Annotated in this window: 61 protein-coding genes, 1 tRNA gene, 1 pseudogene and 1 riboswitch (1 of these 64 running past the window's edge); of the genes and pseudogenes, 13 read left to right on the plus strand and 50 right to left on the minus strand. The window is 34.6% G+C overall.

Features of this window, described 5'->3' with window-relative positions:
• Positions 1 to 134: 134 nt before the first annotated feature.
• Positions 135 to 575 (minus strand): GNAT family N-acetyltransferase, encoded by a 441-nt coding sequence (locus DWY01_RS04295; protein WP_199519869.1) that lies wholly within the window; start codon positions 573 to 575, stop codon positions 135 to 137.
• A gap of 27 nt (positions 576 to 602) precedes the next feature.
• Entirely contained in the window at positions 603 to 1,028 is a 426-nt protein-coding gene (locus DWY01_RS04300) for an N-acetyltransferase (protein ID WP_117993615.1), read from the minus strand.
• Positions 1,029 to 1,342: 314 nt separating this feature from the next.
• Between DWY01_RS04300 and DWY01_RS04305 the strand changes: the two are divergent.
• Positions 1,343 to 1,568, plus strand: a pseudogene (locus DWY01_RS04305) (toxin-antitoxin system protein).
• Between the two features lie 159 nt (positions 1,569 to 1,727).
• Here DWY01_RS04305 and DWY01_RS04310 read toward each other — a convergent pair.
• The 5 genes from DWY01_RS04310 to DWY01_RS04330 form a co-directional block, all read right to left on the minus strand.
• On the minus strand, positions 1,728 to 4,157 hold the full coding sequence (locus DWY01_RS04310) for an ABC transporter permease (protein ID WP_117993619.1): 2,430 nt from the start codon (positions 4,155 to 4,157) through the stop codon (positions 1,728 to 1,730).
• The gene (locus DWY01_RS04315; RefSeq protein ID WP_117993622.1) at positions 4,154 to 4,828 is read right to left on the minus strand and encodes an ABC transporter ATP-binding protein; all 675 of its coding nucleotides are present in this window, start codon (positions 4,826 to 4,828) and stop codon (positions 4,154 to 4,156) included. Before DWY01_RS04315 ends, DWY01_RS04310 begins: the two co-directional genes overlap by 4 nt.
• A gap of 177 nt (positions 4,829 to 5,005) precedes the next feature.
• Positions 5,006 to 6,271: a sensor histidine kinase KdpD gene (locus DWY01_RS04320; protein ID WP_117993626.1), complete on the minus strand. Its 1,266-nt coding sequence runs from the start codon at positions 6,269 to 6,271 to the stop codon at positions 5,006 to 5,008.
• The gene (locus DWY01_RS04325) at positions 6,247 to 6,936 is read right to left on the minus strand and encodes a response regulator transcription factor (RefSeq protein WP_117993629.1); all 690 of its coding nucleotides are present in this window, start codon (positions 6,934 to 6,936) and stop codon (positions 6,247 to 6,249) included. Before DWY01_RS04325 ends, DWY01_RS04320 begins: the two co-directional genes overlap by 25 nt.
• An 85-nt stretch (positions 6,937 to 7,021) precedes the next feature.
• The gene (locus tag DWY01_RS04330) at positions 7,022 to 7,606 is read right to left on the minus strand and encodes a GNAT family N-acetyltransferase (RefSeq protein ID WP_199519870.1); all 585 of its coding nucleotides are present in this window, start codon (positions 7,604 to 7,606) and stop codon (positions 7,022 to 7,024) included.
• Positions 7,607 to 7,752: 146 nt separating this feature from the next.
• Between DWY01_RS04330 and deoC the strand changes: the two genes are divergently transcribed.
• Genes deoC through DWY01_RS04350 form a run of 4 tightly spaced genes read left to right on the plus strand, consistent with a single transcriptional unit; the run spans position 7,753 to position 10,660 of the window.
• Positions 7,753 to 8,427, plus strand: a complete 675-nt coding sequence (gene deoC, locus DWY01_RS04335) for a deoxyribose-phosphate aldolase (RefSeq protein ID WP_117993632.1) — start codon at positions 7,753 to 7,755, stop codon at positions 8,425 to 8,427.
• Between the two features lies 1 nt (position 8,428).
• Positions 8,429 to 9,346 (plus strand): type I phosphomannose isomerase catalytic subunit, encoded by a 918-nt coding sequence (locus tag DWY01_RS04340; protein WP_117993636.1) that lies wholly within the window; start codon positions 8,429 to 8,431, stop codon positions 9,344 to 9,346.
• A gap of 2 nt (positions 9,347 to 9,348) precedes the next feature.
• Positions 9,349 to 10,221: a sugar nucleotide-binding protein gene (locus DWY01_RS04345; protein ID WP_117993639.1), complete on the plus strand. Its 873-nt coding sequence runs from the start codon at positions 9,349 to 9,351 to the stop codon at positions 10,219 to 10,221.
• 22 nt (positions 10,222 to 10,243) lie between these two features.
• On the plus strand, positions 10,244 to 10,660 hold the full coding sequence (locus DWY01_RS04350; protein WP_199519871.1) for a C-GCAxxG-C-C family (seleno)protein: 417 nt from the start codon (positions 10,244 to 10,246) through the stop codon (positions 10,658 to 10,660).
• Positions 10,661 to 10,676: 16 nt separating this feature from the next.
• Here the strand turns inward: DWY01_RS04350 and hflX are convergent, their stop codons facing one another.
• Complete coding sequence (hflX, locus tag DWY01_RS04355; protein ID WP_117993647.1) at positions 10,677 to 11,903, minus strand: GTPase HflX; 1,227 nt, start codon at positions 11,901 to 11,903, stop codon at positions 10,677 to 10,679.
• A gap of 56 nt (positions 11,904 to 11,959) precedes the next feature.
• Here hflX and DWY01_RS04360 point away from each other — a divergent pair, with 56 nt between their 5' ends.
• Both DWY01_RS04360 and DWY01_RS04365 read left to right on the plus strand, forming a co-directional pair.
• Positions 11,960 to 12,835, plus strand: a complete 876-nt coding sequence (locus DWY01_RS04360; protein ID WP_117993650.1) for a beta-1,6-N-acetylglucosaminyltransferase — start codon at positions 11,960 to 11,962, stop codon at positions 12,833 to 12,835.
• On the plus strand, positions 12,823 to 13,314 hold the full coding sequence (locus tag DWY01_RS04365) for a metallophosphoesterase (RefSeq protein WP_117993654.1): 492 nt from the start codon (positions 12,823 to 12,825) through the stop codon (positions 13,312 to 13,314). Before DWY01_RS04360 ends, DWY01_RS04365 begins: the two co-directional genes overlap by 13 nt.
• A gap of 33 nt (positions 13,315 to 13,347) precedes the next feature.
• Here DWY01_RS04365 and galE read toward each other — a convergent pair whose 3' ends face one another.
• From galE to DWY01_RS04405, 8 genes are all read right to left on the minus strand, one after another.
• Complete coding sequence (galE, locus tag DWY01_RS04370) at positions 13,348 to 14,349, minus strand: UDP-glucose 4-epimerase GalE (protein ID WP_117993658.1); 1,002 nt, start codon at positions 14,347 to 14,349, stop codon at positions 13,348 to 13,350.
• On the minus strand, positions 14,349 to 15,629 hold the full coding sequence (locus tag DWY01_RS04375; RefSeq protein WP_117993663.1) for a galactokinase family protein: 1,281 nt from the start codon (positions 15,627 to 15,629) through the stop codon (positions 14,349 to 14,351). The genes galE and DWY01_RS04375 overlap by 1 nt, the downstream gene beginning before the upstream one ends.
• Positions 15,626 to 16,639, minus strand: a complete 1,014-nt coding sequence (locus DWY01_RS04380) for an aldose epimerase family protein (RefSeq protein ID WP_117993666.1) — start codon at positions 16,637 to 16,639, stop codon at positions 15,626 to 15,628. Before DWY01_RS04380 ends, DWY01_RS04375 begins: the two co-directional genes overlap by 4 nt.
• The gene (locus tag DWY01_RS04385) at positions 16,633 to 18,096 is read right to left on the minus strand and encodes a UDP-glucose--hexose-1-phosphate uridylyltransferase (protein ID WP_199519872.1); all 1,464 of its coding nucleotides are present in this window, start codon (positions 18,094 to 18,096) and stop codon (positions 16,633 to 16,635) included. The genes DWY01_RS04380 and DWY01_RS04385 overlap by 7 nt, the downstream gene beginning before the upstream one ends.
• Positions 18,097 to 18,414: 318 nt before the next feature.
• Positions 18,415 to 19,071 (minus strand): HAD family phosphatase, encoded by a 657-nt coding sequence (locus tag DWY01_RS04390; RefSeq protein WP_117993672.1) that lies wholly within the window; start codon positions 19,069 to 19,071, stop codon positions 18,415 to 18,417.
• A gap of 2 nt (positions 19,072 to 19,073) precedes the next feature.
• Positions 19,074 to 20,474 (minus strand): 6-phospho-beta-galactosidase, encoded by a 1,401-nt coding sequence (gene lacG, locus DWY01_RS04395; RefSeq protein ID WP_117993676.1) that lies wholly within the window; start codon positions 20,472 to 20,474, stop codon positions 19,074 to 19,076.
• A gap of 4 nt (positions 20,475 to 20,478) precedes the next feature.
• The gene (locus tag DWY01_RS04400) at positions 20,479 to 22,143 is read right to left on the minus strand and encodes a PTS transporter subunit EIIC (protein WP_117993681.1); all 1,665 of its coding nucleotides are present in this window, start codon (positions 22,141 to 22,143) and stop codon (positions 20,479 to 20,481) included.
• Complete coding sequence (locus DWY01_RS04405) at positions 22,143 to 22,463, minus strand: PTS lactose/cellobiose transporter subunit IIA (RefSeq protein ID WP_117993685.1); 321 nt, start codon at positions 22,461 to 22,463, stop codon at positions 22,143 to 22,145. Before DWY01_RS04405 ends, DWY01_RS04400 begins: the two co-directional genes overlap by 1 nt.
• Before the next feature lie 227 nt (positions 22,464 to 22,690).
• Here DWY01_RS04405 and DWY01_RS04410 point away from each other — a divergent pair, with 227 nt between their 5' ends.
• Positions 22,691 to 23,446 carry a DeoR/GlpR family DNA-binding transcription regulator gene (locus tag DWY01_RS04410; RefSeq protein ID WP_117993689.1) on the plus strand — a complete coding sequence of 252 codons (756 nt, stop codon included), beginning with the start codon at positions 22,691 to 22,693 and terminating at the stop codon, positions 23,444 to 23,446.
• A 24-nt stretch (positions 23,447 to 23,470) separates the two neighbouring features.
• Here DWY01_RS04410 and DWY01_RS04415 read toward each other — a convergent pair whose 3' ends face one another.
• Genes DWY01_RS04415 through DWY01_RS04440 form a run of 6 tightly spaced genes read right to left on the minus strand, consistent with a single transcriptional unit; the run spans position 23,471 to position 28,931 of the window.
• The gene (locus DWY01_RS04415; protein ID WP_117993694.1) at positions 23,471 to 24,811 is read right to left on the minus strand and encodes a DUF2812 domain-containing protein; all 1,341 of its coding nucleotides are present in this window, start codon (positions 24,809 to 24,811) and stop codon (positions 23,471 to 23,473) included.
• Positions 24,812 to 24,838: 27 nt separating this feature from the next.
• Entirely contained in the window at positions 24,839 to 26,071 is a 1,233-nt protein-coding gene (locus DWY01_RS04420) for an aminopeptidase (RefSeq protein ID WP_199519873.1), read from the minus strand.
• Positions 26,072 to 26,128: 57 nt separating this feature from the next.
• Complete coding sequence (locus DWY01_RS04425; RefSeq protein WP_117571189.1) at positions 26,129 to 26,323, minus strand: FeoB-associated Cys-rich membrane protein; 195 nt, start codon at positions 26,321 to 26,323, stop codon at positions 26,129 to 26,131.
• Positions 26,324 to 26,341: 18 nt separating this feature from the next.
• Complete coding sequence (gene feoB / locus DWY01_RS04430; RefSeq protein WP_117993698.1) at positions 26,342 to 28,468, minus strand: ferrous iron transport protein B; 2,127 nt, start codon at positions 28,466 to 28,468, stop codon at positions 26,342 to 26,344.
• Between the two features lie 22 nt (positions 28,469 to 28,490).
• The gene (locus DWY01_RS04435; RefSeq protein WP_371412814.1) at positions 28,491 to 28,712 is read right to left on the minus strand and encodes a ferrous iron transport protein A; all 222 of its coding nucleotides are present in this window, start codon (positions 28,710 to 28,712) and stop codon (positions 28,491 to 28,493) included.
• A 9-nt stretch (positions 28,713 to 28,721) separates the two neighbouring features.
• On the minus strand, positions 28,722 to 28,931 hold the full coding sequence (locus DWY01_RS04440; protein ID WP_117993705.1) for a FeoA family protein: 210 nt from the start codon (positions 28,929 to 28,931) through the stop codon (positions 28,722 to 28,724).
• A 143-nt stretch (positions 28,932 to 29,074) separates the two neighbouring features.
• On the opposite strand from DWY01_RS04440, the gene DWY01_RS04445 reads away from it, so the two are divergent.
• Positions 29,075 to 29,434: a heavy-metal-associated domain-containing protein gene (locus DWY01_RS04445; RefSeq protein ID WP_117993709.1), complete on the plus strand. Its 360-nt coding sequence runs from the start codon at positions 29,075 to 29,077 to the stop codon at positions 29,432 to 29,434.
• 15 nt (positions 29,435 to 29,449) lie between these two features.
• Here the strand turns inward: DWY01_RS04445 and DWY01_RS04450 are convergent, their stop codons facing one another.
• The 19 genes from DWY01_RS04450 to rapZ all read right to left on the minus strand — a co-directional run bounded on the left by DWY01_RS04450 (position 29,450) and on the right by rapZ (position 44,714).
• The gene (locus tag DWY01_RS04450) at positions 29,450 to 29,962 is read right to left on the minus strand and encodes a hypothetical protein (RefSeq protein WP_117993713.1); all 513 of its coding nucleotides are present in this window, start codon (positions 29,960 to 29,962) and stop codon (positions 29,450 to 29,452) included.
• A gap of 58 nt (positions 29,963 to 30,020) precedes the next feature.
• Positions 30,021 to 32,123: a heavy metal translocating P-type ATPase gene (locus tag DWY01_RS04455; RefSeq protein ID WP_117993720.1), complete on the minus strand. Its 2,103-nt coding sequence runs from the start codon at positions 32,121 to 32,123 to the stop codon at positions 30,021 to 30,023.
• Positions 32,124 to 32,129: 6 nt separating this feature from the next.
• A complete protein-coding gene (locus tag DWY01_RS04460) occupies positions 32,130 to 32,354 on the minus strand; it encodes a hypothetical protein (RefSeq protein ID WP_040466441.1) in 225 nt (74 codons plus the stop codon).
• Positions 32,355 to 32,679: 325 nt separating this feature from the next.
• Positions 32,680 to 33,039, minus strand: a complete 360-nt coding sequence (rplT, locus tag DWY01_RS04465; protein ID WP_003865814.1) for a 50S ribosomal protein L20 — start codon at positions 33,037 to 33,039, stop codon at positions 32,680 to 32,682.
• 18 nt (positions 33,040 to 33,057) lie between these two features.
• Positions 33,058 to 33,252 carry a 50S ribosomal protein L35 gene (gene rpmI, locus DWY01_RS04470; RefSeq protein ID WP_003865815.1) on the minus strand — a complete coding sequence of 65 codons (195 nt, stop codon included), beginning with the start codon at positions 33,250 to 33,252 and terminating at the stop codon, positions 33,058 to 33,060.
• A gap of 13 nt (positions 33,253 to 33,265) precedes the next feature.
• The gene (gene infC, locus DWY01_RS04475) at positions 33,266 to 33,817 is read right to left on the minus strand and encodes a translation initiation factor IF-3 (protein ID WP_117993723.1); all 552 of its coding nucleotides are present in this window, start codon (positions 33,815 to 33,817) and stop codon (positions 33,266 to 33,268) included.
• Between the two features lie 225 nt (positions 33,818 to 34,042).
• Positions 34,043 to 34,118: transfer RNA gene (locus DWY01_RS04480), tRNA-Lys, on the minus strand.
• 86 nt (positions 34,119 to 34,204) lie between these two features.
• Positions 34,205 to 36,067 (minus strand): ABC-F family ATP-binding cassette domain-containing protein, encoded by a 1,863-nt coding sequence (locus tag DWY01_RS04485; protein ID WP_117993727.1) that lies wholly within the window; start codon positions 36,065 to 36,067, stop codon positions 34,205 to 34,207.
• A gap of 13 nt (positions 36,068 to 36,080) precedes the next feature.
• On the minus strand, positions 36,081 to 37,367 hold the full coding sequence (locus tag DWY01_RS04490) for a hypothetical protein (RefSeq protein WP_117993732.1): 1,287 nt from the start codon (positions 37,365 to 37,367) through the stop codon (positions 36,081 to 36,083).
• Positions 37,368 to 37,425: 58 nt separating this feature from the next.
• Entirely contained in the window at positions 37,426 to 38,781 is a 1,356-nt protein-coding gene (gene asnS, locus DWY01_RS04495) for an asparagine--tRNA ligase (RefSeq protein WP_117993736.1), read from the minus strand.
• A gap of 239 nt (positions 38,782 to 39,020) precedes the next feature.
• Positions 39,021 to 39,656, minus strand: coding sequence for a redox-sensing transcriptional repressor Rex (locus DWY01_RS04500; protein WP_117993741.1), 636 nt, complete (start codon positions 39,654 to 39,656; stop codon positions 39,021 to 39,023).
• 88 nt (positions 39,657 to 39,744) lie between these two features.
• Positions 39,745 to 40,356 carry a hypothetical protein gene (locus DWY01_RS04505; RefSeq protein WP_117993745.1) on the minus strand — a complete coding sequence of 204 codons (612 nt, stop codon included), beginning with the start codon at positions 40,354 to 40,356 and terminating at the stop codon, positions 39,745 to 39,747.
• The gene (locus DWY01_RS04510; protein WP_199519874.1) at positions 40,349 to 40,597 is read right to left on the minus strand and encodes a TIGR03905 family TSCPD domain-containing protein; all 249 of its coding nucleotides are present in this window, start codon (positions 40,595 to 40,597) and stop codon (positions 40,349 to 40,351) included. The genes DWY01_RS04505 and DWY01_RS04510 overlap by 8 nt, the downstream gene beginning before the upstream one ends.
• Complete coding sequence (locus DWY01_RS04515) at positions 40,584 to 41,093, minus strand: Gx transporter family protein (RefSeq protein WP_117993753.1); 510 nt, start codon at positions 41,091 to 41,093, stop codon at positions 40,584 to 40,586. Before DWY01_RS04515 ends, DWY01_RS04510 begins: the two co-directional genes overlap by 14 nt.
• On the minus strand, positions 41,090 to 41,446 hold the full coding sequence (locus tag DWY01_RS04520) for a NusG domain II-containing protein (RefSeq protein WP_117993757.1): 357 nt from the start codon (positions 41,444 to 41,446) through the stop codon (positions 41,090 to 41,092). The genes DWY01_RS04515 and DWY01_RS04520 overlap by 4 nt, the downstream gene beginning before the upstream one ends.
• Positions 41,446 to 41,967 (minus strand): hypothetical protein, encoded by a 522-nt coding sequence (locus DWY01_RS04525; RefSeq protein WP_117993762.1) that lies wholly within the window; start codon positions 41,965 to 41,967, stop codon positions 41,446 to 41,448. The genes DWY01_RS04520 and DWY01_RS04525 overlap by 1 nt, the downstream gene beginning before the upstream one ends.
• Complete coding sequence (whiA, locus tag DWY01_RS04530; RefSeq protein WP_117993765.1) at positions 41,960 to 42,907, minus strand: DNA-binding protein WhiA; 948 nt, start codon at positions 42,905 to 42,907, stop codon at positions 41,960 to 41,962. The genes DWY01_RS04525 and whiA overlap by 8 nt, the downstream gene beginning before the upstream one ends.
• A 2-nt stretch (positions 42,908 to 42,909) precedes the next feature.
• Entirely contained in the window at positions 42,910 to 43,857 is a 948-nt protein-coding gene (gene yvcK / locus DWY01_RS04535) for a gluconeogenesis factor YvcK family protein (protein WP_117993770.1), read from the minus strand.
• Positions 43,854 to 44,714 carry an RNase adapter RapZ gene (gene rapZ / locus DWY01_RS04540; RefSeq protein WP_217292714.1) on the minus strand — a complete coding sequence of 287 codons (861 nt, stop codon included), beginning with the start codon at positions 44,712 to 44,714 and terminating at the stop codon, positions 43,854 to 43,856. Before rapZ ends, yvcK begins: the two co-directional genes overlap by 4 nt.
• A gap of 89 nt (positions 44,715 to 44,803) precedes the next feature.
• On the opposite strand from rapZ, the gene DWY01_RS04545 reads away from it, so the two are divergent.
• The 3 genes from DWY01_RS04545 to DWY01_RS04555 are packed head-to-tail and all read left to right on the plus strand — an operon-like array spanning position 44,804 to position 47,413.
• Positions 44,804 to 45,325: an HAD domain-containing protein gene (locus DWY01_RS04545; protein ID WP_117993779.1), complete on the plus strand. Its 522-nt coding sequence runs from the start codon at positions 44,804 to 44,806 to the stop codon at positions 45,323 to 45,325.
• The gene (locus DWY01_RS04550) at positions 45,322 to 45,717 is read left to right on the plus strand and encodes a VanZ family protein (protein WP_217292716.1); all 396 of its coding nucleotides are present in this window, start codon (positions 45,322 to 45,324) and stop codon (positions 45,715 to 45,717) included. Before DWY01_RS04545 ends, DWY01_RS04550 begins: the two co-directional genes overlap by 4 nt.
• Before the next feature lie 52 nt (positions 45,718 to 45,769).
• Positions 45,770 to 47,413 carry a putative glycoside hydrolase gene (locus DWY01_RS04555; RefSeq protein WP_158553652.1) on the plus strand — a complete coding sequence of 548 codons (1,644 nt, stop codon included), beginning with the start codon at positions 45,770 to 45,772 and terminating at the stop codon, positions 47,411 to 47,413.
• A gap of 8 nt (positions 47,414 to 47,421) precedes the next feature.
• Here DWY01_RS04555 and DWY01_RS04560 read toward each other — a convergent pair whose 3' ends face one another.
• Positions 47,422 to 47,790 carry a thioesterase family protein gene (locus DWY01_RS04560; protein WP_117993785.1) on the minus strand — a complete coding sequence of 123 codons (369 nt, stop codon included), beginning with the start codon at positions 47,788 to 47,790 and terminating at the stop codon, positions 47,422 to 47,424.
• A 135-nt stretch (positions 47,791 to 47,925) separates the two neighbouring features.
• Between DWY01_RS04560 and DWY01_RS04565 the strand changes: the two genes are divergently transcribed.
• On the plus strand, positions 47,926 to 48,936 hold the full coding sequence (locus tag DWY01_RS04565) for a hypothetical protein (protein ID WP_117993788.1): 1,011 nt from the start codon (positions 47,926 to 47,928) through the stop codon (positions 48,934 to 48,936).
• Here the strand turns inward: DWY01_RS04565 and DWY01_RS04570 are convergent.
• From DWY01_RS04570 to pepF, 8 genes are all read right to left on the minus strand, one after another.
• The gene (locus tag DWY01_RS04570) at positions 48,933 to 50,327 is read right to left on the minus strand and encodes a cell wall metabolism sensor histidine kinase WalK (protein WP_117993792.1); all 1,395 of its coding nucleotides are present in this window, start codon (positions 50,325 to 50,327) and stop codon (positions 48,933 to 48,935) included. The two genes, DWY01_RS04565 and DWY01_RS04570, sit on opposite strands and share 4 nt — an antisense overlap.
• Positions 50,320 to 51,006, minus strand: a complete 687-nt coding sequence (locus DWY01_RS04575; protein ID WP_117993796.1) for a response regulator transcription factor — start codon at positions 51,004 to 51,006, stop codon at positions 50,320 to 50,322. Before DWY01_RS04575 ends, DWY01_RS04570 begins: the two co-directional genes overlap by 8 nt.
• An 85-nt stretch (positions 51,007 to 51,091) precedes the next feature.
• A complete protein-coding gene (gene gpmI, locus DWY01_RS04580) occupies positions 51,092 to 52,630 on the minus strand; it encodes a 2,3-bisphosphoglycerate-independent phosphoglycerate mutase (RefSeq protein WP_117993800.1) in 1,539 nt (512 codons plus the stop codon).
• Positions 52,631 to 52,734: 104 nt separating this feature from the next.
• The gene (locus DWY01_RS04585; RefSeq protein ID WP_117993804.1) at positions 52,735 to 53,472 is read right to left on the minus strand and encodes an amino acid ABC transporter ATP-binding protein; all 738 of its coding nucleotides are present in this window, start codon (positions 53,470 to 53,472) and stop codon (positions 52,735 to 52,737) included.
• An 11-nt stretch (positions 53,473 to 53,483) separates the two neighbouring features.
• Positions 53,484 to 54,206, minus strand: coding sequence for an amino acid ABC transporter permease (locus DWY01_RS04590; protein ID WP_117993808.1), 723 nt, complete (start codon positions 54,204 to 54,206; stop codon positions 53,484 to 53,486).
• Between the two features lie 2 nt (positions 54,207 to 54,208).
• On the minus strand, positions 54,209 to 55,039 hold the full coding sequence (locus DWY01_RS04595) for a transporter substrate-binding domain-containing protein (RefSeq protein WP_117993813.1): 831 nt from the start codon (positions 55,037 to 55,039) through the stop codon (positions 54,209 to 54,211).
• Positions 55,040 to 55,121: 82 nt separating this feature from the next.
• Positions 55,122 to 55,288: riboswitch (Lysine riboswitch) on the minus strand.
• Between the two features lie 282 nt (positions 55,289 to 55,570).
• The gene (locus tag DWY01_RS04600) at positions 55,571 to 57,265 is read right to left on the minus strand and encodes an ABC transporter substrate-binding protein (RefSeq protein WP_117993818.1); all 1,695 of its coding nucleotides are present in this window, start codon (positions 57,263 to 57,265) and stop codon (positions 55,571 to 55,573) included.
• A 77-nt stretch (positions 57,266 to 57,342) separates the two neighbouring features.
• Positions 57,343 to 57,671: the 3' portion of an oligoendopeptidase F gene (pepF, locus tag DWY01_RS04605; protein WP_117993822.1), read on the minus strand. Its footprint extends 1,450 nt past the window's final position; only the last 329 of its 1,779 coding nucleotides appear in the window; its start codon lies off the right edge, out of view — the gene reads right to left on this strand; its stop codon occupies positions 57,343 to 57,345.

A 57,671-nucleotide genomic window follows, 5' to 3' on the forward strand; every position in this document is an offset into this window, starting at 1 on the left:
ACTTTAGTGCTTCTTATTTTGTTTGTTGCATACCAAATAAGTAGGTATATCATGTTTAAGAAAATACAAATCATAGTATTCTTTGTCATGTTTGTTCCTCCACAAATTCTGATTTATCTATTGCATTACGTTGATTACTTTACAGTGAAAGGTGTCCATTCAATGTGGTTATATTCCATCACATCATTTGCTTTTTTCATTCCTAATTTTTCGTAAAATGCAATGGCATTTTCATTCGCAACTAAATATACCGCAATATCATTTTTACCACCTGCTAAAGAATGTGCTGTTTTTATCAGTTCCGTACCAATTCCTTGATGTAAATAGTCTCTGTCCACACCTAAATCGGTTATATAAAGCCAATAGGCATAGTCGGTCAATCCAAATAAGACGCCGACAATTCGATTATCCTTGTTTCTTGCAACAAGACTGATTGATATATGATCAACCAGCTTTGCTATTCTTTCTTCGAATCGTTCCTTCGGATACTGTGATCCTAGATCCGTACGCTTTAAAAATTCAATATATTCAATTTTAGAAATTCTCTCCTCTTTAATCTGAATATTTTTGCACATAAGAATTTTCTCCATAAATCCCCAATTCTATTTCTGTTGCCATTCCATTACATATTCTTTTTCTTTAGTAGATTCATCAAAACCACTACACTGAATCACAAATCCTTCTCTTTGATAAAAGGCTGTTGCCCGTAGATTCTTTTGATATACATTCAAAAATAATTTGCTTCGTTTATTTTTTGCATAATTCAGAAGAGCTTTTCCTATACCATGCGATTGCATTTCATTAGAAACAAAAATACCCTCAATATATTCATCATTTAGACCTATAAATCCCTGTATTTCTTGATTATCCTCATAGACATAAACAGTTGCCTGCAGCAGCAATTCTTTCACGAATTCAAAATTATTTTGCCAATATTGTTTAGAGATAAAATAATGTGCTGTCACGTTTGTATTCAACCATATGTCTGCAACTTTATCTATATCTGCTTTTTGTAACTCTCTAATCATTAAAGTGGTTCTCCTCCAAATTACGATTGAGATTTCACCTGTTTTAAGAGATTTAATAACTGTTATATTTTGTTATTAAATTCTTTGCAAACCCTTGAAAACACTGGATTTGTTGCAGGTGAGCTTTCCCTTATTTTTTCCCTTGCATTATATCGTCCCATCAGTGTTTATGAACTCTGATAAGGGCAAATATAAGAGCAAAAAAATTATATAAAACAGTATAACATAAAATAAAAGTGACATGGTGGACTGATTGAAATGCTTCTTAATTTTTGCTACTAATGATTGATTAAATGATAAGGAGATGGGATACGATGAGAACAATATTTGCAGAATACAATCCACAACGAAACAGCATTGACATTTATACAAATGTTGGCTATAGATTGCTGGGAAGCCGAAAAGGATTTAAAAACCACACCCGGATCAAACTGTGCATTGACTTCACTTGCAGTCGATGAAGCACTTGAATATGCGAGATTATATCTTGAGGGCAATTTACAGATGTGGGTAGATGCAGAAGATTCATTAGAGTTATAAAATACAAGCAGCCTGTATGCTTCATTACACACAGGCTGCTTAATCAAATTTATTATAATTGATGAAAAATCGGTTGCATTTTGTCAAAAGTACAAAACTTTTTGAAGCCAAGTGCTTTTAATTCCTGTTATGATACTAAGGATATCCCAGCAATACTTGCTATCCCTGATACCTTATTCTTTCTACCAGCGTTTCCTTTTTCAGATTACTGCTTAAAACACAGGACAGCACAATTTGTAGAATACCAACCAGAAGAATCATAACAAGAATCGGGATAAGAGGAACGTGATAAACGTTCATTCCAAAAATCCCATTATGCTTTGCATAGGAAAACAGTGCATAGCCAAGGGGCAGACTGGCAGCAAGTGCGACGCAGATGGTGCCAACCGTAAAAATCAAGCCCTGTATTTGTAAGCACAGATTCAACTGCTTATTGGTCATGCCTACCGCTTGCAGCACGCCGTATTCCTGCTTCTTCGTGGTGATATTGATGATCATGGTGTTTGCCAGATTCATAAACCCAATGAGACCGACAATTGCCATGAACAGATAGCAGCCAAGCTTCATCATACGGCTTGCGTATTCTGCAGATTGTAACTGTGCATGATAGGTATCCATTTTTATATGCGAAGTATTCGAAATCAAAGTATTCAAACTCTGTTCCACAGATGCCACATCTTTTTTATCACAGTCCACCCACAGATAGCCATAGGCTGTTCCTCTCGGATTCATGGAACGGTATACACCTTCCGGAATGACAAGATAAGTGTCCGCACTTACAAAAGATCCTGCAATCTTTCCCTGATAGGTATAGGTTTCACTTCCATTCTTAAAGTCAAATACAATGGATTCACCCGGAGCATATCCATCTTGTTCCATCCACGCCGACCAGCCAAAGAAAATATCACCATTCTTTACCGCCTGATCATAGTCCATAGAACCAATATCCCCATCTTGGCGCATAAAATCAAAATCCTTTTTACTCACAACAGCAGCCGGAAATCTTGTTCCGTTCAGATTTACAGAGACAATCTCTCTCGTCATGACATCTGTCACTCCCGGAATGCTTTTGATTTCTTCAATCAGCGAATCATTCAATGGATTATCCGTCAGAATCGTATCCAGATTATTCTCCGGATAGGCTTCATCATAATTCTGGGAATAATCCAGCTGCAACTCAAATTGTCCATGGTTGATTGCAATCCGCGCCTCGTGCTCCGTGTCAATATTCCCAACATAATTAGAGATAATTACAAACAATACACAGGAAAGCTCCATGGTAAGAATCGTAGCAATGGTTCTTTTCGGATTGCCTGTCACATTTGCCATTGCCATGGAGAAAACGGTGACATCTTTTCTGCCTTTTCGTCTGCCCTGTTTTTGCGTTTTGGAGCCGTCAAGATACCGTGTCGCTTCGATGGGTGAAATCCGGGAAACAATTTTCATGGGTTTGCGCAGAGCCAAAACGACCGTAAGAAATGATACAAAAATGCAGATGAGCATAATTGTCAGTGAAAACAGAGGCACCTGATGGTTCTTGATTCCGGACGATACCAGATTTCCCTGCTCCACCAGCCAGTTGAAGCTGACTTTTGCAATCAGGAAACCAAACAGCAGCCCCAGCGGTATCGAAGGAACCGCCAGAAGAATGCCCTCACGAAAGATCAACTGCTTCATCTGCTTTCTGGTTGCACCCAGTGCCTTGATTTTTCCGTACTCCTGAACCTTCTGGGCGATCCCGACCTGGAAGATATTATAAATGACCACAACGGAAAACAGCACGATTCCGAGGATCAGGGTTCCACAAACCATAATCATTTCATAGCTCGGCTGCAATACCCACTGCAGGTAGAGGTCATTGATGATCACGTTTTTCTGGTCAATGCCGCAGGAATCCGCGATTTCTTTTATAACAGGCGCAACATTATTCATAGATACATTTGCAGAATCGCCCAAGGTAAAATAGATATTATATTGCCTGTCACCCTCCGCAACACGCTCATTATAAAAATCCTGCGAACCGAATACAACATAGGAAGCCTCGATGGTATACTCATCCCGATCATATAGGATTCCGCTGACAACAAATTCTTCCGGCTTATATTCTGACTGCATCCCTGCGCGGTAATCCAGTGTAACCGTATCTCCAATCTTTACATCACCATACCCCATTGCACGAAAAAATGCTCTTCCTGCAGCAATTTCCTGCATTTTTTCCGGATACTTTCCTTCCTTCAACTCATATTCTTTATTATAAGGAAGCATTTTTCTTGCAGTCTTATCCATGCAGACAAACCCGCCATTTTCATTTCCTTTCAGGATGCCCTCCGTACACATGATGCCGATATCAGATATCTCAGCTCTGCGTTCCACTTCTTTTAATTGCGTACCATCTGCGGCGATAAACAGGCCGTAGTTGCTTCCGTATGAGCTTGCAGCCTGACTTTTCTGTAAATGAATTACCCCATTTCCCACAGTACTGATGATAACAAGCAGCATCGTGGTCAGACAAATTGCCACCATGATCAGTATACTTCTTGTCCTGTTCCTTTTGTCATTGCTATATGCAATCCTGCTTATTGTCTTCATCTGAAATCCACCACCTGTCCGTCCTCAATCACCAGAATACGGTCAGCGACCTGTGCAATTTCGTCATCATGGGTAATCATTACAATTGTCTGTCCATATTTTTTTGCTGTCATCTTAAGCAGAGCGATTACCTCATCACTGGTCTTAGAATCAAGATTGCCTGTCGGCTCATCTGCAAATATAATTTCCGGACGATTCACCAGTGCTCTTGCAATTGCTACTCTCTGCTGCTGTCCTCCGGATAACTGATTTGGCAGATTATAAATCCGGTTTTCAATCCCCAGAGTTGCAATAATATCATTTACATACGCTTCATCCACTTTTCTTCCATCCAGCCCCAATGGCAGCACAATATTTTCCCAGACATTAACAGATGAAACCAGATTAAATGCCTGAAAAACAAATCCGATTTTTCTTCTGCGGAAAACAGCAAGGGCATCTTCCTTCATCCTGTATAAATTTTTCCCTGCTAAAGTAACACTGCCTTTTGTCGGGGTGTCTAGTCCTCCAAGCATATGAAGTAATGTACTTTTACCGGAACCTGACTTTCCAACAATTGCGACAAATTCTCCCTGCTCAATCTGAATGTCCACCTGATTGACCGCTTTGACCTGATTCTCACCTGCTCCATAAAACTTACAAAGCTGCTTGGTTTCTAATATCACACCCATGTGTTACCTCCTTTTCAATTCTGTAAAGCGTACCTTTTCAGCACGCTTTCTTTGCCTGTTTATATATTTGGTCATTTTTCAACCTACATCCAAATTGTATCAGGACAATCTTTCATTTCACTTTCAAAAAACGAGCAGAAGTCTTACAGAATTGTAAGATTTCTGCTCACTTAAAATTTAACCAACATATGGCAATTGAATCACAAACGTGCTTCCTTTTTTCTTTTTGCCGGAGGTTACCATGATCGTACCTGCGTGCTTTTCGATAATTTCTCTCGATAGAAAAAGTCCGATTCCTGTACCACTCTTTTCCATGACCTCGCTAGAACTTCCTCTGTAAAATCGTTGAAAAATTTTGTGATACTCATTCTTCGGAATCCCAATTCCCTGATCCTCAATTTCCATTCTCGCAAGATCGTTTCTTTTTTGTAACCGGATAAATATTTTTGAACCACACGGACTGTACTTGATTGCATTATCCAAAACGTTGATCACAGCTTCACCAAGCCACCTTTTATCCTGCATAATCGTGCATGTTTCCAGCTCTTTTTCATAGTCAAAAACGAATTCAATTTCTTTCTCATCCGCTTTAGGATAAGCGCGGTTCACAGCAGATATGACAGTATCCATAAGCGGAAGTTTTTTCTTATTAATCTGAATCAGTCCAGTTTCCATCTTGGATATTTCAAGAAGCGACTGCAATAATGTCTCCAGTCCATCCAGAGCACTCCGACAACGGATACGAAACTCCTCCTGTTCTGTGGCACTTAAGTCATTCTGCATCAGCACACTAAAACATGTATCCAAAGCTGCAACCGGTGTCTTTAACTGGTGAGAAATATCAGAAACCATTTCTTTCGTGTTCTCCTTTTCTGCCCTTGCTTCTTCCTTTATCAACTGAATATGATGTCCGATTGCTTCAAGCTGGTCATTCAATTTTTCCAGTTCTGCATAATTTTCCGTTTTCAGTAAATCATCAAATTTATTTTCACGGAATCTGATCAGAATTTCTTCCAACTGGTCTAAAATTTTCTGATGATACGCATCTTCTTTTTTCTTCCAATAACGTAAAAAAGTCAAAAGAAGCACGCATATCACAGTGCTTACAGCACCGGTCACCATAACCTGATGCCGGAATTGCGAATAAAATGCACTCCCTTTATTCCCCCAGTATCCATATTGCTCCAATAATCGCCTTCCCTGTTCGTTAGTTTCAATATCCTTATCCTTAAGCAATTTAGAAACAGCATCCAGCCCGGAAAATTCTTCCTTTGCAGCAATCTCTGTCATAAGATTCATTTTATATTTATAATCTTCATAAAACACATACGTGGTAAAGCAATTTAATATTGCAAACACTAATATGACCGGCAATACCAAAGACAAGGCTGATGTGAGTTTCCTGTGATATCTCTTTGTCACTGCCTTACCTCCTGATTCCATATATACCCAAGACCTCTGATATTCTTTATATAGACCGGTGCAGCCGGATTATCTTCGATTTTCTCACGGAGTCTTCTGATATTGACAGCGATTGTATTTTCATCCACAAAATCCCCTTCCAGATCAAACACATTTTCCAATATTTGTGTTTTTGAAAGAATCTGTTTCGGATTCTGAAGAAAAAAAGTCAGCATTTTCAACTCCGTTTTTGTCAGACTGATTTCACGACTCTTTATCAGGACTTTCATTTCTCCTGCGATAAATACGATATCTCCCGAAATCATCTTTCCGACTTCCGTTTTCTCCTGTCTGCGGCGGAAATATGCTTCTATTTTCAAAAGAAGTACCGAAAGACTAAACGGCTTTGTAATATAATCATCTGCCCCTGCTTCATATCCCATGACCTGATCCATCTCCTGATCTAGTGCTGTAAGACACATAATGTATGTATTATAATTGCATCTCATCCACCTTACAAATTCTAGTCCATTTCCATCCGGAAGATTCACATCACAAATGGTAACATCCACATTATTATCACTTGCAATTCTTTTCGCTTTTTTCACTGATTCTGCTGAAAAAACCTCATATCCGGATTTTTTCAGTGAAAATGTAATTCCGCGATTTAAATTTTCATCATCTTCAACCACGAGTATACCTAGCATAGCATATGCACCTCTCTTTATTAACTATATATATCAGTTGGGAGATGAACTTCCATATTTTATCCCTCAACTTCCGATTTATCAATTAAGCCTTACAACGCAGGATCTCCGTGACATTTTGCCACGCATTCTTACTCTTTTGTTCTGTACAACCCTTATAAGCACCTAAATATGGAGTAAATCCAAGTCTTGAATATAATTTTATCGCACCATAGCTTTGGGATTGTGTTGCCAAATATAGTGGATACTTACCTGGAATCTTGTCATACATCATACAAAGTTTTGTCAACATAGCCTGCGCAATCTTTTTATGTTGAGCCGATAAACCAACAGCTACATAATGCACGCGAAGTCTACTTTCTTCAAAGTCATTGCCATACCAAAGTCCAGCACTACCCACTAATTCATCCTTTTCATTTGCGACAAATAAAAAATATTTAGAAAAGAAATCCCTATCTCTAGTAAGCATACTATCCCATTTCTTTCTTGCCTCATCTAAATTTTCAAATAAACAAACCTCCGTCTGTAGCTTACACCAAGCTTCTTTTAAAGATTCATCAAATTCAACATAATGAAATTCCGAATTTAATTCTATTTCTTTACGAATGGTCTTTCTAGCCATTACCATCAATACTTTTTCATAAGGAATACTTGTATCTAATACTGTCATTTCATTCTCCATTTCTTTTAAAGATAGTATATCATAATCTTCACATTTCAAATGATATAACAATTTCTTTTTAAATGTTATAACATTTGCTTGACTTCTCTTTTTTTTCGTTCTAGAATGAAACCGTAAAGGAGAGGTAGATTATTATGAACAAAACACAACTCGCAAATTATTTTGACCACACATTCTTAAAACCATATGCCACTGAAGCAGATCTTACTAAATTATGTAATGAAGCCAAAGAAATCGGTGCCGCTATGGTTGCGATTAATACAACTTGGACTAAATTCTGTAAAGAACAATTAAAAGGAACAAACGTACATGTAGGAGCTGCCATTAGCTTTCCTTTAGGACAAGCTGGTCTAGCATCTAAAATTGCCGAAACAAAAATTGCGATTGAAGATGGTGCTGATGAAATCGATTATGTCATTGATATTGGACAAGCTAAAATGCACAACTGGGACTATATTAAAGAAGAAATGGAAAGCATTGTTTCGATTTGTAGAGAACACAATGTCATTTCAAAAGTTATCTTCGAAAATTGCTACTTAGAAAAAGACGAAATCAAACAAGTCGCTTTGATTGCCAAAGAAGTAAAACCAGACTTCATTAAAACAAGCACAGGCTTTGGAACTGGTGGAGCCACTTTAGAAGATGTTAAATTAATGGTTGAAACTGTCGAAGGACAAGTGAAAGTCAAAGCTGCCGGTGGTATTCGTGATTGGGCTACTTGTAAAGCCATGATTGATGCTGGTGCACAAAGAATTGGAACAAGCTCATCACTAAAAATCTTAGAAGAATTTGAAGCTGAGGAAAAATAACATGAAACCTTTTCTATTAGAACCTATTCATGATTACACAATTTGGGGAACCAATCATATCTCTAAAGCCAGAGGCATCGATGAAGACTATGGGACTTGGTGGGAAGTCAGTGCCCACCCCTATTGCTCAAACAAAATTGTTGGGACTGATAAAACATTAATGGAAATGATTCAAGAAAATCCGGATGAAGTATTAGGTAAAGGCTATACACTTCATGAAACATTGCGCCTTGCTTATCTAGATACAAAGGATGCTTTAAGCATTCAAGTTCATCCCGAAGATGACTATGCCCTAGAACATTCAAACGATTATGGAAAATATGAAAGCTGGTATATTCTAGATGCCAAACCAGGCGCTACTCTAGTTGCCGGAACAATAATCAATGATGCAGGTGAAATCAAAAATGCTTTAATGAACAATGATGTTGAAAAATATTTAAACAAAGTAAAAGTTCATAAAGGAGACTACATCATCATTCCTAGTGGAATGCTTCATGCCTTAGGAAAAGACATCTTAGCTTTAGAAGTAGGTACAAACTCGAACACAACCTATCGTTTCTTTGACTACAACCGTAAAGGAAAAGATGGAAAAACACGTCCATTACATGTCAAAGAATCTTTTGATGTCACAAACTTCAATTTAAAACCTATCTTTGTTCCACAAAAACATGAAACACACCGAATTGGAGATTGTCCTAACTTTACCGTAGATGAAGTTTATGCTGATTCTGATATAGATCTAACTTGTGATGAACATTACATGATTCTATCCAATATTGATTCAGATTGTACAATCGTATGGAACAGTGAAGAAATTGTATTACCACAATATGACAGTCTATTTGTACCATTCGCATCTAAGAAAATCACAATCAAACAAGGAGCACACCTATTAGTGTCAAATCCTAGAAAGGACTAATTATGAAAACGATTTTAGTTACCGGAGCTAACGGCTATATTGCTAGCTTAGTAAGAGCTCATCAAAAAGATAACTTCAACTGGATCTGCATGACAAGAAAGGATGCAGACCTTACAAATCCTGAAGACGTCAAAAGATTTGTAGCTTCTCAAGATTTTGACATTTGTTTTCACACAGCTGCCAATGCGACTACTGCATTTTGTAATGAACATCCTGATTTAGTTCATAAAATCAATGTAGAAAGTACACAAGCTATCATTGATTGTTGTAAAGAAAAAGGTGCCAAATTGATTTTCTGTTCAACCGAACAAGCCTTCAATGGAAAAGAAAATTGTGGTCCTTTTAAAGAAGACGAACCATTAAGTGCTGTGACTGTATATGGACAAAATAAAATCGAATGTGAAGAGTTGATTCAAAAACAATTGGATGATGCGATCATCTTACGCTTTACATGGATGATGGGACTAAGCTATCCAGGCATCAAGGCAAGTCCAAGTATCATTAAAAATGTTATGAATGCGCTAATCAGCCATACTCCAACATTATTTACCGTAAATGAAAAACGCGGCATGACATATGCCAAGCATTTAGCAGCACAATTTGATAAAATCACAGAACTTGAACCAGGCATTTATCATGTGGCATCAAAGAACACTATGACCACATATGAATCTGCAAAATATGTAGCTAAAGCTTTAGGCGCAAGTGATGAACTCATTGAAGAAATCATTTTACCAAACAACGAACGATACCAAGATCGATTCAGAGATTATCGTTTAGATAGTGAAAAACTAGAAAGTCTTGGAATTCATTTTGCGACATTTGAAGAAGATGTAAATGAAATTCTAATGGATTTTGGATGGAAGAAAAGTTAAAATAGCTTGTAGGAGGCTATTTATGACTATACTTGAGGAAAACGTTAAAAAATATTACCAAAGCGGATATAACTGTTCAGAAACACTACTTCATGCCTGCAATGAAACATATCATTTAGATATTTCAGAGGAAGACATGAAAATGATGGCTGGATTTGGTGGCGGCATGTTTATTGGAAGTACATGTGGTGCATTAGTCGGATCGATTGCGGCCCTATCAAAAATGGTATGCAAAACAAAAGCACATGAAATGTTACCTGAATTAAGACCTTTAATTCAAAAACATACACGTAACTTTAAAGAACTATTAGGCAGTTTAGATTGTGCTCACATCAAACCTGTACATCATAGTACGGATCCAAACATCAAATGTATGAACACTTGTTTATTAGCGGCAAAAGCACTAGAAAAAACAATTGAGGAAGAACACCTATTATAGGATTCTTCCTCTTTTCTTATATTCGTAATAACCTGTCTACTCGATGAATCAAATCTTGTTGAATACTAAAATCAACCTCAATCCCATCCTCTTTATATTCCTGCTTATGCACCTTACCATTGGTATGAATATAATCAAGTACACTTACCTTTTCATAAGGAATCACAACATGTAAAGTTTCCATATGAAATAATTCCTTTTCAATTTCTTGCTTTAAAAACTCAATACTCGACTTTTCCTTGGCACAAATATAAATACGATTCTCTACACGTTTTGGATATTCAATATTTGTCTGATCACACTTGTTGTAAACATAAAGATATGGAACTTTCTCACAACCAATTTCCTTTAATGTTTCTTCACAAACCTGAAGTTTGCTATCCTTATGTTCATTTGAAATATCCACTACTTTTAAGATCAAATCTGAAACCACAGCTTCCTCAAGTGTGGAATGAAAGGCCTGCACCAAACTGTGTGGTAAATCACTAATAAATCCAACTGTATCACTTAAAGTAAATACATTATGGTTTTCTGTTTCAATTTGACGTGTTGAAGTTGTCAAAGTCGCAAATAACATATCCTTTTCAAATACCGACTTATCTTCATTCACAAACCCATTCATAATACTAGATTTACCTGCATTGGTATAACCCGTTAGTGCTACACTTTTGACCATGCCTTTTTTACGCTGATTACGCTGTACACTTCTTTGCGTATGAATCCTATCCAATTCTTTTTCGACAAAATGAATCTTACCCTCAATTCTTCGTGCATCCAGTTCAATCTTCTTTTCTCCTGTTCCTTTGTTTCTAGAACCACCACGCTGTCTATCCATATGTTTATAGCTTCCTTGAAGTCTAGGCAACAAATATTTAAGTCTTGCACACTCAACTTGAAGCATACTCTCCTTTGTCTTTGCACGAGACGCAAAGATTTCTAGTATCAAAGCACTCTTATCCATGACTTCACAATCAAAAAAGTCAGATAGATTTCTTTGTACCGAAGGTGAAATAGCTTCTAATACAAGAACCATACTACATTTCTGGTCTTCTAGAATGCGTTTAACCTCTTCAATCTTACCAGGATTCATATAATACTTTTTATGAGGATGCTCCAGATTCTGTGAAACACTCATACAAATGTCAATATCACACGCTAGAGCTAATTCTTTCATTTCCTCCATTCTCTCTTCAAAGGAATGGCTTGTGTATGTTTGTACACCAATCAATATTGCTTTTTCCATAAATGTATTTTATCATACGATGCTAAAATGTTATAATAATTCCTGAGGTGAATTCCATGAAAATAGCTTATTTAATGCACTATATGAAAAAAAATTTTGAAGAAATAACAGAAAATCTAGACATATTAATTAATCAAGGTGATGATGTTTATATTATGGTCAACGATGATGATCTACGTGATGATTTGATTCTATCCTATTGTGATACGCCAAACCTTCATGTTGCTCATCACCAACAAACAGCACTTCCAGCCGATATGTCACTACCTAGAGGCTTTATTGTATTGATGAAAGATGCTTTGGAATATGAAAAAGAAGATGGATCTTTTACTTATGATCGATTCATCACAATGACAGATGGTATGATCCCTACAAAATCAAAAGCACAACTTGTAGAATATCTAGAAGAACATGAAGATAAAGATATCTATTATGAAGTGGATAATTCAGATGAGAATGAAGAAGTAAAGAAAAGATTTGAAAACTATGCCTTCTTTACTAACTCTTATGATTTCCAAAAATCAAAAACCATTCGTGCCATGAATAAAATGACATCCAGTCTTGTTCATTCCTTTAAAAAGCGTGAAATTGAAGACACAATCTATATCAGCTATCCTTGGTTTGTATTAACACATGAAAGCGCACAAGCTTTGGCAGATAATCTAGCCTATTGTTCAAATACATTTAAAATGTGTCTATATCCAGAAGAAATGGCCATTGCGACAATGTTACACAAATTTTCAGATGTAGATCATCACAATGAAAACATTTGGACCGTAGGAAAAGATGGAGAATACAAACTTCAAAAGCCAATGGAAAATGTAGAATTAGACGCAATCAAAAAGTCTACTTATTTTGCAGCTCTAGCTCATAGTGATGATAATCTTCAAGTTTATGAAGACTATTTTGATGCCTACACATGCGAATCGTAATTGTTTCAGATAATCATGGAAATCCAGATATCCTAAAAATTCTTTACCACATCTATTCTTCACTCTATAAAGACAATGTAAAATTTATACATTTGGGTGATTCTCAAGCTACAAACATTAATGATTTAAATAACTTCATATGTGTTAAAGGAAATAATGATACATTAGATTTACCTAAATCTCAAAGAATAACTGTTTTAGACAAACGCATCCATTTCTCACATGGAGATGAAGGTTTGGATGAAATAAAAAACGATATCGATCAACATCATCCCGATATCTATCTTTATGGACATACGCATTTAGTCAAAGAACAAATCTACAACAATTGTCTGATTCTAAATCCAGGCTCCATTACACTTCCTAGAGACGATTGGCATGGATCTTATATCATTCTAACAATCGATAAGAAAGTTACATATAAAGTGGTTCGAATCAATGTAGAAACTTTCTTAAACCAATATCAATGTTTCATTTAATAAGGCAGCCAATTAATCGGCTGCCTGTTTCTTTTATTTAATAAATTGTTTTGCGAAATTCCATGTATCTCTACACATATCATCCAAGTTCTTTTCTGCTACCCAGCCAAGTTCAACTTTTGCACGAGTAGGATCTGCATAACAAGTCGCAATATCTCCTGCACGTCTAGGTTTGATCACATAAGGAATCTTAATACCATTCACTCTTTCAAAGGCATGTACAATATCTAATACACTATAACCTTTTCCTGTTCCCAAGTTACAAATATGAACACCTGGCGTATTGTACTTTTCAATCGCAAGTACATGACCCTTAGCTAAATCAACGACATGAATGTAGTCACGAACACCTGTTCCATCCGGCGTATCATAATCATCTCCAAATACACCAAGTTCAGGAAGTTCACCTGTTGCCACCTTCATAATATATGGCAGCAAGTTATTTGGGATTCCCTTTGGATTTTCACCAATCAATCCCGATTCATGAGCTCCAATTGGATTAAAATAACGAAGTAGAGTTACACTCATTTCTGGATTGGCGAACTGTACATCCGTTAAAATTCTTTCCATCATAGCCTTCGTTGAACCATATGGATTGGTTGTTTCACCTAGCTTGCAGTCTTCTGTTAAAGGAACCACTTCTGGATCTCCATAAACAGTAGCACTTGAGCTAAATACAATACTTGGTACATGATATTTTTTCATCATTTTGGCAACCACTAAAGTTGTCATCAAGTTATTTGTATAATACTCAATTGGCTTTTGAACACTTTCACCAACCGCTTTAAAAGCAGCACAATGAATAACCGCATCCAATTTATTTTCTGCAAATACAGACTCTGTCTTTTCTTCATCTAACACATTAAATTCATAAAACTTAACATGCTTTTCTGTAATCTTATAGATTGAATCCAATACATCTGGTTTTGAATTGGAGAAATCATCAATCACAACAACGTTATGACCATTTTCTAACAATTCAACACAAATATGACTACCAATATATCCGGTTCCACCTGTTACTAAAATATTCATTAGTCAATAACCTTGCAGCCACCTAATTTTCTGACTTTTAAGATGTGGCAGCTTCCCTTTCCGAATACTTTTTCAATTTCTTCTTTATATGTTTCTACATAGCTATTTTCAACAAAAGCCTGAATCGTTCCGGCAAAACCTCCACCATGAACACGACATACACCATGATCTTTTAAAATCATTTCAGACATAGCTAAACCTAAAGATACAGCCTGGTTTTTATAGTCAAAGTCTGCATATACGTTTTGAAGGAACTTGTAGCTTGAATTCCCTGATTCTTGAATCAATGTTTTGAATCCTTCAAAATCATCATTGTTCAATCTTTCTACGATTGTATTAACACGTCTATTTTCATTGAAGAAATGGATAGCTCTTAAGATTGCACGATCATTATTTAGAGCAGTTCTTAAGTTTGCGATATTTGCATAGAACTCATTTTCATCCACTTCACGAAGAACTTCCTTACCAAAATAGTGAGCTACCTCTTTCATTTCTTGTGGTACTGCACCATAGGCATCTGTTAAATCGGCATGGCTTCCCTTTGTATCTACGATACATAAACTGTGATCATATTTTGAGAAATCAACATTTACACTATTTACGATTGGATTTGAAGTATCTTTAAAATCAATTGAAATCAATCCACCTACAGCACAAGCACATTGGTCCATCAATCCACATGGTTTTCCAAAATATACATTTTCTGCAAATTGACCCACTTTAGCAATTGTAACCATATCAATTTTCATATCATTATATAATCCGTCAATAATCGTTCCGATAATGGATTCGAATGCTGCAGAACTTGATAGTCCAGCCCCCATTAATACATCACTTGTGATGAAAGCTTTGAATCCACCTACGTTATAGCCTAATTCTTTTAATTTATAGACAACACCACGAATCAAGGCTTCACTGGTTCCTAGTTCATTTTCTTTTTTGTCTAAATCATTTAAATCAATTGGCTGAATATCAAAGTCATCAGAAATAACTTTGATTACGTTATCCTGTTTAGATACGATTCCAATCGCATCTAAGTTGATAGATCCTGCAAGTACACAACCATGTTGGTGGTCTGTATGATTTCCTGAGATTTCACTTCTTCCAGCAGCACTATAAATACTAACTTCATCTTCTCCAAATAATGCTTGGTATTTATCTAATGCAGCTGCATAGCGTTGTTTTTGGTATTCCAATAAACTTGGATCTGCATATAGATCTTCAATTAATGCATCATATTTTCCTGATACTACTTGTTCTTTAATTTCTGTTGTTTTCATTTTCTTACCTCGAATGTATATGTTGTTTCTTCTTCAAATACTTGTCCTGCTTTTAATAAAACGCTTGGATTCTTTTCTTTATGAATCGAATCGGCAATATAGCTTGTTTCAATACACAATCCATCTTGTGGATGCATAATCTTACCATATTTATCTGTCTGTCCATCTAAGTAGTTGGCACTATAGATTTGTGCCGTTGGATATGTAGTCGATACTTTTAATTCGATGCCACTTAATGGGCTGTATAAACATACTTGATTTTCTTTTGTATCAAATACATATGGATGATCATAACCTCTTGCGATGATTAATTGTTCATCCTCTAAATGAATAAAATCTCCAATTCTTTTTTCTGTATTAAAATCAAATGCAGTCTCTTTAACATCTCTTAATTCACCTGTATATAATCCATCTGGATCCACGCAACCAAATTTAGATGCTGAAATTCGTAATGTATGATCATCAATATTCGATGCATGTCCATTTAAATTGAAATAGCCATGATTTGTGATATTGATTAAAGTATCCTTGTCACTAACACCACTATATTGAATATGTAAACTTGATTCATCTAGCCAATAGATCGCATAGAAATCTAATGTTCCAGGATAGCCTTCTTCTCCATCTTTTGATACATAATGGAATTTAATGCCATCTTCAATTAAAGAGTAATCAAATACCTTATAAGAGAATCCCTCAATGCCTCCATGTAATGAGTTTGGCCCATTATTGATGGGTACATGATATTCTGTATCGTTAATTGTGAATGTACCTTTTTCAATACGATTACATACTCGTCCTACTAATGCGTTTAAATAGGTTCCGTCTCGCTTTTGATAGTCACTTACATTTTCAAATCCTAAGATACAATCACAGTCTTGATCATTCTTATCTTTCGTTACAATCTTTAAAAGAGTACATCCAAAGTTTGTAACTTCTACAGTTAAATGTGAATTTGAAATCGATAATACATCAATTCCATTCTCTAATCTTTCTTTTACCTCTACCATAATGTCTTTACAAATCGGCTAAAGCCGTCCATCCCTTCATCATCCATTTTATATACACCGGCATTCTCTAATACAGATACGAATTTCTTTGTGACTTCCATCTCCATGAATGTATCCACATTTGTATAAGAGCATGTCTTCAAGTATTCATACCAGTCTTTATGTTTTTCTAATTCTGGATAAGAATCAAATTCTGCTTTTCCAGATAAACATAATTTAATTTGTTCTAACTCCGTTTTTAATCGTGCTGGCAAAATAGCCAATCCCATAACTTCAATCAAACCAATATTTTCTTTTTTGATATGGTGATGTTCTGAGTGAGGATGGAAGATTCCTAATGGATATTCTTCTGTCGTACGATTGTTACGAAGTACTACATCCATCTGATATTTGCCATCTTTCTTTCTAACGATTGGAGTCACTGTATTATGACGAACGCCAGATTCATTGGCGATGATATCTAAGCTTTCATCACTATATGTACACCATGTTTCAAAGATTTTAGTTGCTAGATCCAATACGTTTTCTTTTGATTCAGATGTTAATCGAAGTGTTGATAGTGGCCAGTAAAGCATATCTACTTGTACATCCTTATATGTATAGCTCTTAACAACCTTTGCGTCTTCCATTGGAAAATGATGTCTTCCACCTTGATAGTGATCATGACTCAAAATAGATCCACCAACGATAGGAAGATCTGCATTACTTCCAATCATATAGTGTGGGAATTTATCAATAAATGCGAATAAATGCTCAAATGTAGAACGATCCATCTTCATTGGTGTATGTTCACTATTAAATACGATACAGTGTTCATTGTAGTACACATATGGTGAATATTGTAAATTGTATGTATGTCCATTTAGATCTAGTGGTATAATACGATGCGTCTGTCTAGCTGGATGATTTAAATTACCCGCAAAGCCAACATTTTCCTTACATAATAAACATGATGGATAACTCGTACTTACAGCATTTTTTGCCTTTGCGATTTCCTTAGGATCCTTTTCAGGTTTTGATAAGTTGATCGTAATTTGAATATCTCCATATTTACAGAAATGTGTAAAACTGATATTCTTGTCAATTCTTGATTTACGAATATAATTTGAATCAATACTCAACTTATAGAAGTAATCTGTTGCATCTTTAGGATTCAAAGAATATAGACTCTTAAAAGTATTCACAACTTCGCTTGGTCTAGGCATTATACAATTCATAATGCGAGTATCTAGTAAATCTTTTTCAGTTACAGTATCCTGAATCATACCTTTTTCAACTGCATAATCTAACATAAAATCTAGAATCTCATAGATAGAACAGTCTTCTACTTGTTCTCTTTTAAATTCATGGATGTCAAATAGATCAATCAATAAATTTGCAGAATAATCATAATCGTAATCTTCAATCATTCCATTTTCTAGAGCATACTCTAATAACTGGTTAATTTTTGTATTCATTTCTTCTCCTTCCATACAAACAAAATCAATCATTTTTATAATAGACAAATCTCTTTCCCTGCTACACATCAACAAAAATAATGATCAATTATTCATTTATTTATATACGGCTCATCATCAATATTATGCAGATGTGGTTATAAATTTAAGATTTTTCCATTCGATTTTAGTGTAAGCGTTTTCTTTATCTGTGTCAACATATTCAAACAACAATTTAAGCACAGATGTTGGATTTAGGTTTCAAATAATAATTATTTGTTTGTTTTTGTTTATTTGATGTTTTATTTAAGCAAAAAGCCATTCTGGTATGAATGGCTCTTATTTAAAATTCTCAAAAGAATCAATCACTTGTACAACTCCAGGAAGCTTTTTGTATTCTTCTTTTTTATTGGCAGAATCCACAACTACAATATTATGACATCCTGCTTTATAAGCATTTGAAATTCCACTAACACTATCTTCGATAATCAAACAATCTTGAATCTCCACTCCAATATTATTAGCAGCCTTTTTAAACATTGCGATTTTGTTTTCATACGTTCCATCATCATAGACTATCATAGATGGCTCAATCCATTTGTCTAGATGAAACGATTCAACAAAGAAATCAATATTAGGCTTGATAGATGCGGATGCGATTGTGAATGGAATATTTGATTCCTTTAAATAATCAAAATATGTTTCAGCTCCATTTACTAAATGAAATGTTGCCTGATCCTCTTTACAAAATTGGCGATAATATTCTTCTTTTAACTCTGAATATTTTTCCATTTCAGATAAATCACACTTTCCACCAAACATATATTCAACAACCTTATTATTAGGCACACCATTGATATGTTCGTGAAGTTCTTCTTCATCAATTCCATGATGACGAATATCTTGTGATATTTTTGACCATGCCAAAATATGTTTTGGATTGTCGAAAAATAATGTTCCATTAAAATCAAATATTACACCTTTGTATCTTTTCATTGCTAAACCTCTTTAGTTTCAGAAACACGCTTGTACCAGTATGCACTTGCCTTCGGATATCTCTTCTGCGTTTCATAATCTACATAGAACAAACCATAACGCTTGTTATAACCATTTGTCCATGAGAACATATCCATTAAAGACCAGACAAAATATCCTTTTACATTTACCCCAGCTTCAATCGCTTTTAATGTGAATTCTAAATGTCTTCTAATAAAGTCAATACGTGGTTCATCATCAATGATTCCATCTTCAAAATCATCTTTATATCCCATACCATTTTCTGTGATATAGATTGCTTTATAGTTTGGATATTGTTGGCGAATACGCACCAACATATCAAACATACTTTCTGGATGAATTAACCAATCCCAGTCCGTACGAGGAATACCTTCCTTTTCCATTCTTCGTCCTACATTTTTTAAACAGAATCTAGAAGTTCCTTTCTCCCCTGTACCATTATGATGAATATCATTTTCTCCTTCATAATGTTGAATAAAACGAGATTGATAATAATTCATACCCATATAGTCATTTAATAATGCAGCTTGTTTCAACACATCAAAATCTTCATCTAATAACTCTAACGTACCATGATTGATGCTGACTAAACGATTGACTACTTCCATTGTTTCTGTTGAATAATAGCCTTTAAATGTTGCATCTAATAAGAATTGATTTTGAAGTACATCTTCATTTTTTGCGGCCTGGATATCATTCAAATTGTTTTCATCAAATGGATATTTATATTCTAAAGACTGTACAACACCAATCTTTCCATTATATCCAGCCTTTTTGTATTCCAACACAGCCAAGGCATGTGCCACCATCATATTGTGCATGATTTGGAAAGCTTTCGTCATATTATACTTTTCCCCATTTGGGAAAGTTCCCTCAATATATGTGTTTGTGGCAACAGCCCAGATTTCATTGAATGTAAACCAATACGTTACTTCGTCTTTATATTCTTCAAAACAATATTTTGAAAATTCTACAAACGCATGGATCGTATCTCGATTTAAGAAATCACCTTTTTGGTAAAGTGTATCTGGTGTATCAAAATGATGCAACGTCACAAATGGCTCTACATGATTTTTATGGCATTCTTGAAATACTCTATGATAGAAATCAACCCCTTCCTGGTTGATTCTTCCAGTTCCTTCCGGAAATATTCTAGCCCATGAAATAGAGATACGAATTCCATTGATGCCAAACATGTTACATAGTTTTAAATCTTGCCCATATTGATGATAGAAATCACTGGCTGGACCCGCTTTAAAACGTCCTTGTTTAGCAAGAAAATCATCCCAAGATACTTTTCCTTTACCATATTCGAGTGTGCTACCTTCGCATTGATATGCGGCAGTAGCACCTCCGAAAATAAAATCATCCGAAAATTTCATACGTTTATCCTTCCTTTACTTGTTCACAAATAAATTCAACGGCACCCTTTGGATCACGAGTTAATTTAATATATTGTGCACCCTTTGTTGCGACAACTTTAGTGCCATATTTAGAAGCATCTTGTTGTACTTCTTCTAAATGCGATTGTACTTGTGGTGATAATACAACAATGTCGTAATCTTTCAAGATATCATAATGTGAACCATATGCACTTGCGGTTGCATCAATTGGTAAGTTTTCAATTTCTGCCCCTTCTTTAACGGCATTGGCAAACATGGCTGATGTTCCAGCACCTACACATAATACTAATACATTAATATTTTTATTTAAACTTAAAGGTTGAACTTCTTTTTCTTCTTCTTTTTCAACTTGTTCTTCTAAAGCATCTAATGCTTCTTTTTCTTTTTCTTCTTCTAACAAAGTTGCATCATACGCCTTAATAAATGGTAAGTAAACAATTCCATCTACAACAATTAATACAACAGCTAATACAACAGCTAATAAACTAATTCCCGTACCTAAGATCAAACCGATTGGTGCTGGTGTTGCCCATGGCAATACGTAGATAAATGAATTCATTTTTAATACATCCACAAAGAATTTAAATAATGAGACGTTGATCATTGGTGTAATCAAGAATGGAATGAAGAAATATGGGTTCAATACAATTGGTGTTGCGAACAACAATGGTTCATTTACCGCAAAACATACAGGAACAAATGTTGTTTTTCCAACCGCTTTTAATTGTTTTGACTTCGCAAATAACATAAATAAGAATGGTACAACAAGTGTAGCTCCAGTTCCTCCCATTGTTCCTACGAAGTTTCCAAGTCCTACAGTTAATACGTTAGATGCTTGTTCACCAGCTTTAAAAAGTGCTAAGTTTGCATCTACATTAGCATAAATAATAGCAGCAATGGCTGGTTCTACAATACTTGGTCCATGTACACCTACAAACCAGAACAATGCCATAGCACCCCAAATAATACAGATTCCTAAATATCCATCGGCAGCTGTAAATAATGGTTGAAGTAATGTGATAATAGCTTCAGCAAAAGTATAATTAAATGCAGTTCTACATGCCACATCAATCAATACACATACTAAAACTGAGAATGAGAATGGGAATACATCTCTAAACATTTGAGAAATTGTTCCCGGAACTTCTTTTGGCATGTGAATTGTTACATCTTTAATAACACAGAATTTATACATATTGACTGTAATGAATGCTGAAACAAATGAAGCTAATAATCCTTTTGTTCCTAGATATGTAGTTGAAATACCACCATCCACATTTGAAACAGCTAACAACATGAATCCAACAATACTTGCCAACATAACACTTGTTGTATTGATAACTTTGTTTTTAGGCATTCTACGATTCATACTTTCAGCTAAACAACGAGCTGTAGTAGCCGCAACCAACAAACCAACAACACCCATTGAATAGTTGTATACTTTCCATAACCAGTCAGATACTGTAGCTGGTAATACAATTCCAAAAATTTCTGGAATCGATGCAGCTAGAATAAATACACTTGAAAATAGGATAGCTGGCATTGCAGTTAAGAAACCATCACGAACAGCTCCTAAATAAATATTTTGTGCAATCTTATCAAAGAAAGGTTTTCCTTTTTCAATTTGCTTAATAATTCCGTCTAACATTATTTATTTCCTCTTTCTTGATATAAATGAATGAAATCATCAACAATATCACGCAATAAAATAGTTGTCATCAAATGATCTTGCCCATGAATGAAAATGAATCCCATTTCCATGTCTTCTCCTCTAGCTTCTTGTTGTAAGATCTTAGTTTGAGACTGGTGTGCCAAATTAATATTTTCATCAGCTTCTTTTAGTTTTTCTTCAACATGTTCAAAATTACCCGCACGCATTTCTTTCAACAATGATAGCAATGTACTTCTTGCATCTCCTGAATATGCAACTATTTCAAATCCAACCATACTTAACTCATCTTTAGTCATTTTCTTTTCTCCTTTTACGATGTGGCCTTATCGTTTACACCATCAGTGTAAGCGTTTTCTAATCAATTATCAACACATTCAAACACTTTTTAGCACTTTTTCAAACATTATTTAACATTTATGCGAATTTTAAGTAATTATAACACATAACTTGTTTGTTTTTGTTTGTTTTATGTTGACTTAATATATTTGAAATGCTATTGTCTAACATAGAAGAAGGTATCAATATGTTAAAAAAAGAACGTTTAGTAAAAATTGCGCATAAAGTAAATCAAAATGGAATTATTACAATCCAAGAAATCATGGATGAATTAGGCGTTTCGGATATGACCGCAAGAAGAGATTTGGATGAACTAGAAAAATCCGGTAAATTATTGAGAGTGCATGGCGGTGCACAAAGCCTTTCTTTTTCTATGGACCATGAATTAAGTCACATTGAAAAATCATCAGTTCAAATTGAAGAAAAGAAAAGGATTGCTCATAAAGCCGCCACTCTCATTTCAGAGGGAGAAACCATTTTCTTAGGTCCTGGTACAACCATTCAATTCCTTGCCGAACAATTAAGTGGAAGAAACATACGTATTATCACAAATAGCTTAGCTGTATTTAATATTCTAGTGAACCATTCCCCTACCGAAGTGATTCTTACAGGTGGGGATTATCGTGATAATACAAATACATTTGTAGGTCCAATCACAAATTTAGTTCTTGGCAAACTAAAATATAACAAAGCATTCATTAGCTGTAACGGAATCTACAACTCATCCATCACAACCTATTCATTAGAGGAAGGAGAATCTCAACAGATCGCATTGGATAATTCTAAAAATAAATATCTATTGGCTGATAATAAAAAATTCAACCGTGCTGATTTCTATATCTATTATGATCTATTTAATTTTGATACATTGATTACAGATGAATCAATTGATGAAGAAGTTCTAGCACACTACAAACAATACGTACAAATTATGACAGTTTAAAAGGAGGCAAAATTTGCCTCCTTTTTACTCTTCATCCTCATCTTCTTCGTTATCTACACGTCTAAACAAACGCTTTTTCTCTTTACCAGTGTGTTGTTCTAACGTATTCCAATCTGTATCCAACTCTTCTTCACTTTCAGATGTATCGTACACATCTTTTCTCGCCTCATTGATACGACTTTCTCTTAATCTTAATTTTGATTTTAATTCCCTAGCTCTTTTCTTTGATTTTCTAAGCATTCTTCCATACGTACAGAATACAATAAATGAAATCAAGAATAGCCCAGCACACAATGCGATACCTGCTAAATAGCCTTGGAAATAAACCTGTAAAAGTCCTGTAACAACGCAGCATGCCATACAGATAAATACTAAGAACATAGTTGAACGGCATGAGCTAGAATATTTTCTAAAGAAACGATATTTTTCGGAATCATTATCAATTTCTTTACGATACTCTCCATCTTCTTCTTCATTTCTAAATGTAAACCATCCGGCATCACTTTTCTTTTTACCATCCGATTTAGAAACAAGTTTCCAACCATCTGCTTCCCAATCACGCCATTGATCTGCATCGGGTTCATTCACATAATAATTCATTGAATAATAATATGTTTTAGGTGTACCTTTTCTAAAGAAATATTTTTTTCCTTCCTGACGAACAAAATGATATCCTTCTTTTGATTTTTCTTGAAGATATGCTTCAATCTTTGGATATTCCGCATATAAGAAGCTCTTTCTTTCTTCATATAAATCTTCATCATCAAGATCTTCTCCATCACCTTCATCATCAAGATTTTCTTCATCAGCTTCAAGCTCGATTGGATAATCATCCTCTTCTTCTTTAACAGGCTGATTATTAAATTCCTTTAATTCATGTTCAATGGATTCCGTTGTAAAATCTTCATCTACATCTATTTTATCAACAACAATCTTTTTAGGTTCAACAGCTGGCTTTAAATCTGCTTCTTCCGGCTCAGCCACATCCTCTACAACAGGTTGCGCAATTACTGTTTTAGGCTCTATCACCTCTTCAACAACAGGCTGTGAGTCTACCTTTTTAGGTTCTACAACATGTTTCTCGATAGGTGCTTCTACCTCTTCAATTGGTGTTACAGGTGTAATATCCACAGATTCAGCAACCTCGTCATCAAAAATGTTTTGATTAATTTTTACATGAGTACGAGCGCTTCTTTTACCAAAAATCGTTTTCTTTTGAGGCTCCTCATCAATATGGAAAACATTTTCCGCATGAAAGTCACGAAGCTCAGGTTCATGTATATTTAAAGATTTAATTCGATCCGTTCTTTTTAATTGCCTTAATTCTTCTAAAGCACTGGGATTCTTTTCATTTTCAATTGCCATAAATATCCCTCCAACTTCAATATTGTACTAATTTAATGAATATTCGTCAAATTCACTAGTATATTTGCCATCTTTAAAAACAAAGATTTTTTCACCATTTTTTAATGTGGCTTCAATCGATAAATCACTCGTTCCAACCATAAAATCTACATGTGTAAATGACTGATTCATTCCATGATCTAATAGCTCTTCCTCACTCATTTTTAATCCACCCTCAATACATTCATTATAGCTTGCACCCAAGGCAAAGTGACAAGAAGCATTTTCATCAATCAATGTTTCATAGAACAATGTATTCAATGCACTAATAGGTGATCCATAAGGAACCAACGCAATTTCACCTAAGTATTTAGCCCCTTCATCTGTGTCTAAAATACTTGTCAAAACCTCTTTTCCTTCCTTTGCATCATAATCTACAACTTGACCATCTTTAAATTCAAGCCAAAAATCCTTTACAATTGCTCCGTTGTATGCCAAAGGTAAGGCACTATACAATTTCCCATTTACTCCTGTCTTTTTAGGTGCTGAGAAAATCTCTTCTGTAGGAATATTAGGGAAATAATATAAACCATTTTCTAAAAATGAACCACCTCCCGCAAATACATAGCCTTCTGGTAATTCAACTACTAAATCCGTTCCTAAAGCATTTTTATAATGTACACTCTCAATATCCAATTGATTTAAAATATTTACACGTTTTTCAAAAGAAGCACGATGCTCATTCCAGTTTTCAATTGCATCCTTTTCATTTACACGACTAATTTTCAATACAGCATCCCATAAATCTGATACTGGATCTTTTGAATCTGGATATACTTTTTGTGCCCAGGCCAATGTTGGAACACTTGCCACACACCAAGAAGATTGTAAATAATCCAATTTATCACGATATGGCTGCGTCATACCTCTCAATGCCTTTGAATAATTTGATAATGATTTAGGGTCCACACCCTTCATAGCATCTGGATCTTCTCCAACTAAACTTAAATAACAAGCGCCTTTCAAGGCAGTTTCATTAAAGAACTGTGCTTCATAGTCATAAGGCATACGATTCCCCGTTTGATAGCGTAAACGATTGATTGCATCATCACTATAACGTACAACAACGTCTTTTGCCCCAACTTCAAAGCATGCCTTCGCTACAAGACGAACAAACTCATTCATTTCTACACTTGCACGAATCACAACAATTTGATCCTTTTGAACATTCAATCCTGAACGAACAATTAAGTCCGCATATTTTTCTTTTAAATTCATCATTCATTTCCTCGATTCTTGCACCTATTATACCAAAAGAAAGAGCACCTTTCGATGCTCTTATTTACTAAATTGTTCTTTTTTTATTTGATCAAAAAACGCTTTGGGATTTTCACACATCGAATGACTGCCACAATGTCCACAACTGCCACCACAACTTGATTTTCCACTCTTTTTATCTTTATAAATGCTTCGACAAGCTAAACCTGCACAGGCACACACTACTAATAAAACTAGAAACGTTGATAGATTCATGAAATCCCTCCTTTATGTTTATTTTACCGCAAATTCAACTTCTGCAGTATCACTTTCTTTTGATGGACGAACCAATAGATAAATCAATCCAATCAATAAGATAAATCCTACAATTGTTCCAAAACCAAATGAACCTCCATTAATTAAGCTTCCTAATTGGTAAACAATCAATGAACATACATAAGCAAATCCACATTGATATCCAATTGCGATCCAGAACCATTTTGTATTATTCATTTCACGCTTGATAGCTCCCATTGCCGCAAAACATGGAGCACACAATAAGTTAAATACCATAAATGAATATGCAGCTAATGGTGTAAAGCTTGCAGATAATTGACCCCAGAATTCATTACCCTCTTCAGCAACTTCGGCAAAACCATACAATTGGCCAAATGTTGCGACAACGTTTTCTTTGGCAATCAATCCTGTTACACTAGCAACAGCCGCTTTCCAATCACCCCATCCAAGTGGCGAGAAAATCCATGCGAATGTTTGTCCAATTGAAGATAGAATTGAATGATCAATATCATCAACCATGCCAAATCCACCTTTTTCCCATCCAAATCCTTGTAAGAACCACAATACGATAGTTGAAAGTAAGATGATTGTTCCAGCTTTCTTAATAAAACTTGAACCACGTTCCCACATACTTCTCAATACGTTAACTGCACGAGGCATATGGTATGCTGGCATTTCCATGACAAATGGCGCAGGGTCTCCGGCAAATAATTTTGTCTTCTTTAACATAATACCCGAAACAATAACAGCTGCCATACCTACAAAGTAAGCACTTGGAGCTACCCAGCTAGCACCATGGAAAATAGCACCAGCAATTAAACCAATGATTGGCATCTTAGCACCACAAGGAATGAATGTTGTTGTCATGATAGTCATCTTACGATCACGATCACTTTCAATTGTACGACTTGCCATAACAGCAGGCACGCCACATCCAGTACCAATCAACATTGGAATAAATGATTTTCCAGATAAACCAAACTTACGGAAAATACGGTCCATAATAAAGGCAACACGTGCCATATATCCACAATCTTCTAAAATTGCTAAGAAGAAGAATAATACTAACATCTGTGGTACAAAGCCAATAACAGCTCCTACACCACCAATAATACCATCAACAATCAATCCATGTAACCAATCTGCACATTGAATTGAAGTTAAGAAACTATCCACTGCAGGTGGAATGATTTCACCAAACAATACATCGTTTGTCCAATCTGTTACGAATGTTCCTACTGTCGTTACTGAAATATAATATACAAACCACATAACTACCGCAAAGATTGGAAGTGCCAAAACACGATTTGTGACAATACGGTCAATTTTATCTGAAGTCGTTAACACTTCTTTTGATCCCTTTTTGTAACAATCCTTGATTACACTTGTAATATATGTATAACGTGCATCTGTAATAATTGATTCACTATCATCATCCATTGACTTTTCAACAGCTTCAATAACATTTGCGTCTGCCTTTGTTTGAATAGCTGCTTCGATTTTGTCATCTCTTTCAAACAATTTAACAGCATAGAAGAAACGACGACTTGCTTCAATACTTGCTGGCAAGCTTGTTTCAATTGTATTTAACGCATTCAACACTTTACCTACATAAATATTTTTAGGTTTACATTGCGTATTTGCTGCCTTTTTTACTGCAACCATCAACTCTTTGATTCCCGTATTTTTCAATGCTGAAATCGGCAATACAGGACATCCTAATTCTTCAGATAACTTTTTATAGTCAATTGTATCTTTTCTTTTTTCGATGACATCCAACATATTGATTGCGACAACCGTTGGTATACCAAGCTCTAAAATTTGTGTTGTTAAGAATAGGTTTCTCTCTAAGTTTGAACCATCAATGATGTTCAAAACAACATCCACATTTCCATTCAACAAAAATTCACGAGATACGACTTCTTCCAAAGTGTATGGTGATAATGAATAAATTCCTGGTAAATCCGTAATTTTAATATCTTTATCTTCCTTATACTTTCCTTCTTTTTTTTCAACAGTTACCCCAGGCCAGTTACCTACATATTGTGTAGCTCCTGTTAAGCCATTAAACAATGTGGTTTTACCACAGTTAGGGTTACCTGCTAACGCTACTTGAATCGACATAATTCCCTCCTATTTTTTTACTTTACTCTACTTCAACCATTTCTGCGTCTGCTTTACGAATAGACAATTGATATCCACGAACCGTTAATTCAATAGGATCTCCTAATGGCGCTACCTTTTGAATTGTAACACTTACACCTTTAGTAATTCCCATATCCATAATTCTTCGTTTTGTTGCTCCTTGACCAGACAATTTCTTGACTGTCACTGTTTGACCAATTGAAACTTTATTTAAAGTCATAATTACTCCTTTCTACACCATGATCTTTCTTGCGAGTTCTTCACTAATGGCTATTCGAACCTCTTTAACATTAACAATTACGTTACCATTGGTTTTGCTAACAACCACAATCACAGCTCCAGGCACAAAGCCCAAGTTTTCTAAGTGTCGCTGCTGCTCTTTTGAACCACCAATTTTTTTGATTGTATTGACTGAATTTAAATCTGCAAAAGATAATGGCATATCGAACCCTCCTGGTTAGACTTTTCTAACACAGTTAGTTTACTCTTACCTAGGCCTGATGTCAACAAAAAGTTGCACAAGATTAACTTGGTTTGACACATCTAACTATTTGGTGTATTTTTTTGAAAGGAGGACATCAAATTATGAACTTACCGACAATTATTATTTGTGGCATCTTAGTTATTATTATCTATATTGGTATTCGTTCCACCAAAAAAAGAGCTACCTCAGGATGTTGTGGTTCAAGTGAATCTGTTAAAAAAGTAAAGGTAAAAGATAAAAATAAAGAACATTACCCTTACAAAGCGGTTTTAAAAGTATATGACATTCATTGTCAAAACTGTGTTCGTACCATTGAAAATGCATTCAATAGCCAAGAAGGTTTTTATGCCAAAGTAAACACAGAAGACAATACAGTGACTATTTTATCTAAACAAGAACATACAACTGATGAATTGATTGATATTGTAACAAAAGCTGGATATACATCAAAAGCATTATAAAATAAAAAGATGCGTTTACAACAAGCAAAATAACGCATCTTTTTTTTGTACTTTTAAATAAGGTGTTTTATGAATCGCCCGATCCACTTCTTGACATTTTTTTACAATCACAACATTCTCTGAATCCATAAAAAAATATAAATCATGATACAGATATACTTTCTTAAATCGTTTTAAAGAAAATGTCTGTTGATCATACAACATATAATCTTTTCGAAAGTGAACATTAAATTCACCTGTTTCTTTTTCCTGTACCCTCTTTCTACATCTTCTCTTCTCCAAAAAACGGCAGATAAGAATATAAATTACTACACAAAGACAAATCAAGGAACAAAGAAATAAGAATACCGATGTAACGGATGCCACGCGAATTAAGCTAGCTCCTACAACCCAACATAAAAGCGTACCCGCTACAGTATAACCCAACACAAATGTATTTCGTAAAACTAAATTTTTTTGTTTTAAATTTGTATAATACACAATATCTGTAATATCCTTTAATTCAGAATGATTTAATTTTTGTACCATAGAATTCCTCCATCTCTATATTATAATCAGAAGAAAAGGCATCATCAACCGATAATGCCTAAAGATATTTTCGCGTACTTGTTGACGCAATCGCAAATGTACTTCCATTATGTAATAAGCTTGAAGTATTTGGACTCATAAATCCCAAGGCTCCAAGTGCAATCAAACTAGAATTAAACGCAACAATAAAACGATAATTAGCATGAATTCGATCAAACAAAGAAACCGATAGTTTTCTTAGAGTTACCAATTCATTTAAGTTACTAGAAACTAATGTAACATCCGCAAGTTCTCGAGCTAAATCTGAACTGTCCTGCATAGATATCGAAACATTCGCTGTAGATAAAGCAGGCGTATCATTAATACCATCACCAACCATGATTACTGTATGGCCTTCATCTTTTAAAGATTGAATATAACTTGCTTTTCCTTCTGGTAAAATCGAAGAACGATAATCATCAAGATCCAATTCATTAGCTACAGCTTTGGCCGCATTGTTACAATCTCCGGTCAACATGACAACTTTTTGAATACCTAAATTCTTTAATTCATGGATCACTTGTTTCGCTTCTTGTTTTAAAGGATCATAGATACTGATGATACCAGCCACTTGATTATCAATGGCTAAGTAAATCAAAGAACCGGCTCCATCTTTCTCTAATAAAGTAATGATATCTTCTAATTCCTGTGTCTTTTCAACACCATCATCTTCAAAGATAAAGTGATCACTACCAATCACTGTATGTAAGCCATGTAAGGTTGTCGCAATGCCATGTGCAACAATATATTCCACTTTGGCATGTTCTTCTTCATGAACCAAGCCTTCTTTTTTTGCTTGATTGACAATCGCATTGGCTACACTATGAGGGAAATGCTCTTCTAGACAAGCCGCAATGCGTAGTACCTCATCTCGACTATATCCATTAAGAGGAGTTACTTTTTGAACTTGAGGGTTGGCATTTGTCAATGTACCTGTTTTATCAAATACAATGACATCCGCATCTTTTACAGCTTCTAAATATTTTCCACCTTTGACAAGGACATTCCGATTGCTCGCTTCCAACATCGCACTAATAACAGAAATAGAAGTGGACAATCGTATTGCGCACGAATAATCAACCATTAATACAGAAGTAGCTCTTGTCACATCACGTGTAAGTGCCAAGACTCCAAAGAATCCCAAAAAACTAAATGGCACAATGGAATCCGCCAAATGTTCAGCTTTTGCCTGAATGCTCGCCTTTAAAGATTCGTTGGTATCAATCATTTTCACAATATTGCTGATACGACTTTCATCTTGTAAATTACGAACTTTAATAAATAATTTTCCTTCTTCAATTAAAGTTCCGGCAAAAACCGTATCCTCCTTTACCACTCGTCTAGACAAAGGTTCACCTGTAAAGCTAGCCTCATTGACCATGGCTTCTCCATCCACAACTTCTCCATCGATAGGAATCATCGCTCCCGTTTGAGAAACAACAATATCCCCTTTTTTAAGTTTTGCCATGGGAATCTCTTGTTCCACTCCATCAGCATAGATCCAAACTTTATCAAACTGTATAGATAAACTTTGTGATAATTCCAAGTTTGTTTTTTTATGTGTATAGTCCTCTAATAAATCTGAAACATTGAGCAACATCATAATATTACCGGCAATATTAAAATTTTTTTGTAAAAGGCTCACACCTATACTTGTCGCATCCAGTAACGGAACATTTACTTTCATTTGCGATAAGGATTTTAAACCTTCTTTTATAAATCCAAGTGATTTATAAATCGTAATTGCATTTCCGATTCCTGTTGGTAAAAACCAACGTATAAAATATCGTTTCCCAATTATTTTGAAAAAACGACGTTTATATTCTGCATTCATTGCCTTTACTTCTGGCGTTTGTGAGTGAAATACAATACCGGAAGTATCCACTTCTTTTAAATATCCAAGATTCAAATTATGAAGTTTCTCCAATAAAGTATCTTTACAAGTTGCATCATACTGCATTAAAACACTTCCGGTAATTGAATTCACTTCTACACTATGAATCATGGACCAATTGCTAAGATCTCTTTTTAAAACTTCACCTTCAACAGGTGAAAACACATCTTTCCCATAACGTATACGCATTCTTCCAGGTATATCATGGGCGATTGCAAATGAAATCATCTTGAATTAGCCTTCGTTTTTAACTTTTGCTTCTTCTAAAAGATCCTTAGCATCTTCTTTGATTGTCTCATATTTACAAGTTGTATCAGATTTAAATTTCATACCACCAGCTAAACCTTTTACAGCTAAATCGTGTGCTGTATCACTCTTCAAAAATTTTGAACCAGCTAAGGCAGTGGCTGCACCACCAATAAAAGTCCACATTGTCTTGTTTTTCCATCCATCTTTCATAATATAGATCCTCCTTTTCAATGGTAAAAAAAAGATAACATTTGAAAAATCAAACATCAAGTTTTTTTTGTTAGGAAAAGCTACCCGCTTTTTTGTTAGTTTTCTCTAACCATGGTTAGTATAATCTTACTTTTTTTATTTGTAAATAAAAAAAGGACACTTTTATAATGTCCTCATCTTATGAAATCAAATTATTAAACAAGTGAAAAGAGCGATTCCATAATTGCATTTAGTGATAGTTAGTTTCTTCTAACTGCATTAGTTATACCCTGCTTTTAATTATTTGTCAACAAAAAAAACAAAAAACTGTCTTACGACAGTTTCATTATGCATTTAAAGCTGCTTTTGCTTCTTCGCAAAGTTTAGTGAAGCCTTCAGCATCGTGAATAGCCATTTCACTTAACATTTTACGGTTGATAGCAATATTAGCTAATTTTAATCCGTGCATTAAACGAGAGTATGATAAGTCATTCATACGTGCAGCTGCATTAATACGTGTAATCCAGATTTTACGCATGTTTCCTTTTAACTTACGACGATCGTTGTATGCATATCTGAATGAATGCATTACCTGCTCATTTGCAGTTTTGTATAATGTATGTTTTGATCCAAAGTATCCTTTGGCAAGTTTCAACACTTTTTTTCTACGAGCGCGTGAAACTGTTCCACCTTTAACTCTTGCCATTCTTTATATCCTCCTTAATTACTTAACTAACATTTCCTTAATACGTTTGTAATCTGTAGCATGTACAGTACCTGGTTTAGCTAAGTGACGACGTTGTTTCTTAGTCTTTCCATGGAAACGGTGAGATGTATAAGCGTGTGATCTCTTTAATTTTCCAGAACCTGTCTTTTTTACACGTTTTGCTAATCCTCTGTGGCTCTTCATTTTAGGCATAGTCTAGTCCTCCTTACTTCTTTTTAGGTGCCAACACTGTTGACATCGTATTTCCTTCCATTGAAGGTTTCTTCTCAACGACAGCTACTTCATTCATAGCTTCGATGAAGTCATTCATGATCTTACGACCAACTTCCAAGCGAGTGATCAAACGACCACGGAATCGCATATCAATCTTTACTTTCATACCCGCTTCGATCCATTTTGACGTTTGACGTACTTTTGTTTCGAAATCGTGTGTATCGATAATCGGTGATAAACGTAAAGATTTTACTTCTACAACATGTTGCTTACGCTTAGCTTCTTTTGCTTTCTTTTGTTGTTCAAAGTGATAACGACCATAATCTAAAACTTTACATACGGCCGGACGCGCTTTGGGTGCAACACACAACAAGTCTAAATTTTGTTTGTATGCAATGTCCAATGCTTCTTTTTTTGACATAACTCCCAATTGTTCTCCATCCGCATTGATGACAAGAACTTCTCTAAACGGAATCTTTTCGTTAAACAAATCATCGTTTACATTATTTGGGGCAACTTTTCTATTATTGATATTCGACACCATCCTTTTTCATTTTTCCAAAAAGAAAATGGGCACGTACGCACCCATCACTCTTTTAAACGAATTCAAACTGAATTGGCCGTGAACCTATGTCCCTTAGACATCAGGTGAGAAGGGGTGCTTCTATCTTTCCATTTCTTTTACCTATTGATAATACCATACACTTATGGCATATGCAATATTTTTTTCAAAAAAATAAAGTCGAATCAATCGACTTATACACATAAATGGTGGACTCTTGGGGATTCGAACCCCAGACCCACTGATTAAGAGTCAGTTGCTCTGCCAGCTGAGCTAAGAGTCCATTTATCAGTGCCCATATATATTAGCACAGCTTTTTCTTGAGTGCAACCACTTTTTAAAAAAAATAAGGATATTTTAGTCATATCCTTATTCCATCATAGCCATCTTCTCTTCCCATTCCTTCATCAATGAAGCAATTTCATTATGTTTATCATCGATTTTCGCATCCAATTCTTCCATCTTACGATAATCTTGATAATATTCAGGCTCATACCTTAATTCTCGCATTGCCTCAAGATCCTGTTCAGCCTCATCGAGTAGTACTTCAAGTTTTGCCACACGATTTTTAATCGCTTTTAAATCAGTAAAAGATACAGTAGTTGGTTTACTTTCTTTCTCTACTTTTGCTACCGACTCAACCAAATCATTGCTAGCCTTTTTTTCTAAATACTCCTCATAGTTTAAATCATAGACTTTACTCACAGAATCCATTTCCAATACACGAGTAGCCATTTTTTTCAAAAACATACGATCATGTGAAACAAATAGAATCGTACCATCATATTTTTCCAATGCTGACTCTAATGCTTCCTTAGCTGGAATATCCAAGTGGTTTGTCGGTTCATCCAGCAACAAGACATTATCATGTTCTAACATTAATTTTGCTAATGCTAAACGAACTCTTTCACCACCCGACAAATCATTAACTTCTTTAAACACTTCATCCTGCGTGAATAAAAAACTAGCCAATGTGTTTCGAATCTGTGTTTGTGTCGCATCCGGATCCATATCCCACAATTCATCTAATACATTCTTACTCGATTTCATTTGTGCACTTTCCTGATTGAAATAGCCCACGTCAATTTGGTGCCCAAACTTAAAACTTCCAGATAAAGCAGGAAGCTCCTTTACCAATGTTTTGATCAATGTCGATTTACCAATTCCATTCGGACCAACAATAGCCATTCTTTGTCCCTGAAGCAATTGAAAAGACACTTCAGAAAGCACTGTATCATAGCCCACCTTTAAATCTTCCACTTCAAGAACCTGTTTGCCACCTTTTCTAGCACATGTAAAGGTAGCTTTCATTTGACTCGTATCCGATGAACTATCCTCAATTTTATCCATTCGATCTAAATATTTCTGCTTACTCTTTGCGAATGCAGCTTTATTTTTCTTATATCTAAACTTCTCAATCAAATCCTCTAAACGATGAATTTCCTGCTGTTGTCGAATATAAGCCTCATGATTCTTCTTTAGATACTCATCCTTTGCCTTTAAATAATGTGAATAATCTCCAACATAACGTTGTGTTTTACCAAATTCAATTTCAACAATTTCATCCACAACATGATCCAAAAACATACGGTCGTGACTAACTAGCACAACTGCAAAAGGATAGTGCTTTACATAATTTTCTAACCATTCAATAGCTTCAACATCCAAATGGTTTGTCGGCTCATCCAACAATAAAATATCTGGCTTAGTCAACAATAGCTTAACCAAGGCAATTCTTGTTTTTTGACCCGAACTAAATTCACATAACTTTTTATTTAAATCATTTTCATCAAATTGGAAATGATAAAAAACATTTTTTAATTCCACCTCATACTGATATCCATTTAACGCTTCAAAGCGAGTTTGTAAAGCATCATATCGAGCTAACTGTTTCTCACTATGATCTTCTTTTAATACTTCTGCCTGGGCATTCAATTGAACCTCAAGCTCACGAACTGTATCAAATGCCGTTAATAGCTCTTCATACACTGTTTTTTCCTCATCAACAAATGTAATCTGCGCTAAATACCCAATATTCGTACTATTCAACAGCATACGTGAACCCGAGTCATAGTTTTCTTGTCCACATATAATCTTCATCAGTGTCGTTTTGCCACAGCCATTACGACCTACAAGTGCAATCTTTTCATTATCACGAACCTGAAAATTTGCACCTGTCAATACCGTTTTCGCACCAAATGACTTTTGTATATTACTCAATTGCAACTTCATTATATCATCACCTTTAAACTTCAAAATATGCGATAATGCCACTTACTAAAGCCTTTGCCAAAGCATTTTCATTATCCTTATAATATGTCACACTTTCAGAATTGGTTGCACTTGCATACGCAAAATATAAACCATACATTCCATAAGAATTTTTATATCCTTCATTCTTCATTTCACTACCATACAAGCCCGTATAAGTCGCTCTTCCACCTGTTTCCCTTAATTGTGGATAGAACTCATATTTTTCAACTTTCCCATCGCCATCTTCCACAAAAGAATCATTCAACACGCCCATATTTTGAGTCGTGTTTGTTCTAGCTGCATAAAGTGTTAAGCCCTTTTTATTCATCACATACGAAATAGTATTCGCCAAGCCACTATTTGTATATGGACTTGTTAACATATATGGTGCATACACATTTTCATCTTGACTCGCTCCTAAAGCTAGATACAATTTTGCCTTTGCCTTATACGCTCTTGCCGGACGACCATCTGCTCCATAATAGCCTGGAGTTTCATTTTCATTACGTAAGATTTTAACTTTTAAACCCTGTTTTTCTAATTCCTTTTTAACCTTTTTTGCTAACACTAAAGATGTCGTTGGCTCATCTAAAATTTCTGTACTTGCCCCAATATCCACTGAATTTGAGCTATAATTCATCGCATTTCCACATGGATCAATAACCACATCATATACATTTGATTTAGGAATATGCTTAGTTACGATAATAAATGCATAATTCTTTGTTAATTGAATCTCTTGATTCTTTAACGCATCCTTATCCGCTATAAAAGTAATATCTTTTACTTTTTTATTACGACGCATCGTTGTTATAGTTTTCGCCTTAAATGCTTTGTCAAAATAAATTCGTTCCTTCTCATAATGATTATATGTATATAATTCATAAACTCCTTCTTTTAAAGAACCTAAATCAATACCCGAATCTACTTTTCCATTAAAAGTAAAGCTAGTAATTGAATCATTCATGACATTTCTTAGAACAATGTTATTTCCTTGCATTTTGTCTGTTTTAACCGAGCCATATCTATCTTTATATAAAGATAAAGTTTCTCCATAAACCACATAATCCTTTAATTGGTTAGAAGATTCAAAGCTTGTTTCCACCTTTTGTTGAAGCTTTTCAACATCTACAGTATCTAAATAAGATTGTGAAAGTTTATCCAATTCTGTCGGTCTTGACACATATAAAAAAGCACAAACAACCGCAACCGCAACCGTAACAATGCCAGTGATCATTGTGCGTAAATTTCTTTTCTTTTTCACTCTAACTTTTTTCATACCCCTTATTTATATCACACAAGAAAACAGGTATCAACGAGATACCTGTCAAATTTTATTAGAAAATTAAGTTTCTTGGTGTACGAGGATATGGTTGTACATCACGAATATTAGCTACGCCACTTAGATACATCAACATACGATCGAATCCTAAACCAAATCCTGAATGTTTACATCCACCAAAACGACGTAAATCTAAATACCATTGTAATGTTTCTTGTTCCATTCCAATTTCTTTCATACGATCTACTAATACATCATAACGTTCTTCACGTTGTGAACCACCAACTAATTCACCAACATAAGGAACTAATAAATCACATGCTGCAACAGTTTTGTTGTCATCATTTACACGCATATAGAAAGCTTTAATATCTTTAGGATAATCTGTTAAGAAAACTGGACCATTTACAACTTTTTCACAAATATAACGCTCATGCTCACTTTGTAAATCCATTCCCCAGAAAATGTCTTGGTTTTCAAATTGATCCTTAGCTTTTTTTAAGTACTCAATAGCCTTTGTATATGTCATTCTTTCGAAATGAGAATTTGCGACATGCGTTACACGATTGATACAATCCTTATCAATCATAGAAGCGAAGAATTCCATTTCTTCTTTCGCATGTTCTAAACAATAGTTAATACAATATTTGATCATTTCTTCAATACAATCCATATTGTCTGCAAGATCCGCAAACGCAAGTTCTGGTTCAATCATCCAGAATTCAGAAGCATGACGTGTTGTATTTGAGTTTTCAGCACGGAAAGTAGGACCAAAAGTATATACATTACGATATGTTAAGGCAAAAGGCTCAACATGCAATTGTCCAGATACTGTTAATTGTGCATGCTTACCAAAGAAATCCTTATCATACTTCGCATCTTCACGAGTTGTAACTGTAAAGCATTCTCCAGCTCCTTCTGCATCATTTCCAGTAATTTCTGGTGTATGAACATATACAAATCCACGATCCTGAAAGAATGTATGAATCGCCATACTTAATACACTTCTTAATCTAAACATCGCATAGTAAGTATTCGCACGTGGACGTACATGAGGAATTTCACGCATGAACTCAAAGCTGTGACGTTTTTTCTGTAAAGGATAATCATGATCACATAAGCCTAGAACAGTAATGCTTTCTGCCTGAATTTCAAATGGCTGTTTTGCATCTGGAGTACAAACAAGCTTACCGGTTACTTCCATAGCTGATCCTGTTGTAATTTTTGATACTTCATCAAAATTTTCTAATGTCTCAGAATATACAACCTGTACATTTGAGAAAGTTGTTCCATCATTTAACGCAATAAATCCTACTGCTTTTGAATTACGATTTGTACGAACCCATCCCTGCAAAGTAATACTTTGTCCATCGTACTGTTCAAATGTTTCTTTTAATTTTTTTACTAACATAGTATCTCCCTTCAAAAAAAAAAAAAAAAACGTTCCTTAATTAAAAGGAACGATTATAACCGCGGTACCATCCTGTTTCATCACACGTATGTATGCACTCAATTGGAATTTAACGCATTCCACACGTTACTGTCTACTTAATTTCTCCAGTCCGACTCCACAGGTGTTATCAATCCAAACTTGCATCGTCTATTTTCACCAGACTAGACTCTCTTATACATGTTCGTATTGGATGACTTCTATTTCTGCGTCTTTGTTTCTAATGAATTTGTAATAAATACTAATTCTTGTATAGATGATACCACATCAATACTTTTAATGACAACCCCTTTTGGAACCAAAAAATGCTGATGCGTAAAATCTACAATACCATTGATACCACATTGTACTAATTTATCCACCGTTTCTTGAACATCGTGTGAAATGGTTAAAATGGCAATACGACATCCTTCCGGAATTTTAGTTTCTAATTCCGACATTGGATACACTTCAACACCAAATTGTGTTCCACACTTTGCTGGATCCACATCAAAAGCACATGCAATTTCACCGACGACATAATCCCACTTATTATAATTCATTAATGCACGTCCTAAGTTACCAGCACCTACTAAAATAATCTTTTCATCAAAGTCAACACCTAATTGACTATTAAAAATATCAATAAGCTTATCTACATCATATCCATAACCTTGTTTACCAAGATTTCCTAAAAAAGAAAAGTCACGCCGAATCGTTGTTGGTTCTATATCAACAAAGCTAGATAATTCTTTAGACATGATTCGCTCAACTCCATTTTTTTGAAGTTTTCGTAACGCTTTTAAATATACTGGATATCTCTGTAAGGTTGCTTTGGGCACATTTCTATTCTGCATTTTTATCACCCCATGACTTTATGATACCACATTTGTGATATATTTAACAAGTTAACTTGTGAAAAAATTTAAAAAACAAAAAAGTCGATTACTCGACTTTTGAAAAAACGCCCTGATCCACCTTTAATAAAACACGATTCAAATCTTGTGAAAGCTCTTGAATCCGAGCTTCATAGTAAGAATAAATCCCTCTTTTTTTCGCAAACACCAATACTAGTGCCCAACAAATCATAAGAACGATAAATGAAATTTTAAACGGAACATGGAATAAAAGAACAAATAGCATTAGAAGTACAACATAAGCGGCTGTATCCGCAGCAATAAAAAATTTAAAATACAAATCTAAATAGATTTGATAATAATTTCTTTTACGAGATAAAAACGCCTTTGTAATTGAATCATATCCTTCTCCAAATTCCAGTCGAATACGCTCATTCTGTTTATCCTTATGCTCTTTAAAGTAAATAACCTGTTGCATTCTCATTAAACAAAACAACATTCCATCCGTATTTTTTTCTTTTGAAAACCGCGTATAATACATTTCGTACAATTTCAAAAAATCATTATCCGACATTGGATTAGCAACCATATTTTCAGCCACAACATCCAATCGTTCACTTAATACATCGGAAAATACTAAAATATTATTTTGAGCACGTCTTTCAATTTCTTTTAAAGCCCCCAGATAATGATCAGCCACGATATGCCTTAAGTGCACACGCGATTTGATCTGGACATGATGTTGGCTTATTACCACATTTTACGCCAGATAAAGTCTCAATAACCTCATCCACACTTCTACCTTTCAATAAGCAGCCAATGCCTTTTAAATTTCCATTGCACCCGCCAATAGCTTCAAAGCCTTGAATAATTCCATCTTCAATTTCAAAATTAAATTGACGACTACAAACACCTTTTGGTGTATAACTATATTTTTCCATAAGAACCTCCATTTATGTGGTTTAACACCTTTTTACATATTACAGCTATTAATATACCACTCACAATAGATAATGCCAAAAGAATCGGCAGAAACAGCTGCATAAAATACTGTTGATAGATCCAAGTAATCGCAATCACCTGACCTATATTATGGAAACTTGCCCCTAATATGCTGACGCCATAAATTGAAAAAACTTTACTCTTATAGGCTATAATCATGGCTAAGCAAGCTAATAAGCCTCCACTTAAAGACAACCAAAACGAAACAGAAAACAAAGTACCTTGCATTAGGCTCGATAAGAAAATTCGAAGCAATGATACATAAGCCATAGATTTCTCATCATACATATATAAGGCAAACAATCCTGCAATATTAGCAAGACCAATCTTGTATCCAGGGACAATCATAAACACGCCCACAAAGCTTTCCAAAAGCTGCAACAAAATACCTGCAGCCACTAAGAAAGCTAAAATCACACTCTTTTTTACATTCATTGTATCACCGTATCTTGCCCTGTTTCTTTTTCAATCTTCACTACCGTTTCATTTGGTAAACATACAATAGGAACATTTGAATCCGAAACAAAGCCTTGCTTTGAACAATAATGATGTGGGCTATTCTCCTGTTTTACACGAACCTTCTTTTGTTTGACCTCAATATATACTTTTCCTAATTTTCCATCTACAACATACGTTTTATCTTTTGTCAAATCTATTCGCAGCACCTGTTTTTCTTTAACATATACACTAGCATATGCATTCACATTCTTAGTAAAAAACAACGGAACACATAGAACTACAGATAAGAGCATGATGCAAACAATAAGAATTTTATCTGCCTTTTTCATCACTCTACGACCACACTAACATTTTTCGTAACTGAATTTCCAAAACGATCACTAATTTTAACCTGTACATTCTGTGTGGATGCGCTCGAAGTATCTATATTTGCTTCAAAGGTAACGCCTGAAAGATCGGTTGCATGAAAATATGAATTCCAGTCAATATTCTGACCAACACCAACCTTTATCTCACTTACATCACTTGCACATACAGGTGGCATCGTATCTTTAACCTTAATCACAAATGGGTATTCTTTATTTCCATCGCGTATCGCAAAATCATACTCACCTACCACAAGATAATCCATTCCGCTTGTCATAAAACGATTATTCTTTTTATCTATACCAACACTTTTGGATACTACCCTCAAACGACTTGAATACGTAGAATTCTTTAAATACAAGGCTGGGTTGGCATAAATATCCTTTCCTAGTTCAATTGTAAACATTTGTTTTTTCAATTGGACCCCATTTGAACATCCACACAATAATAAGGTTAGAACTACAATCCCTAATTTTTTAAGCATCTAATTCCTCCTTTAAATCCTTCGCCATCTGTTTCACTTTTGCCAAACGATGCTTCATACCGGATTTTGAAATATCTTCCCCAAATTCATTTTTACACTCTATGCATAATTCGTTTAGGTTCGCTTCTGGATGCATCTTACGTATTTGCATCGCATGCATGATTTTTTCAGGAATCACAATATTTTTAGAATGCGCTTCTAAAAACTCAATCGCTTCTAATTGTGCCTTTGCCGCCTTTAAGCTTTTGACTTCATTGGCAACCTCACAATTATCTAAACGTGTGATTTGATTATAAAAATCCCTTTGAATACGAGAATCCTCAAATTCAAACAAAGCGTTTGATGCATTACATAACCGTAAAAAATCTGCAATCTTGTCTCCCGCTTTGATATAAACTACGTATACGCTTTTTCTTTCAATGACCTTGGCCGGCAAATAAAAACGTTGCATCAGCTTTTGAACGCTTAATGTCAAGTCTTTTTCCTGACTCGACATCTCTAAATGATAATTACTCGATTTAGGAGAATTAATACTTCCACTTGCCAAGAAACATCCTTGCAGATAGGCACGAGCCATTTTTTCAGACCGAACCATTTTCACACTTGGTGTATAGCGTAAACCTGAATCCGTCAATATCTGTAGATCCTCTAAGATTTGTTGGGCCTTATCAAATACTTGGATACGATAAATGTTATTTTTCTTCAGCTTCATCTTTTTTAATACAGAAAGACGAGGATCTACATCATACAATGTTTTCATAATTTGAAAAACATGCTTAGCAATCGTTGCATTCTCCGTTTGAAAAGATAAATACATTCCTTGCCAATTCATATGTAAGCTTGCTCGCATTTGAAAAAGGGCACATAATTGTGCCTTCATCATTTGAGCATCGATTTCTTCTTTACAAATTTCTTTTTTGATCTCACTCGTAAAGGACAAGTCTATACCCCCTTGATCAATTCTTCAACAACTTGTTTCACTGCCATTGGATCATGTCGAATACGTCCTTTAGAATCCAAAGACAACAAATCTCTTTGTATAATAGCATAGTCTGCCGATTCATTTCCAATACAAATTGGATAACTATTCTGTGCAGCATACATATCTAAAACTTCCTTTGGTAACTTAGATTTATTCACCACAACTAAATCTACCGGATTTTTAAATGAATGCTTCTCAATAGCACGAATATGATCCTGTACTGTATATCCATCTGTTTCTCCTGGTTGTGACATAGCATTACAAAAATATATCTTTTTACATGGATTCTTTTCGATTGCCCTTGAAATATCCTTAATAATTAAATTTGGCATAATCGAAGTATACAAAGATCCAATACCATATATAATAAGATCCGCATTTTCAATGGCTTGAATTGCCGGCTTATAAGCATGTACATAATCTTGATAAAAAACATGGTCAATACTGTTAGATACAGTAGGAATGTTCTTTTCGCCTCGAACCAATGTTCCATCCTTCATCATGGCATACAAAGTAACAACATCTAGAGTACTCGGTAAAATATTTCCCTTTACATTTAAGACTCTCGATATAGATTCGATAGCACCCACAAAAGAACCTGTTGTGTTGATCATTGCCAAAAATATCAAATTTCCTAGATTGTGTCCTCCCACATCTTCGTTCCCTTCAAAACGATAGTTTAATAAATCTGCAAAAAAACCTTCATCCTCTTCATCAGCCATTGCACATAAAACATGTCGAATATCCCCCACAGCAGGTACATTATATATATCACGGATTCTTCCTGTACTTCCACCATCATCCGCAACTGTTACAATAGCCGTTAAGTCAACATCCTCCAAACGCTTCATTCCCATCAGCATACTGGATAGTCCGGTTCCACCACCAATTACTACTATCTTTTTCATTCTTCATCCACTCCAATGTCACGATGCGATTTAAAACAACGATATGTTTCCTTATACATATCATATAGCCAGTTACAAATCGACACAGAACGATGCTGTCCACCTGTACAGCCAATTGCCACAATCATATGTGATTTATTTTGTTTCTCATATTGAGAGAAGACAAAGTCACAATAATTTTTTAAATAAACAATAAATTCCTGCGTTTCAGGTTTATCCATAACGTAATCGTAAACTTCTTTTTGATTTCCTGTTTTGTCACGCAACAAAGGATCATAAAATGGATTTGGCAAAAAGCGAACATCTATAACCATATCTGCATCTAATGGCACACCATGTTTAAATCCAAAAGATTGGAAGGTTACTGTAAACACACTTCTTTTTGCACTCTTAAAACGATGTAGTACTCGACTTGCTAAAGCAGAAGTACTCAATTTTGTTGTGTCAATATGAATTGTATTTTGTGAATTTTCCTGTAAATGATCCAAAAAATCACGTTCTACTTCAATGGCATCTTCTAAAGTTGTAGCCAAATGATTCACAATCATCGGATGTTGTCTTCGTGTAAATCGATAACGTAACAACAACTCTTCATCGCTGCAATCTAAAAATAAAATTTGTAGATCCCTATTTATATTTTCAAAGTAACTAACAAAAGCCTGATAATCAATGGCACTAACACTTAAGGCTACATTTTTATAGTGTGACTCATCTTTTCTTAATAAATCTTCCAAATTATCTAATAATTCTTTAGGAAAATTATCCATACAATAATATCCCAAATCTTCAAGTGCATTCATTGCACTCGATTTTCCTGCACCTGACATACCTGTCACAAGAACAATTTTATTTTCCATGATCCCACTTCCTTCTTTCTATGATTATACCAATATTTGAACTTGAGTACAATTTTTGACTATCATATAATAAATAAGGAGGTACACATATGAAGCCCTGTATATTTCTCGATATTGATGGTGTTATAAACCCTCATCGAAGAAAAAAGTCATACCAATTAGATTATAATTTACCACATATTCTAGCTAAAGAATTGAATCATCCTAAAATCGCCACACTTAACGCATATCTTGTCAACCAAGTCTATCATTGTTTTTCAAAAGAAAGTATTCAATATATTAAAGAACTCACAAAAAAATACGATGCTCAAATTATCATCACTAGCTCTTGGCGACTAGTATATTCATTAGATCAGCTTAAAGCTATGTTTGACATCTTTGATTTAGGCAAATACATCATAGGAACCACCCCATCCATTTCACCACGAACAAAAGCCATTCAAAATTATTTAAGAGAAAAGCACGTTACTAGCTATGTTATATTAGATGATTTTGACATGTCAAACGTATTTGACTATCATTTTATTTATGTTCGAAATGTTTTTATCGAACAAGATTTTAAAAAGGCCGATTATGCCTTGTTCATTCAACAAAAGGAGATTTCTCATTGAAAAAATATATTTTTACTATACTCACTCTTTGTAATATGATGTTAATTTTTTATTTCTCATCCCAAAATGCAGATCAATCCACTCAAACCAGCGCTTGGTTTTTACAATTCATACCCTTTTCCATGTATACCATTCGTAAGCTTGCGCACTTTACAATTTACGCTCTTTTAGGCTTTAACACATGCAACATGTACAAAAGCTATGGTATAAAACATTATGCCGTATTTGCCTTGATTACATGTATTCTATATGCAGGTAGCGATGAATGGCATCAATCTTTCGTATCCGGTAGAAGTCCACAGATTACAGATGTTGGAATTGATACGTGTGGTGCACTATCCCTAATTTTATTAAACATTGGTTTTATAAAGCTCAAATTATCCCATAATTAGGCGAAAAATTGACAATTTAGTGTTTTATGCTACGATTTTAATGGTGATTAAAATGAAAAAGAGTATTTTTTATAAAAAAATAATATGCATTTTCTCCATTACCGTAGCTTTTTTATTTTTGTTGTTTACCGCAACCGTCGTGCTACATCCAACACGCTATATCAAGTGTTCAGCAAATACTTTAACGGTATACAAAACCTATCTTGAAGATGGTGAGGCTGTTGTAGACAAGGTTCAAATTCCTAAAGGAACAAAGGTCAAGGTCTACGAAAAGAAAGATAAGACTTCAATTATCGTATACAATAAAAATAAATTCACAGTTAATAATAAAAATTTAACGAAACATTTTGAAGATGCTATACAAACCGATTATGTATATTGTCGAAGACTTGTTAACCTACGAGAAAGCAAGGGTGGTAAATTAAGTAAGGCTATCGTAAAAAAAGGAGAAAAAATCAAAGTTCTTTCCATCGATCAAAATGATTGGGATGAAAAAACAGGAAAAATCAGATGGTATAAGATTTCAAAAAATAATAAATCTTATTATGTGAGTGGAGAGTATGTTGAAACATCAAAAAAACTAGCCTTAAAAAATTACACAAATAATATTTCCTACTCTACATATTGGGATGACTATTATAAGGATGGATACGCAAAAGATGCTTATATCTCACAAGTGGACTATAAGCCTCAAAAGAAACAATCCTATAAAGGTAATGTAATGCCAGATACAGTAAAGGCTATTCATGTTTCTATGAATAATTTTGTTAACAACCAAAGCTATATTGAAAATCTAAAAGGAATAAACACCGTCATTGTAGAAGCCAAAAATGATGAGGGTTCCATCTTTTATGACAGTAATGTATGTGATGAGTATCTGTCAGATCCTGATTTAGCGGTTGGAAATACTGTTGTTTCAAAAAAAGAATTAAAAAAAATAATCAAAAAATATAGAAAGAAGGGTATCTATTGTGTAAGTCGTATTGTCGCATTTAAAGATCCTGTGTTTGCAAAAGACAATCCAAAAGAATCTTTGACAGATAAGCACGATAACCTTGTTGTCTACAACAATCAATATTGGCCAAGCGCTTATTCAAGAAAGGCTTGGATGTATAATGTAGCTATCGCAAAAGAATGTGCTGATCTTGGATTTAATGAAATACAATTTGACTATGTACGTTTCCCAGATGGAACTGCAACTTCAGAAATCAATCTTGATTTTCATAATACGTATAAAGAAAGTAAAGTGGCTGCTGTTCAAGGATTTTTACAATATGCCAAAGAAGAATTATCCCCAAAAGGTGTCTATGTTGCAGCAGATATCTTCGCATGGCCAATCGTAGCCTGTGACGATCAAGATATTGGGCAATTCCTTCCTGCTATTGCGAATGTAGTTGATGTTGTTTCGCCAATGCCTTATCTAGATCACTTTGCTAAAGGAAGTTTCGGAATTGTCGATCCTGTTCAAGCCCCTTATGATACTCTAGCTGCTTTCACCAAAATAAGTAATGTTCAATTAAAAGGAATAAAACATGCACCTAAATATAGAACATGGATTCAAGGGTACGACATGACTTCAAGAGAACTAAAGCAGCAAATCAAAGGTTTAAAAGACAACAAACAACCTGACTATATGGTATGGTTAGTAAGTGGTGACGAAAGCGATATTAATAAAATTAAAAATGGGTTTCATTAAAACCCATTTTATTTTTTATAAGTTTTAGCCAAGAATTTTTCTGCATCAACCACAAATCGACTGTGTACACCTTTTCCAATTGACTTACCATCTTGAAAGGCTTGTACTTCATAATCAATCTTACGTCCATCCACATTAATCATTTTAGCTTCGATTGTAATTGTTGCCCCCAATGGACTTGCCATATCATGTGACACATTCATACTAATTCCGACACTTGTTTTTCCCTCTTCTAAGTCAAGACAAAGACAAGCTGCTTCTTCCATCCAAGCAATCATTTGTGGCGTTGCCAAAACATCTAACGATCCACTTTTCATCACAGAAGCTAAATTTTGTTGTTCAACAACACGTTGAATTCTAATTGTTTTTAATTCCATGTTCGTTATCCTCCGTAAATATATTAATCCATAGTTAAAATATTGACAATGTATTTCATCACTTTAAACGATATATGATAAAATATATTATATGGATGCATCAAATATATTCCATGATAGAAAGTAGGTCGATGTATGTATTCTAAACAAGAAGAAAACCTAATCCTATATCAAAAAGCAAAACATAAAATCACAATACACCTTATTCTTTATTTCATATTATTATGTATCTATTTCTTGGCCATGGCCTATCTATTTTCCAGTATGGAATTTTTAAAAGTAGATAATTCAGCATTCAAATCCATGCTAATAAAACTAGGAACAGGACAAATTTTATTATATGGCATAACCTTTATTCTTTTATCTGCCGGTAAAAAATGGTTTAAAATCCTATATTGGATTGACGTTGTGATCAGTCTTTTACTTATTTATTTTCCAGTCAAAATGCTGATGACCAATCTAAGTATGCTCCTTCCCTTCTTTGTTCTAATAGCATGTATGCTGATCAAGACTATTGTTCTTTGCCAGATTGGAGGCTATTTAAAACACAATCGCTGGTGTAAGATTTATTATGATCACACAATTGAATTGGACGATGAAGATGATGATTGGGTAGAAAAACAAACCAAAAATGTAGATTATGAAAAAATCAAAGATAAATATGAAAAAGAATTCGAGGAAAGCGATCAAGAAGATGAATATGTCACTGAAAAAGCACCAATGACATTACCACAGCTTTCCATTCGACTAGGCATTATCATTTATGGCGAACTAATGTTGTTCCCTATCCTTATTCAAATTTTATCAAACTTATTTGAAAGTTTGGATATGCAGAAAGTCTTTGCAACAAAAGACATCTTTATGCTCTGTATTTTCACAGCCTTTATTTGGACGATTCCATTGTTCTATATGTACTACAACCAGAAGGCTACAAAAAAGATTATTGCTTGCTGTATGTTAGGTGAAATCATTCGTATCATGCTTTATTTACCAAAGTTTATGGACTATTATCAATCAAATGAATATTCTATCCGTGTCTTCATTTTCTTTGTGATTGTAGACATCATTCGAGTAGCCATTTTATTTATCTTCGCAATCCATGTATTGAAATCAGAACAAGAATATGCACAAAATCCCAGAGACTAGTTCTCTGGGATCTCTTTTACAATAATAGGCAGTTCAACCACAATTTTTGTACCAATATTTTCCTTTGAAGTTAAATGAACCTTACCCTCATAATAATAAACAACATGCTTTACAATCGATAATCCAAGGCCCGTACCTGGAATTGTTTTTGAACGTTGTTTATCTACACGATAGAATCTTTGGAATATACGTTCTTGGTCTTTTTTAGCAATTCCAATACCCGTATCCTCCACACTAAAATACATGTTCTTTTGATTCTTTTTTAATTCAATGTCAATACGCCCATTTGATTTATTATACTTAATCGCATTTGAAATCAAATTATAGAAAATACCCTTAATATGATCTAAGCTCGCAAACACAGTAAAATCTGTCGCATTCACATAAACCTTCAAATCCATTTCCTCAATTTGAGGCTTTAATGTTTCAACAACCGAATCCAATAATTTTTTTACTTGAATATGCGAATAGGTGACTTGCATCTCTTCAGTTTCTAATTTAGAAATCGTTAAAATATCATTGATTAGCTGTGTCATATGATCACTTTCTTTTAAAACACAATCTAAACATGTATCAATCTGAGCACTATCCTGAATGGTATGTGAACGAATCAATTCTGTATATCCACGAATGGAAGTAAGTGGTGTTTTCAATTCATGACTAGCATTGCTGAAGAACTCCTGGCGAACCTTCTTTTCTTTTCCCAATCTTTCCAAATACTTTTTATTTTCCATTGACATATTTGTCAATGCATCTGTAATCTTATACAATTCTGGATAATCATATTTATCAAATGATAAAACATCTTCTGATATATTTGTTGAATTGATTGTATTCGTAATATCTTGAAAAGGTTCAACAATTTCATCCGCCATTCTTTTAGATAAAATAAAAACGACCATAAATGAAATACATATACTAAAAATAAATGGAGCTAATAATATTGAAATGGATTGGCTTAATCCATCAAATGGCATTGCTAAACGAACAATCGTTTGATTGTCAGATTCATAATCCGCAACATATAAATAAGAGCGTTGCATTGTATCCGAATGACGTATACATGTACCTGTATCTTCGGCAATAGCTTGCTTTACTTCCTCACGCTGCAAATGCTTTTCTGTAATCTTTCCTTTATAGTTATCATATAAAACTTTACCATCACGCTTAATAATTGTAATTCGAATACCCTCCGATTTAAAAGTATCACCCAAACGAGTCCTATTCAATTCATCAATTTCAAGATTCTTTATCAGTTTAACTGTATCAAACAAATAGCCTCGATCTTGTGCGATAGATGCTTTATATAAACTAACATAAAGTAATCCAAAACCAAGCGTAAAGGAAATCAAAAAAGTCATTAAAAAAGAATGAACAATCTTCTTATGCATCGTTATCTCCAACTACAAAGCGATATCCAACTTGGCGAACCGATTGAATCCAATGTGCATACTCAGATCCCATTTTCTTTCGCAATGAATTAATATGTACATCCAATGTTCGACTTTCCCCAATAAAATCGTATCCCCAGATTTGATTGATCAATTCCTCACGAGCTACAGCTCTTCCTTCATTTTTAGCTAAATATTTCAAAAGCTCAAATTCTTTAAATGTTAATTCAACAGGATGTTCATCAATCGATACCGTTCTTTTATCTAAATCAATGCATAAGCCATGAATTTGAATCATACGCTCATCCTTTTTACTTCTTCTTAACAATGATCGAATACGCGCCGCTAGTTCTAACACACTAAATGGTTTTGTTAGATAGTCATCTGCACCTAGATCCAATCCCATGATTTTATCTAGTTCTTTATCTTTTGCACTTAAAATAATAACTGGTAAATCTTTTAAAGATGCCTTTGAACGAATAAATTTTAAGATATCATATCCATTCATTCCTGGAAGCATCAAATCTAAAATGGCTAAATCTACTTTGTTGTTTTGCAGATACTCATATGCATCCTGCCCATTCTCAAAATCTACTAGCTCATAATTAAAACTAGCCAATGTCAACTTCAATAATTGACGAATATTTTCATCGTCTTCCACAATTAAAACTCGTTCCATAAAATTAACCTCTTTTTGTCATTTTATCACGAACACAAGTAAAAAAGGAGTAAAGTTTTTTTAACATTACTCCTAATAATCTAAATTATTTTTTTAAAGATGGGTTCCAGTGTTCGTTTGGTTCTAATCCTAAGAAGTCACAAACTGTTGCTGCAACGTTAGACAATCCTAAATCATCGCCTTCTTTTAATTCACATTCAGCATTATAAACAATGAATGGAACTGGTGCTAAAGTATGGCTTGTCTTGCTTTCGTCATCTGCATTACCGTGGTCAGCTGTTACTAATAAAATACCATTTACTTTATTAACAGATTCAATAACACGTGCAAGTTCTAAGTCTACTGATTCAACACCAATGATAGTTGCTGGTAAGCTTCCAGTGTGACCAACCATGTCACCGTTTGGATAGTTTGTACGGATAAAATCATAGTTTCCACTTTCAATTGCTTCACATAATTTATCTGTGATTTCAGCAGCCTTCATCCAAGGTCTTTGTTCAAATGGAACAACATCACTTGGAATTTCTACATAAGTTTCTAAAGACTCATCAAATTTTTCTGAACGGTTACCATTCCAGAAATAAGTAACGTGTCCATATTTTTGTGTTTCACTAATTGCATATTCACGTACACCATGTTTACATAACTCTTCAGTCAAAGTGTATTTAATTTTTGGTGGTTCAGTTAAATAGTTCTTTGGAATTTGTAAGTCTGCATCATATTGTAACATACCTGCAAATTTAACGTTTGGAACTTTAACACGGTCAAATTTATCAAATGAAGCATCTCCATCAAATGCTAAAGAGATTTCTTGAGCACGGTCTCCACGGAAGTTGAATAATACTACGCTATCACCATCATCGATAGTTCCAACTGGCGCACCATCTTTTGCGATAACAAATCCTGGAAGATCTTGGTCAACAACATTTAATTCTTTACGATAAGTTTCAATAGCTTCTGTAGTTGAAGCAAATTGTCTTCCTTCACCCATTACATGAATTTTCCATCCACGTTCTACCATAGACCAGTCAGCTTCATAACGGTCCATTGTGATTTGCATACGTCCACCACCACTAGCGATGCATGCATGGAAGTTATCATCATTTAATTCTGCCATAAATGATTCAATATCATTTACATATTCTAAAGCTGAAGTTGCAGGAACATCACGTCCATCAAGTAAAGCATGAATACGTACTTCTTTAATACCTTCGTTTTTAGCTTCTTTAATCAAAGCCTTTAAGTGAGAAATGTTTGAGTGTACGTTTCCATCACTTAAAAGACCGATGAAATGCATTTTGCTGTTTTTTGCATTTTCAGCTAATTCTTTCCAAGTTTTAGAATTGAAGATTTCTCCAGACTCAATATTTTCGTTTACTAACTTAGCTCCTTGAGAGTAAATTTGTCCACAACCTAATGCATTGTGACCAACTTCTGAGTTACCCATATCTGAATCCGTAGGTAGTCCTACTGCAAGTCCATGAGCACGAAGTTGTGTATGTGGACATTCTGCCCACAATTTATCAAGTGTTGGTTTATTGGCTAACGCAACAGCATTGTTCTTCTTGTCTTCACGAATACCAATACCGTCCATAACAACCAAAATTACTGGTCTTTTTTCCATTGTATTTTTCCTCCATTAATCGATAATAATATAACACTAACTAGGCCTTTTTTCAATGAACTCGTCTCAACAAATGAAATTTTTCACAAAAAGAAAAAAGCCGATTAACGGCTTTGATAACGAGATAAAAACTGTTGTGTTCTTTCCTGTTGAGGACGTTCAAATAATTGTTCAGGCGTTCCCTGTTCAGCAATAACACCTTTATCCATAAAAATAACACGATCACTAACTTCTCTGGCAAACTGCATTTCATGTGTCACAATAACCATTGTTAAACCTTCATCAGCTAACTTTTTCATTACATCTAAAACATCGCCAACCATTTCTGGGTCTAATGCACTTGTTGGCTCATCAAACAATAACACTTCAGGATCCATACATAGAGCACGCGCAATCGCAACACGCTGTTTTTGTCCACCAGATAATTTTGTACTAGGTTTATTCGCAAATTCTTTCATTCCTACTTCATCTAAGAATTTTAAAGCCGTAGCCTTTGCTTCTTCTTTGGACTTCTTCAAGACACGAATCTGCCCTAACATACAGTTTTCTAATACAGTCAAATTATTGAATAAATTAAAGCTTTGAAACACCATCCCAACCTTAGAACGATATTCATTGACATCCATTTGACCACTTAGAATGTCTTTGCCATGATATAAAACATGGCCTCCATCCATTCTTTCTAATAAGTTTACACATCTTAACATTGTACTCTTACCAGATCCACTTGACCCAATAATCGTAACCACTTCTCCTTTATGAATATCGAAATCTACATCGTTCAATACTTTAAGATTTCCAAAATGTTTCTGGAGATGTTGAATTTGAATAATTGTTTCCATAAACGCGCCTCCTAACTACAGAAATCTTTCATGCTGCTTTCGCTATCCATTCTTTTTTCAAGATAATTCAATAAGAAAGAAGCAAGTGTTGTTAAAATTAAATATAAAACTGCTGAAACCATAAACGTTTCAATATAACGATAGTTACTTCCTGCTACAGATGTTGTCTGGAAGTACAATTCAGTTACCGTAATAACATTCAACATTGAACTATCCTTGATATTTACAATCAATTGGTTTCCAATAGAAGGAAATGAATTTTTAATGGCCTGAGGAAATACAACATACATCAAAGTTTGCGTCGTTGTCATACCTAAAGACATCGCAGCTTCATTTTGCCCTTTATCCACAGACTGAATTCCAGAACGAATAATTTCAGCCATATAAGCGCCTGTATTGATTGAAATAATAATCAAACCTGCTGTAATCGGAGTCCATCCAATCATAGGTTTTCCTAAATAGTAAATAAACATAGCTTGAACCATCATTGGTGTACCTCTGAACACCCAAATATACAATCCCGTAATGATTCTACCTATTCTTTTTAAAACTTTAATACCCGTTGAATCATATTCATTGATTTCAATCGCACGAATGCCGCCGACTAATAAGCCGACGACAAATCCTGCAAACGTACCAACAAATGCGAACAACAAAGTCATCTCAATTCCATATTGGAAAAGAGGCAAGTTATGAACAAATATGTTCCAAGCTTTCGCAATATCAATACGCATAATTAATCCTCTGTTGGTTGGTTTTCTACTGCATGTTCCATCATTTCTTCACGTTCTTCATCTGTAATACTATCTAATGCTTTTTGAACTTTCTTGAAGAATTTAGAATCACGAGAACCTTCTTTTAATGCGATTGAAACTGTTGTATCACAATCAAATCCATGTCCATCTGCGAATTGAACGACTGTTAAGTCTGGGTTTGCTTCTACAACACCTTTGGCAACTGCCATTTCAGCAGTAATTCCATCCACTTCGTGTTGTTGTAAAGCCAATACCATTTCAGGATAAGTAGCCTTTGGTGTTACGTGATTTACACCTTTAATTTGATCAATAACTGAATCATAGTTTGTTGATTTTTGACCAACAATGTTTTTTCCAGTAAATTGTTGAATATCTGTATATCCAGCTTCTTCACCATCTTTACGAACAATCATGATCATTCCCTTTGAATCATAATATGGAGTTGTAAAGTCAGCACCTTCTTCACGTGTTTTATCTTTAGTCATACCAGCGATAATCGCATCGATTTCATCACCCTCTAAAGCTGGAATCAATCCATCCCATGCAGTTTTCTTAATGACTAATTTTTTTCCTAATTTTTTCGCAATCTTTTTTGCGATTTGAACATCATATCCATCCGCATATCCAGATTTTCCTAATTTTACAGAAGTATCTGTTTTTTCAGATGTTTGCCAGTTAAATGGAGCATATGCACATTCCATTCCTACGACAAATGTGTCCTTATCTTCTGATGTTGTAGCTGTGTTTGATCCACATCCTGTTAGTGCAAAAGCACATACCATGGCAGATGCCATTAATTTTTTAAAGTTCATATTTCTTTTTCTCCTTCTCTAATCGGCAAAGAATAGAAAAAAGCTATGCGACATACCACATAGCTAAAAAATATCTCATTAACTATAAGATAACGCCTCTTCCTGACGAAGGAGTGTTATAAGTATTCCTTATAACCCCAAGAAATAAAATTGCCATTTTACTTCTTTCGGCATTGGTTACCTTTCAAGCACTTCACAGTCTGCCAACTCCATACTCTACTCTGATGCAATGCTGCCTCTATCTTTACTCGATTCACTTTATAGTGCTTATTATACTCAACATATACATAGTGTCAAGAAAAAAATTACATTTTTTCATAAACTTGTAAATATTTTCACAGTTTCTTTAAGCTTCCTTTAAGTTTTTAGGATTATCCTTTAATCAGAAATAAACAGAAATCAACCCAATACATATAACCCTTTCCTATAATCAGTCTGTTTATTTCATATATTCCTATTTCTTTGGTGAGTCACATAATTAGACTCACCCCTTTTTTTGTCCAAAGAAAAAGAATGTACTTATGTACATCCTTAATCTAACGTAGCTGTATCCATTGCTTGTGACCAGTTATGAATTGGACCTGTCTTCATATTCTTAACACGCTTGTTATATAAATTGAAGTTCTGGTTTCCATACAATGCTAAATATGGCAATAAATCATTTTCCTTAATCATAACCTGTTTGTAAAGCTCTGTTGATTTTGCTTCATCTGTTGTATACATTGCTTCATTCAATAATGAATCCAATTCACTATCTGATAGTCTTGCATAATTATTTACATCGCCTGTTTTCAACATGGAATTTAAATCTGTATTAGCTACACCAGTAAAACTCATCGCAAGACAACTCATTTCCCATTCGCCTAACGCACTATCATCTGTTGTTTTTGACAATAATGAGTTAAATTCTAGAATTGTCTGTTTTAAATCGACACCAATATCTTTATAAGTCTTTTCAATCATAGGAATCAAAGTTTCTAATGAACTAGAACCTTCCGCAATCATGAAGCGAACACTTAATTTTTGTCCATCTTTATAGCGATAGCCATCATCTGCCATTTTCCATCCAGCTTCATCTAAGATTTGATTTGCCTTATCTTCATTAAATTCATAAGTTTCAAGGCCATCCAAAGCCTCTTCGCCACGAATATAAGTTCCTAAATCTGCACTTGCTGGGTTTGCAAATACAGCTGGTACAAAGGCAAGTTTTTCTTTTTTTGCTTCTTTACTAGCTTTTTCCCAAGAGAAGAAACTATCGACAAAACCTTGACGATCAATCGCATACGCTAAAGCCTTACGTACCGCAGGATCTGCTGTAGGACCTTTTGCACAGTTAAAGTATACATAACCCTCTGATGCACGTGGATATGTGTTAAATGTCAAATTATCATCTAAACTGACTTGACCAATCTTAGTTGGGTCAGCACTCTCAGGTAAATAATCTACATTTCTCTTTTGAAGTTCATTTAACTCAGTAGAAGTACTGCACACCTTGATAATAACCTTATCAATTGAGTATTCTCCTTTTTTAGCTTTAAAGTTCTCATTTCGAACAAAGCTAGCACCTGTCGCCTTTGAATATTTATTCAATTTATAAGCTCCACTACCAATCGGATTAGAAGTATCCTTTTCAATTTTAGATATATGTCCCTTTTTGTATTTATACTGTGTATCCGAACAAATAGCACGAGTACCAAAAGTAGTTACTGCATCAATTCTTGGCTGTGTCATATGGAAAACAACCGTATAATCATCTGGTGTCTCAATTCCACTTAATTCTGTGGCATCTCCATCGTGATATTCCTTATAACCTTCAATATTTTCGACATCACTCGAAAATCTTCCTGTATAGCTAGGATCCGCCAACACTGTAAATGAATATTTTACATCACTAGATGTAAGCTTAGATCCATCGGAAAACTTAATACCTTTGTTCAACTTAAAAGTAACCGTTTTTCCATCATCACTAATTGTAGGAAGTTCCTTAGCCAAAACCGGCTGTAATTCTTCATTTTCATCATACTGAAGCATCGATTGATAAATCAAATTGATCGCATAAGCATCATATGCACTTTCATAATATAGTGGTGAAAATACACCATTCATCTGTGCATTGATTCCAACGGTCAAAACGTTATTCGAATTATCACCTGATGAAGATGAACATCCCACTAAGCTAGCAGCCATCATTGCTGCTAATCCTGTCTTCATAATCTTATTGTTCATTCACATCACCCTCTCAATTTAAAAATATGATACATTTCTTTCATTTTCTTTGCAAGCTATTTTCATTTAAATTTCATTTATTTACAATTAATCAATTCATCAAATTCATCCACAAGCTGATCAAACTGACAAATCGCATCATGAATTGGTTGTGGACTTGTCATATCGACCCCTGCCATTTTTAATAAATCAATTGGAGACTTCGAACATCCACCCTTTAAGAAATTCAAATAGTTTTCAATATCCTCTTGATTGCCTTTTAATAGCTTTTGCGAAATGGCCATGGAAGCACAGAAACTTGTCGCATATTGATACAAATAAAAATTCATATATAGATGTGGAATTTTTGCCCACTCTAAATCAATAGGAGCGTCCACAATCACATCTTCACCATAATAGAACGCAT

The sequence above is a fragment of the Eubacterium sp. AF22-8LB genome, from assembly GCF_003458715.1.
Taxonomy (GTDB): Bacteria; Bacillota_I; Bacilli_A; order Erysipelotrichales; family Erysipelotrichaceae; genus Holdemanella.

Bases quoted from the DNA above. Each gene is read 5' to 3' on its own strand.
- DWY01_RS04295 (WP_199519869.1), bottom strand. From the start codon at position 575: ATGTGCAAAAATATTCAGATTAAAGAGGAGAGAATTTCTAAAATTGAA.
- DWY01_RS04300 (WP_117993615.1), bottom strand. From the start codon at position 1,028: ATGATTAGAGAGTTACAAAAAGCAGATATAGATAAAGTTGCAGACATA.
- DWY01_RS04310 (WP_117993619.1), bottom strand. From the start codon at position 4,157: ATGAAGACAATAAGCAGGATTGCATATAGCAATGACAAAAGGAACAGG.
- DWY01_RS04315 (WP_117993622.1), bottom strand. From the start codon at position 4,828: ATGGGTGTGATATTAGAAACCAAGCAGCTTTGTAAGTTTTATGGAGCA.
- DWY01_RS04320 (WP_117993626.1), bottom strand. From the start codon at position 6,271: ATGGAATCAGGAGGTAAGGCAGTGACAAAGAGATATCACAGGAAACTC.
- DWY01_RS04325 (WP_117993629.1), bottom strand. From the start codon at position 6,936: ATGCTAGGTATACTCGTGGTTGAAGATGATGAAAATTTAAATCGCGGA.
- DWY01_RS04330 (WP_199519870.1), bottom strand. From the start codon at position 7,606: ATGACAGTATTAGATACAAGTATTCCTTATGAAAAAGTATTGATGGTA.
- deoC (WP_117993632.1), top strand. From the start codon at position 7,753: ATGAACAAAACACAACTCGCAAATTATTTTGACCACACATTCTTAAAA.
- DWY01_RS04340 (WP_117993636.1), top strand. From the start codon at position 8,429: ATGAAACCTTTTCTATTAGAACCTATTCATGATTACACAATTTGGGGA.
- DWY01_RS04345 (WP_117993639.1), top strand. From the start codon at position 9,349: ATGAAAACGATTTTAGTTACCGGAGCTAACGGCTATATTGCTAGCTTA.
- DWY01_RS04350 (WP_199519871.1), top strand. From the start codon at position 10,244: ATGACTATACTTGAGGAAAACGTTAAAAAATATTACCAAAGCGGATAT.
- hflX (WP_117993647.1), bottom strand. From the start codon at position 11,903: ATGGAAAAAGCAATATTGATTGGTGTACAAACATACACAAGCCATTCC.
- DWY01_RS04360 (WP_117993650.1), top strand. From the start codon at position 11,960: ATGAAAATAGCTTATTTAATGCACTATATGAAAAAAAATTTTGAAGAA.
- DWY01_RS04365 (WP_117993654.1), top strand. From the start codon at position 12,823: ATGCGAATCGTAATTGTTTCAGATAATCATGGAAATCCAGATATCCTA.
- galE (WP_117993658.1), bottom strand. From the start codon at position 14,349: ATGAATATTTTAGTAACAGGTGGAACCGGATATATTGGTAGTCATATT.
- DWY01_RS04375 (WP_117993663.1), bottom strand. From the start codon at position 15,629: ATGAAAACAACAGAAATTAAAGAACAAGTAGTATCAGGAAAATATGAT.
- DWY01_RS04380 (WP_117993666.1), bottom strand. From the start codon at position 16,639: ATGGTAGAGGTAAAAGAAAGATTAGAGAATGGAATTGATGTATTATCG.
- DWY01_RS04385 (WP_199519872.1), bottom strand. From the start codon at position 18,096: ATGAATACAAAAATTAACCAGTTATTAGAGTATGCTCTAGAAAATGGA.
- DWY01_RS04390 (WP_117993672.1), bottom strand. From the start codon at position 19,071: ATGAAAAGATACAAAGGTGTAATATTTGATTTTAATGGAACATTATTT.
- lacG (WP_117993676.1), bottom strand. From the start codon at position 20,474: ATGAAATTTTCGGATGATTTTATTTTCGGAGGTGCTACTGCCGCATAT.
- DWY01_RS04400 (WP_117993681.1), bottom strand. From the start codon at position 22,143: ATGTTAGACGGAATTATTAAGCAAATTGAAAAAGGAAAACCTTTCTTT.
- DWY01_RS04405 (WP_117993685.1), bottom strand. From the start codon at position 22,463: ATGACTAAAGATGAGTTAAGTATGGTTGGATTTGAAATAGTTGCATAT.
- DWY01_RS04410 (WP_117993689.1), top strand. From the start codon at position 22,691: ATGTTAAAAAAAGAACGTTTAGTAAAAATTGCGCATAAAGTAAATCAA.
- DWY01_RS04415 (WP_117993694.1), bottom strand. From the start codon at position 24,811: ATGGCAATTGAAAATGAAAAGAATCCCAGTGCTTTAGAAGAATTAAGG.
- DWY01_RS04420 (WP_199519873.1), bottom strand. From the start codon at position 26,071: ATGATGAATTTAAAAGAAAAATATGCGGACTTAATTGTTCGTTCAGGA.
- DWY01_RS04425 (WP_117571189.1), bottom strand. From the start codon at position 26,323: ATGAATCTATCAACGTTTCTAGTTTTATTAGTAGTGTGTGCCTGTGCA.
- feoB (WP_117993698.1), bottom strand. From the start codon at position 28,468: ATGTCGATTCAAGTAGCGTTAGCAGGTAACCCTAACTGTGGTAAAACC.
- DWY01_RS04440 (WP_117993705.1), bottom strand. From the start codon at position 28,931: ATGCCATTATCTTTTGCAGATTTAAATTCAGTCAATACAATCAAAAAA.
- DWY01_RS04445 (WP_117993709.1), top strand. From the start codon at position 29,075: ATGAACTTACCGACAATTATTATTTGTGGCATCTTAGTTATTATTATC.
- DWY01_RS04450 (WP_117993713.1), bottom strand. From the start codon at position 29,962: ATGGTACAAAAATTAAATCATTCTGAATTAAAGGATATTACAGATATT.
- DWY01_RS04455 (WP_117993720.1), bottom strand. From the start codon at position 32,123: ATGATTTCATTTGCAATCGCCCATGATATACCTGGAAGAATGCGTATA.
- DWY01_RS04460 (WP_040466441.1), bottom strand. From the start codon at position 32,354: ATGAAAGATGGATGGAAAAACAAGACAATGTGGACTTTTATTGGTGGT.
- rplT (WP_003865814.1), bottom strand. From the start codon at position 33,039: ATGGCAAGAGTTAAAGGTGGAACAGTTTCACGCGCTCGTAGAAAAAAA.
- rpmI (WP_003865815.1), bottom strand. From the start codon at position 33,252: ATGCCTAAAATGAAGAGCCACAGAGGATTAGCAAAACGTGTAAAAAAG.
- infC (WP_117993723.1), bottom strand. From the start codon at position 33,817: ATGGTGTCGAATATCAATAATAGAAAAGTTGCCCCAAATAATGTAAAC.
- DWY01_RS04485 (WP_117993727.1), bottom strand. From the start codon at position 36,067: ATGAAGTTGCAATTGAGTAATATACAAAAGTCATTTGGTGCGAAAACG.
- DWY01_RS04490 (WP_117993732.1), bottom strand. From the start codon at position 37,367: ATGAAAAAAGTTAGAGTGAAAAAGAAAAGAAATTTACGCACAATGATC.
- asnS (WP_117993736.1), bottom strand. From the start codon at position 38,781: ATGTTAGTAAAAAAATTAAAAGAAACATTTGAACAGTACGATGGACAA.
- DWY01_RS04500 (WP_117993741.1), bottom strand. From the start codon at position 39,656: ATGCAGAATAGAAATGTGCCCAAAGCAACCTTACAGAGATATCCAGTA.
- DWY01_RS04510 (WP_199519874.1), bottom strand. From the start codon at position 40,597: ATGGAAAAATATAGTTATACACCAAAAGGTGTTTGTAGTCGTCAATTT.
- DWY01_RS04515 (WP_117993753.1), bottom strand. From the start codon at position 41,093: ATGAATGTAAAAAAGAGTGTGATTTTAGCTTTCTTAGTGGCTGCAGGT.
- DWY01_RS04520 (WP_117993757.1), bottom strand. From the start codon at position 41,446: ATGAAAAAGGCAGATAAAATTCTTATTGTTTGCATCATGCTCTTATCT.
- DWY01_RS04525 (WP_117993762.1), bottom strand. From the start codon at position 41,967: ATGCTTAAAAAATTAGGGATTGTAGTTCTAACCTTATTATTGTGTGGA.
- yvcK (WP_117993770.1), bottom strand. From the start codon at position 43,857: ATGAAAAAGATAGTAGTAATTGGTGGTGGAACCGGACTATCCAGTATG.
- rapZ (WP_217292714.1), bottom strand. From the start codon at position 44,714: ATGGAAAATAAAATTGTTCTTGTGACAGGTATGTCAGGTGCAGGAAAA.
- DWY01_RS04545 (WP_117993779.1), top strand. From the start codon at position 44,804: ATGAAGCCCTGTATATTTCTCGATATTGATGGTGTTATAAACCCTCAT.
- DWY01_RS04555 (WP_158553652.1), top strand. From the start codon at position 45,770: ATGAAAAAGAGTATTTTTTATAAAAAAATAATATGCATTTTCTCCATT.
- DWY01_RS04560 (WP_117993785.1), bottom strand. From the start codon at position 47,790: ATGGAATTAAAAACAATTAGAATTCAACGTGTTGTTGAACAACAAAAT.
- DWY01_RS04565 (WP_117993788.1), top strand. From the start codon at position 47,926: ATGTATTCTAAACAAGAAGAAAACCTAATCCTATATCAAAAAGCAAAA.
- DWY01_RS04570 (WP_117993792.1), bottom strand. From the start codon at position 50,327: ATGCATAAGAAGATTGTTCATTCTTTTTTAATGACTTTTTTGATTTCC.
- DWY01_RS04575 (WP_117993796.1), bottom strand. From the start codon at position 51,006: ATGGAACGAGTTTTAATTGTGGAAGACGATGAAAATATTCGTCAATTA.
- gpmI (WP_117993800.1), bottom strand. From the start codon at position 52,630: ATGGAAAAAAGACCAGTAATTTTGGTTGTTATGGACGGTATTGGTATT.
- DWY01_RS04585 (WP_117993804.1), bottom strand. From the start codon at position 53,472: ATGGAAACAATTATTCAAATTCAACATCTCCAGAAACATTTTGGAAAT.
- DWY01_RS04590 (WP_117993808.1), bottom strand. From the start codon at position 54,206: ATGCGTATTGATATTGCGAAAGCTTGGAACATATTTGTTCATAACTTG.
- DWY01_RS04595 (WP_117993813.1), bottom strand. From the start codon at position 55,039: ATGAACTTTAAAAAATTAATGGCATCTGCCATGGTATGTGCTTTTGCA.
- DWY01_RS04600 (WP_117993818.1), bottom strand. From the start codon at position 57,265: ATGAACAATAAGATTATGAAGACAGGATTAGCAGCAATGATGGCTGCT.